The organism is Pseudomonas sp. HMSC065H01 (assembly GCF_001815235.1).
GTDB classification, from domain to species: Bacteria; Pseudomonadota; Gammaproteobacteria; order Pseudomonadales; family Pseudomonadaceae; genus Pseudomonas; species Pseudomonas aeruginosa.
In genome coordinates, this window is record NZ_KV819837.1 from 53416 (window position 1) to 108255 (window position 54840).

Genomic DNA, 54840 nt, shown 5'->3' on the forward strand with positions numbered 1-54840 from the left:
CTGTCCACCCTGCTGCTGTCCCAGGGCACCCCGATGCTGGTCGCCGGCGACGAGTTCAGCCGCACCCAGCAGGGCAACAACAATGTCTATTGCCAGGACAACGAACTGGGCTGGATCGACTGGCGGCTGGACGACGAGGGCCGTTCGCTGCTGGCCTTCACCCAGCGCCTGCTGGCCCTGCGCCAACGCTATCCGATCCTGCGCAGGGGGCGCTTCCTGGTCGGCGAGTACAACGAGGCGCTGGGTGTCAAGGACGTCACCTGGCTGGCGCCCGGCGGCGAGGAGATGACCGAGGAACACTGGCACGACGAGCACGCCCGCTGTCTCGGCGTGCTCCTCGATGGCCGCGCGCAACCCACCGGGATCCTGCGCAGCGGTGAGGATGCCACCCTGCTGCTGATCCTCAATGCCTACCACGACGCGGTGTCCTTCCGTCTTCCCGAGGTGGCCGAAGGCAGCGGCTGGACCTGCCTGCTGGATACCCAGCGGCCGGAGGACCCGCTCGGCGAACGCTACCCGTTCGCCAGCGAGTTCCTGGTCGGCGGCCGCAGTTTCCTGCTGTTCGAGCTACAACCGCCGGGCGCCGGAGCGGAAGGATGAACGGCGGGGAAAAAAGCTGAACCGCCCCCGGCACCTCCAGTCGGAACCTGTAGGTGCCGCACGCGGCGCCCGCACATCCACCCTACACAGGAGGACAGCATGAAGATCAGCGACATCATGACCCGCAACGTCCAGGTCGCCGACCCGCAGCAGAGCATCCGCGAGGCGGCCGCCACCATGGCGAGGATCGACAGCGGCGCCCTGCTGGTCGGCGAAGGCGACCGCCTGGTCGGGATGATCACCGATCGCGACATCGCCATCCGCGCGGTGGCCGGCGGCCTGTCCGGGGATACCCCGCTGGGCCGCATCATGAGCGGCGACATCCACTATTGCTTCGAAGACGAAGACGTCCAGCACGTGGCCCGCAACATGGCCGACATCCAGATGCGCCGCCTGCCGGTGCTCAACCGCGAGAAGCGGCTGGTCGGCGTGGTTTCCCTGGGCAACATCGCCAGCTGCCGCGACCAGGCCTCCAGCGCCACCGTCCTGCAGGGCGTCGCCCAGGCCCACTACTGAGCCTTTCTTCCACCCGGCCCGCCTTTGCCGTACCGGCCGAGGCCGGGCCCCAACCGGGAGAACGCCATGAAAGCCGTGGTATTCCATGACATCGGCGACATCCGCCTGGAAGACGTGGCGGAGCCGCGCCTGCAGGAGCCCACCGACGCCATCGTGCGGCTGACCGCCTCGGCGATCTGCGGCACCGACCTGCACTTCGTCCGTGGCAGCGTCGGCGGCATGCGTCCGGGAACCATCCTCGGCCATGAGGGCGTGGGCATCGTCGAGGCGCTCGGCGACGAAGTGCGCAACCTTCAGGTCGGCGACCGGGTGGTGATTCCCTCGACCATCGCCTGCGGCAATTGCGTGTATTGCCGAGCCGGCTACTACGCCCAGTGCGACGTCGCCAACCCCGGCGGCAGCCAGGCCGGCACCGCGTTCTTCGGCGGTCCCCGGGCCAACGGCGGCTTCCATGGGCTGCAAGCCGAGAAAGCGCGGATTCCCTATGCCAACATCGGCCTGATCCGCCTGCCCAGCAGCATCAGCGACGACCAGGCGATACTCCTGTCGGACATCTTCCCCACCGGTTACTTCGGCGCCGAACTGGCCGGTATCGCCCCCGGCAACACCGTCGCCGTGTTCGGCTGCGGTCCGGTGGGCCAGTTCGCCATCGCCAGCGCGTTGCTCCTCGGCGCCGCCAGGGTGTTCGCCATCGACCGCCACCCGGACCGCCTGCACATGGCCCGCCAGCAAGGCGCCGAAGTGATCGACTTCGAGCGCGAGGATCCGGTCCAGGCCCTGCGCTGGCTGACCGCCGGGATCGGCGTGGACCGCGCCATCGACGCCGTCGGCGTGGACGCCGAGCACAGCCATGGCACCGCCACCCCGGCGCCGCGCCAGGAGGGCACCAGCTGGAGTCCCGGCAACGCCCCCGCACAGGCCCTGGAGTGGGCGGTGCAGGGCCTGGCCAAGGCCGGCACCCTGTCGATCATCGGCGTCTACGCCGAAGACTCGCGGCAGTTTCCCATCGGCCTGGCGATGAACCGCAACCTGACCATCCGCATGGGCAACTGCCACCACCGCAAGTACATTCCGCTGCTGCTCGAACATGTGCTCAGCGGACGCATCGACCCGGCGAAGATCCTCACCCAGGTGAAGCCGATCGGCGACGCCATCGAGGCCTTCGAAGCCTTCGACCACCGCGAGACCGGCTGGATCAAGGTCGAACTGGTGCCGCAGAAGCGCCAGGTCGAGGGCGGCGAGGAACGCCTCGACGAACGCGCGGTGGACGAACTGGCGCGCCGGCCGACGCCGGAAAGCGGCGCCCGGGGGTAATGCATGAGCGCACCGGCACGCCTGCGCATCGGCATTTCCGGCTGGCGCTACGCCCCCTGGAGAGGTGACTTCTATCCCGAGGGGCTGCGCCAGAAGGACGAACTGCGCTTCGCCTCGCGGGCGGTGAACAGCATCGAGATCAACGGCACCTTCTACGCCCTGCAGACGCCCGAGCGCTTCCGCGGCTGGGCCGAGGACACCCCCGAGGACTTCGTTTTCAGCGTCAAGGCCCCGCGTTACATCACCCACGTGCGGCGCCTGCGCGAGATCGACGAGCCGCTGGCGAACTTCTTCGCCTCCGGCCCCCTCGCCCTGCGCCAGCGCCTCGGCCCGTTCCTCTGGCAGTTCCCGCCGAGCATGCGCTTCGACCGCGAGCTGTTCGCCGATTTCCTCGCCCGCCTGCCGCGCGACGGCGCCGCCGCGCAGAAGCTCGCCCGGCACAGCGCCGCGCGCCTGCACCGCGAGGGCTACCTCGACGGCGATCCGGCGCAGCGCCTGCGGCATGCCGTGGAAATCCGCCATGAGAGCTTCGTCGACCCGACGTTCATCGAGCTGCTGCGCGAATACCGGGTTGCCCTGGTGGTGGCCGATACCGCCGGCAAGTGGCCGCTGCTCGGCGACGTCTGCGCCGACTTCCTCTACCTGCGCCTGCATGGCGACAAGGAGCTCTACCGCAGCGGCTATTCGGAAGCGGCCCTGGGCCAGTGGCAGGCACGGATCCGCGCCTGGGCCGGCGGCGGCCAGACCGACGACCTGCGCCGGGCCAGCCAGGACGCCCCGGCGACGGCGACGGCGACGGCGCGCGACCTGTACTGCTACTTCGACAACGACGTCAAGGTGCGCGCACCCTACGACGCCCGGCGCCTCCTGCAGCTGCTGGAACTCGACGGCGGCCTGCGCACGGTGCCCGGACAGTTGCCCGATGACCTGCGGGAGAGTGCCGCATGATCCTGCCGCGCCTGCAGGTGCTGACGGTGAACACCCACAAGGGTTTCAACCCGTTCAATCGGCGCTTCATCCTGCCGGAGTTGCGCGAAGCGGTGCGCAGCGTCGGTGCCGACCTGGTGTTCCTCCAGGAGGTCCTCGGCTCCCATAGCCTGCACGCCGCGCGCCTGCCGTCCTGGCCGCCGGCGCCGCAATACGAGTATCTGGCCGACAGCATGTGGCCGCAGTTCGCCTACGGGCGCAACGCGGTGTATCCCGAAGGCCACCATGGCAATGCCGTGCTCTCCAAGCATCCGATCCTCGCCCACCGCAACCTCGACGTCTCGGTGGCGGGCAACGAGGAACGCGGCCTGTTGCATGCGGTGATCGACATCGGCCGTTCGCTGCACGCGGTCTGCGTGCACCTGGGATTGCGCGAGGCGCAGCGCCAGCGCCAGTTGCAACTGCTCTGCGAACTGGTGGCGGGCCTGCCGGAGCGCGAGCCGGTGGTGGTCGCCGGCGACTTCAACGACTGGCGCCAGCGCGCTGACCAACTGCTCGCCGGTTGCGGCCTGCGCGAAGTCTTCGTCGGCGCCCAGGGCCGGCCGGCGCGCAGCTTCCCGGCGCGCTGGCCGGTGCTGCCGCTGGACCGCATTTACCTGCGCAATGCCCGCGGGCGCCAGCCGCGCATCCTCTCGCGGCGGCCCTGGTCGCACCTGTCCGACCACCTGCCGCTGGCGGTGGAGGTGGAGCCATGAACTTCCCCTGGCGCGACGGCAACCGCGTAGAACTGCTGATCAACGGCGAAGAGTACTTTCCGCGCCTGTTCCAGTGCATCGCCGAGGCGCGCCGGGAGATCCTCCTGGAAACCTTCATCATCTTCGAGGACGAGGTCGGCCGGCAGTTGCAGGAAGCCCTCAGCGCCGCCGCCGAGCGCGGTGTCGAGGTGCAGGTCACGGTGGACGGCTACGGCACCGCCTCGCTCAGCCCGGACTACCTGGCCAGGCTGGCCGCCTCCGGGGTTCGCGTGCACCTGTTCGACCCGCGCCCGCGCCTGCTCGGCATGCGCACCAACCTGTTTCGCCGGTTGCACCGCAAGCTGGTGGTGATCGATCGCCGGCAGGCCTTCGTCGGCGGCATTAATTACGGCGAGGACCACCTGGTACGTCGCGGCAACATGGCCAAGCAGGACTACGCGGTGCGCGTCGAGGGCCCGGTGGTGCGCGATATCCGCCAGGCCTGCCTGGCGCTGCTCGAACCGGACGCCGACTACCCGCCGTTGCGGCCGTCGGGCGCCGGGCAGCCGGCGCGGGTGCGCCTGGTGATCCGCGACAACGACCAGTCCAGCGACGACATCGAGCGCGAGTACCTGCAGGCGATCCGCCAGGCGCGGCGACGCCTGCTGATCGCCAACGCCTATTTCTTCCCCGGCTACCGCCTGCTTCGCGAGCTGCGCGATGCGGCGCGCCGCGGCGTGCGCGTCGACCTGGTACTACAGGGCATGCCGGACATGCCGCTGGTGCGCCTGTGCAGCCGGCTGCTCTACGACTACCTGCTGCGCGAGGGCGTGCGTATCCACGAATACTGCCAGCGTCCGCTGCACGGCAAGGTCGCGGTGATCGACGACGACTGGTCGACCATCGGCTCGAGCAATCTCGATCCCCTCAGCCTGTCGCTGAACCTGGAGGCCAACCTGGTGATCCGCGACGTCGCCTTCAACGGCCAGCTCTACCAGCACCTGCGCGAGCTGGCGCGCCGCCACTGCCGGCGCATCAGCCGCCGCCACGCGAGGCGCGGCTACTGGTGGCGAGCGCCGCTGATCTTCCTCGGCTTCCACTTTTCCAGGCACTTTCCGGCTATCGCCGGTTGGGTACCCGCCCATCTGCCGCGCCTGAAATCGCTGGAGCCGCGTCCGTCGCGGCGCTGGCAGGAACGCCAGGGCCAGCGGGGCAACCCATGAACGGCAGCGGTCACGAAGCCACCTCGACGCCGCCGCGCCGCTCTCACTGGCGCTGGCTGCGCAGGCTGCTGACCCTGGCGTTCTTCGTGCTGGTCCCGGTGCTGCTGTTCCTGCTGGTGAAGAATCTCGACTGGCAGGAAGTCCGCCACGCCCTCGACGAGTATCGCCCCGCGACCCTGTTCCTCGGGCTGCTGCTGGCGGCCGCCGGCTATACGGTGTTCAGCAGCTTCGACCTGCTCAGCCGCTACTACATCGGCCACTCGCTGCCCAAGCGGCGGGTCTTCACCGTGGCGTTCGTGTGCAATGCGTTCAACCTCAACCTGAGTTCCTGGGTCGGCGCCGTGGCGCTGCGCTATCGCCTGTACAGTCGGCTCGGCCTGGACATCGCCGATATCACCCGGATCCTCACCTTCAGCCTGGTGACCAACTGGTTCGGCTACCTGCTGCTCGCCGGCATCCTGTTCAGCTGCGGCCTGCCGGCCTTGCCGCCGGGCTGGAAGCTCGGCAGCGACGGCCTGCGCCTGATCGGCGCCCTGCTCCTGGCGCTGGCCGCAGGCTACCTGCTGGCCTGCCGTTTCGCCCGACGCCGCGCCTGGGGCTGGCGCGAGCATCGGCTGACCCTGCCGTCCTGGCGGCTGGCGGCCCTGCAAGGCCTGCTCGGAGCGAGCAACTGGTCGCTGATGGCGCTCCTGCTGTACAGCCTGCTGCCGCACAGCGTGGATTACCCGAGCGTCCTGGCGATCCTCCTGATCAGCAGCATCGCCGGGGTCATCACCCATATCCCGGCCGGGCTCGGGGTGCTCGAAGCGGTGTTCATCGCCCTGCTCCAGGGGCGCCTGTCCCAGGGCGTGCTGCTGGCCGCGTTGATCGGCTACCGGGTGCTGTATTTCCTCCTACCCCTGGCGCTGGCCTGCGTGGTCTACCTGCTGTTGGAGCGCCGGGCGATCCGCCTGTGCCGCAAACAGCGCCGCCTGCGCCAGGGCCAGGCCTGAATCAGCCGGCCGGACGCAGCAGCAGCGTGCCCAGCGGCGGCAGGTCGAGCACCAGCGACTGCGCCTGGCCATGGGCGCCGCACGACTCGCTGGAGACGCGGCCCTGGCTGCCTGCGCCGGAACCGGCGAACGCCTGGGCGTCGCTATTGAGCAGCACGTCCCAGTCGCCGCCTTGCGGTACGCCGATCCGATAGCCCTGGCGCGGCACCGGGGTGAAATTGTGTACCGCCAGCAGCGATGGCTCGCCGGCCGCGTGGCGCAGCCAGGCGTAGACACTGTTCGCCTGGTCGTCGCCGATCAGCCATTCGAAGCCGAGCGCCTCGCCGTCGCGCGCATGCAGTGCGGGGAGTTCGCGGTACAGCCGGTTGAGGGCCGCCACCAGGTCCTGTACGCCCTGATGCTCCGGATAGCGCAGCAGGTACCAGTCCAGTTCGCCGTCGTGGTTCCACTCGCGCCACTGGCCGAACTCGCATCCCATGAACAGCAGCTTCTTGCCCGGGTGCGACCACATGAAGCTCAGGTACAGACGCAGGTTGGCGAACTTCTGCCAGCGGTCGCCGGGCATCTTGTCCAGTAGCGAGTGCTTGCCATGTACCACCTCGTCGTGGGAGATCGGCAGGATGAAATGCTCGGAGAAGGCGTAGAGCAGGCCGAAGGTCAACTGGTGGTGGTGATAGCGCCGGTGCAGCGGGTCTTCGCCGATGTACGCCAGGCTGTCGTGCATCCAGCCCATGTTCCACTTATGGCTGAAGCCCAGGCCGCCCTCCGCCACCGGACGGCTGACGCCGGGCCAGGCGGTGGATTCCTCGGCGATCACCAGCGCGCCGGGGGTTTCGCTGGCGACCACCTGGTTGAGGTGATGGAGGAAGTCGATGGCCTCCAGGTTCTCCCGGCCGCCATGGCGGTTCGGCAGCCATTCGCCTTCCTTGCGCGAATAGTCGCGATAGAGCATCGAGGCCACCGCATCCACCCGCAGGCCGTCGACGTGGTAGGTGCGCAGCCAGTGCAGCGCCGAGGCCAGCATGAAGCCGTGCACCTCGCTGCGGCCAAGGTTGTAGATGTAGGTATCCCAGTCCTGGTGGAAGCCTTCGAAGGGATGTTCGTACTCGTACAGCGCCGTGCCGTCGAAACGGCCCAGGCCGTGGGCGTCGGTGGGAAAATGCGCCGGCACCCAGTCGAGGATCACGCCGATGCCGGCCTGGTGGCAGGCGTCGACGAACGCGGCGAAGTCCTCCGGCGTGCCGTAGCGCGCGGTGGGGGCGAACAACCCGAGCGGCTGGTAGCCCCAGGAGCCGCCGAAGGGATGTTCCATCACCGGCATCAGCTCGATATGGGTGAAGCCGAGCTGGCGCACGTAGGGAATCAGCTCCTCCGCCAGTTCCGACCAGTGCGGCGGCCGGCCGTCGCGGTGGCGCCAGGAGCCGGCGTGGACTTCGTAGATCGACAGCGGTGCCGCATAGCCCTGGCGCTCCGCGCGCCGGGCCAGCCAGTCCTGGTCGCGCCACTCGTGGCGCAACGCCGCGCAGGTCTTCGAAGCGGTTCCGGGCGGCGTCTCGCAGGCCAGCGCCAGGGGGTCGGCCTTCAGCGGCAGGAGGCCGTCGTGGCCCTGCAACTCGTACTTGTACAGTTCGCCCTCGCCGAGGCGCGGGACGAACAGTTCCCAGACGCCGGATGGATAGCGTCGTCGCATCGGGTGACGGCGCCCGTCCCAGCCGTTGAAATCGCCGACCACCGAGACGCGCACGGCGTTCGGCGCCCAGACTGCGAAGCGCACGCCCTCCACGCCTTCGTGACGGGTCAGTTGCGCGCCCAGGCAGGAGGCCAGTTGGCGGTGGTTGCCTTCGGCGAACAGGTAGAGGTCGAGTTCGCCGAGCAACGGCCCGAAGGCATAGGGGTCTTCGCTTTCCTGCACGCCGTCCGGCCAGTGCACGCGCAGGCGGTAGCGCGGTGGCAGGCGCTCCAGGTGGCGCTGGAACAAGCCGCTGCCGGGGTCGCTCTGCTCCAGTTCGGCGAGCGTCGCGCCGTCTTCGTCGAGCAGCTCGACGCGCTGCGCGCCGGGCAGGTAGGCGCGCAGCACGCCGCCTTCGCCGCCGGGGTCGCGCTGCGGGCCGAGGAAGGCGAATGGATCGCCCTGCAGGCCGCGCTGCAGCTTGTCCAGCTCCAGTTGCCAGCGTTCGCGTTCGGACATCGGTTCGCTCATCGGTTCTTGCCCTTCAGGAGGTGTTCGGTGAGTTCGGCCAGACCGGCGAGAGGCACTTCCAGCCAGTCGGGGCGGTAGTCGGCTTCGTAGAGCAGTTCGTAGGCGGCCTTTTCCAGGCAGGCCAGGGCCAGCGCCGCCCCCTCGCCTTCGCGACCGTGCCAGGCGTGCATGAGACCCGCCGCGGCGGCCCGATAGCCGGCCAGGAAGGCGTCGCGGGCTTCGCTGCGATAGCGCATGGCGACCTTGCGCCGGGCGCTGTCGGCCTGTTCCGAGCTATCGGTGCTCTGCGCGTTGCGCAGGACCATCGCCGCCGCGTAGTCGAACGAGCGCAGCATGCCGCCGACGTCCTTCATCGGACTGTGGCGCTGGCGGCGCTCTTCCAGGCTGCGCGCCGGCTCGCCCTCGAAGTCGATGAAGCGTGCGTCGCCCTGGACCATCAGCACCTGGCCCAGGTGCAGGTCGCCGTGAACCCTGATCAGCAACCCGCCGGCTGCCTGCCGGGCCAGCAGCGGCAGGCGTTCGAGCAGCGCCGGCAGGCGTTCCAGCAGGCGCCGCGCCTGTTCCGCCGCCTCGCCCTGCAACGGCCGTGGCGGCTCGCTCAGGCGTTTGCCGGCTTCGCGCAACTGTTCGGCGATGCGCAGCGCCCAGGCCTGGACGCTGGCTTCGTCGCTCTCGCGGCTGCCGAAGGCCGGATCGTCCGACTCGCCGGCCAGTACGCTGTGCATCTCGCCGAGCCGGGCGCCGAGGTTGGCGGCGAAGCCGCGCAGTTCGGCGAGGCTGTCGTATTGCCCTTCGAGCGCCTCGCTGGCCGCGGATATCTCGTCGCGCACGGCTCGCTCCAGGTTGTCCAGGGTCCAGTTCCAGGCGTCGCCCTGGTTGTTCAGGTAGCCCTGCAGGATCATCAGCGTGTGCGGCTCGCCATCCGCGCCGACCCGCCGTACCTCGCCGAGCAACGGGGCGATGCCGGGGTAGCCGTGGCGGGTCAGGTAGCCGCCGACCTCGATTTCCGGGTGCAGCCCCGGAAGGATCTTGCGCAGCACCTTGAGGACCATGCGCTCGCCGAAGCGGATCGAGCTGTTGGACTGCTCCACCGAGAACGGCAGGACGTCTTCGTCGGCGATGTCGTCCATTTCCGCCAGTCCCGCCGCCGGGATGAACTGGATCTCGCCGTCGCCGTGGGCGATCACCGCCTCGGCGCGGAGTTGCGCGAGGACCTTGCGGGCGAACAGCGGCAGGCTGGCGGCGTCGGTCAGCAGGCCGACCTTGCGACCGCGCCGCAGGCGCGCCAGGGCCAGCAACTGAGGCAGGCTGTCGCCGCGCTGGTCGGCGTCGAGGAAGCCCAGCGGCAACTGGTAGCGCAGCCCGTCGATCTCCACTTCGCACAGCGCACAGCGTGGCTCCGCCTCGTCCAGCGGAACGATGTAGCAGAGCCGTGGCTGGCCTATCTCGCCGGCGAACCAGCGGCGCTTCGGCAGGTAGGCCGGCAGCGTCTCGCCTTCCAGGATGTTCCGCGATGCGCCCTGCAGCAGCTCGCCGAGGCGCTGCTTGACCACCAGGGTCGGCAGTTCCGGCAGGCGCTCGTCGGCGGCCACGTGCCAGCTCGGCATCTGCGTCGCGTCGGCCAGGTAGAACCAGTAGAAGCCGTAGGGCGGCAGGGTCAGCAGGTAGGTCAGCTCGCCGATCGGCGGGAACGACATGCCGCCGATCATCTCCACCGGCACCTTGCCGGCATGGCTGGCGAGGTCCAGTTCCACCGCCTGGGCCGCGCGCGACAGGTTGGCCACGCAGAGGATGCTGTCCTGCCGTTCGCCCTCGGCGTATTCGCGCAGGTAGGCGAGGATCCGTCGGTTGCTCGGCGCGAGCATCTTCAGGCTGCCGCGGCCGAAGGCCTTCTGCTGGCTGCGCACGGCGAGCAGGCGGCGCATCCAGTTGAGCAGCGAATGCGGGTCGCGCGCCTGCGCCTCGACGTTGATCGTCTGGTAGCCGTACAGCGGGTCGAGGATCGGCGGCAGCACCAGCTTCGCCGGGTCGGCGCGGGAGAAGCCGCCGTTGCGGTCCACCGACCACTGCATCGGGGTCCGCACGCCGTCGCGGTCGCCGAGGTAGATGTTGTCGCCCATGCCGATCTCGTCGCCGTAGTACAGGGTCGGCGTGCCCGGCATCGACAACAGCAGGCTGTGCAGCAGCTCGATGCGCCGCCGGTCACGCTCCACCAGCGGCGCCAGGCGCCGGCGGATGCCCAGGTTGAGGCGCGCGCGGCGGTCGGCGGCATAGTGGTTCCAGAGATAGTCGCGCTCGTCGTCGGTGACCATCTCCAGGGTCAGCTCGTCGTGGTTGCGCAGGAAGATCGCCCATTGGCAATTGGCCGGGATGTCCGGGGTCTGGCGCAGGATGTCGGTGATCGGATAGCGATCCTCCTGGGCGATGGCCATGTACATGCGCGGCATCAGCGGGAAGTGGAAGGCCATGTGGCATTCGTCGCCCTCGCCGCCATCCTCGCCGCCGAAGTACGGCCGGGTGTCTTCCGGCCACTGGTTGGCCTCGGCCAGCAGCATGCGGTCGGGATAGTGCGCGTCCAGCTCGGCGCGGATGCGCTTGAGCACCTGGTGGGTCTCCGGCAGGTTCTCGCTGCTGGTGCCGTCGCGTTCGATCAGGTAGGGAATCGCGTCCAGGCGCAGGCCGTCGACGCCCATGTCCAGCCAGTAGCGCATCACCCCGAGCACCTCGCGCAGGACCTGCGGGTTGTCGAAGTTCAGGTCCGGCTGGTGGGAATAGAAGCGGTGCCAGTAGTACTGTTGGGCTACCGGGTCCCAGGTCCAGTTGGACTGCTCGGTGTCGATGAAGATGATCCGCGTACCCTGGTATTTCTCGTCGCTGTCCGACCAGACGTAGTAGTCGCGGGCGCGCGATCCCTTCTTCGCGTGGCGGGCGCGGATGAACCAGGGATGCTGGTCGGAGGTGTGGTTGATCACCAGCTCGGTAATCACCCGCAGACCGCGTCGATGGGCCTCGGCGATGAACCGGCGGGCGTCGGCGAGGCTGCCGTAGTCGCTGTGCACGCCACGGTACTGGGCGATGTCGTAGCCGTCGTCGCGGCGTGGCGACGGGTAGAACGGCAGCAGCCAGAGAGTGTTCACGCCGAGGTCGGCGATGTAGTCGAGCTTCTCGATCAGCCCGGCGAAGTCGCCGATGCCATCGTTGTTGGCGTCGTAGAAGGATTTCACGTGGACCTGGTAGATCACCGCGTCCTTGTACCATTGCGGGTCGTTGAGAAAGACCGGTTTCTCGCGTCTGGCCATGGGTTTCTCCTTATGCGTCGACGCGCCGCACGCGCCAGATGCCGAACGGCAGGTGCCAGGGTTCGATGCGCATCCACTGGACCTTGCCGTGCCAGACCCAGCGATGCCCGTTCATCAGGTCCTCGCCCTGGAGACTGGCGTCGTCGGGCAGGCCGAACTCCCACAGCGGCAGTTCGAAATGCGCCTCCTGGGCTTCGTGCGGGTCCAGGCAGACCGCCACCAGGACGAAGTTGGCGAGGTCCGCGGTGCGCTTGCCGAAATACAGGATGCGGTCGTTCCAGGCGTTGTAGGCCTGGAACCCGAGGTGCGTCTGCAATGCCGGGTTTTCCCGGCGGATGCGGTTGAGCCGGGCGATCTCGGCGACGATGTTGCCCGGCGCCTGGTAGTCGCGCGGACGCAACTGGTATTTCTCCGAGTCGAGGTACTCCTCCTTGCCCGGCAAGGCCGCCGCCTCGCACAGCTCGAAGCCGGAGTACATGCCCCACAGCCCCGACCCCATGGTCGCCAGGGCGGCACGGATGAGGAAGCCGGGGCGGCCGGAGCGTTGCAGGAACCAGGGATTGATGTCCGGGGTGTTGACGAAGAAGTTCGGCCGGTAGCAGTCGCGCCAGGGTGGCTGGTTGAGTTCGGCGAAGTACTCCGCCAGTTCCTGCTTGTCGTTGCGCCAGGTGAAATAGGTGTAGCTCTGGCTGAAGCCGACCTTGCCCAGGCGCGCCATCATCGCCGGGCGGGTGAACGCCTCGGAAAGGAAGATCACCTGCGGATGGCGGCCGCGCACCTCGGCGATCAGCCACTCCCAGAACGGCAGTGGCTTGGTGTGCGGGTTGTCGACGCGAAACAGCGTCACGCCCTGCTCGACCCAGCCCAGCACCACGTCGCGCAAGGCTTCCCACAGGCTCGGCAGGGCCTGTTCGGCGTAGAAGTCGACGTTGACGATGTCCTCGTACTTCTTCGGCGGGTTCTCCGCGTAGCGCAAGCTACCGTCCGGACGCCAGGCGAACCAGCCGGGATGCTCGCGCAGCCAGGGGTGGTCGGGGGAGCACTGGATGGCGAAGTCCAGCGCCAGTTCCATGCCGTGCTCGCGCACCGCAACGAGCAGCCGGCGGAAATCCTCGCGGTCGCCCAGTTCGGGATGGATCGCCTCGTGGCCGCCATCCTCGCTGCCGATCGCATACGGGCTGCCGGGGTCGCCGGCCTCGGCACGCAAGGAATTGTTGCGGCCCTTGCGATGGGTGCGGCCGATGGGGTGGATCGGCGGGAAATAGAGAACGTCGAAGCCCATCGCGGCGATCTGCGGCAGGCGCCGGATCACGTCGTCGAAGGTACCGTGGCGTGTCGGGTCGCCGCTTTCCGAGCGAGGGAACAGCTCGTACCAACTGGCGAAGCGCGCCAGCGGTCGCTCCACCTCCACCGGGTATTCGCGGCTGCGCACCAGGTGCTCGCGCGGGCCGACCAGACGCAACAGTTCGCCGGTCTGCGCCGCCAGCCACAGCGCCACCCGCTCCTCGACGCTCTGGCAGGCCTGCAGGCGTTCGGCCAGCGGCGCACAGGCGGCGGCGATCTCCGGACCGCCGCGCTCGGCGCAGCGCTGCAGCAGTTCGTCGCCCTCGCGCAGCTCCAGGTCCAGCGGCAGGCGTGCGCCATGCTTGGCACGCAATTCGCGGCGGTAGCCGGCAAAACGGTCGATCCAGGCCTCGATACGGAAGTACAGGCGGCCGCAGGGCGGCGTGCGCAACTGCGCGCTCCAGAAATCGTTGCCTTCGGGCAGCAGCGGCAGGCGCCGCTCCGCGGTTTCCCCGACACGCCGCCAGACCACCTCGGCACCGAGTACCTCATGGCCATCGGCGAAGATTCGCGCGGCCAGGCGCAGGTCGCGGTCGCTCTCGGTCTTCGCGGGATAGGCACCCTCTTCCACCACAGGGCTGACCGACTCGATGGCGATACGGGGCTGCTGGATGGCGATGACCAGCGGATCATCGTCGCTGTTGCGGACAATCGAACTCATCGAGGCGCGCTCCTCCGGGACGTGGGTTCGGCGATGGGTCGCGAGGCTTCCGCCGGCCTCGAGTGGCCGGCGGCGCGGACGGTCATTGATTCCGAGCCCGCCGGCGACCGATTGGTTCAGGTTGATTTACCCAGCGGCTCGCCTCAGGCCTTGCGCCGCGAACGCGAGGCACCGGACTTGGCGCGACCCTTCGCGTCGGCCCCGGCCTTTTCGCTGCCCTTGTCCTTGCCGCCGCCGGCGCGGGAACGCAGGCTGCGCTTGAGCAGGTCGGTGAGATCGATGATGTCGGCGCCCTTGCCGGCCACCTCCTCCTCTTCCTCCACCGCGTGCAGCTGGCCCTTGGCGGCCTTTTCCTCGACCAGCTTCATGATCTTGTCGCTGAAGCTGTCCTTGTATTCGTCCGGCTCCCAGTGGGAAGCCATGTCCTCCACCAGGCGCTTGGCCATCTCCAGCTCGCGCTTGTCGAGTTTCGCCTCGGTGACGCTTTCGTCCAGCTCCAGGCCATCCAGGCTGCGCACCTGCGACGGCCAGCGCAGGGTGATCAGCACCAGGGCGTCCTGCAGAGGCCGCAGGAGCGCCAGGTGCTGGCGGGTGTGCAGGACGACGTTGGCCAGGGCGACCTTGCCGGTGCGCTCCAGGGTCTCCCGGAGCAGCGCGTAGACCTTGCCTCCGCGCCGGTCGGGGGCCAGGTAGTACGGGGTATCGAAGTGCTGCAGGGGAATTTCCTGGCTATCGACGAAAGCGAAGATCTCGATGGTCTGGGTCGACTTGGGATGCGCCGCGCGGATTTCTTCCTCGCTCAGCACCACGTAGCGGCCCTTTTCGTACTCCACGCCCTTGACGATGTTCTCGCGCTCGATCTCCTTGCCGGTGACCTTGTTCACCCGTTTGTAGCCGACCGGCTCCATGCTGCGCTGGTCGAGCCAGTCGAAATCGATGCCCTGCGACGAGGTCGCCGCCGACAGGCTCACCGGTATATGCACCAGGCCGAAGCTGATCGCGCCTTTCCAGATCGCACGCGCCATGCCGGTTTCCTCCTCTTGATGGTTACAGCGTGCCGCCGTCCGCGTAACGCACGCGGCCGTCGGCGGCGATGTCGGTGATGCGCTGGAGCAGGTTGTCGGCGGCGGTCTCGGCGTCGCTCAGGCAACTGCAACCCGGGGTCACTACCCACAGCATGCGTACCGCCGCGCCACGCCGCTTGGGCTGATAGAGGATCAGGCCGACCGGCTGGCAGCGCTCCTGCATCGCGTCGGTCCAGGCGGTACAGGCGTCGAAGTCCTTGAACATGACGGAACTCTCCTCAATGGCTATCGGAAGATGGCGGCGAACGGTTCAGGCAGGCCAGGACATGCAGCACCAGTAGCGCCAGGACCGTCCCGAGCACCGCGGTACCCTGGTGACCGAGTCCGACCGCGACGCCTATGGCGGTGCTGGCCCAGAGACCCGCCGCGGTGGTCAGGCCCCTGACCCGGCTTTCCCGACCTGCCTTGAGGATGGTGCCGGCGCAGAGGAAGCCGATGCCGGCGACGGTGCCCTGGATCACCCGGCTCAGCGCGTCCGCCCCGCCACTCTGCAATTGCAGCGGCATGACGAACAGCGCCGCGCCGAGGGTTACCAGCATGTGCGTGCGCAGGCCGGCGGCCTTGCCGCTCTGCTCGCGCTCGTAGCCGAGTACCGCGCCGAGCGCCGCCGCCAGCAGCAGGCGCAACGCGGCGCGGGCGGTCTGCTCGAAGTCGGCGAGATCGGCGAACTCCTCGCCGAGGATCTTCCACAACGTCTCCCAGGCGCTCATCGGCGTTGTATCTCGCTGTAGCGCAGGGCACCGCAACGCAGGCAGCGCTCGCAGTCGAAGGTTTCCTCACCCAGTCGCAACGCCGGTTGCCGGCACCAGTCGCAACCGCCTATCAGGCAACGCAAGGTCATCCGGGTCCTCCCGCCGAATCGCTCGGCCAGCCGCCCTTTCCAGCTGTGACCGACGAGACGACGGGAAGGTGCGATCGGATTCGCCAGCGGCGCTCCTCAGGCGGGGATCGCCTTGGTCGCCGCCTCGCGCTGCCAGATCCGGTGCTGCATCAATGCCTGGCGCAGGCCGGGGAAGACATCGGTGGCCGTGGCGCCGAGCACCACGCCGGGGTCGCCAGGCAACGAAAGCTGGCTGGCCAGCGCCTGGGCATCGCCGGCGAAGGCCACTGGCTTCAGGTGCTTGTAGGCTTCCAGCAGGTAGTGCAGGCCGCGCCCGTCAGCGCCGATGGCCTGGCTGCTGGCCGCGCCGCCAGGCACGAAGACCGCGTCGAAGGCTACCGACGGCAGGCCGTCCCAGGTTCCCTCAGGGCTCAGTTCGGCGCCGTTTTCAGCCTGCACCGGCGAAGCGCTGGGCGCGATCAGCTTGGCGTCCGCGCCCTCCTGGCGGAGCGCGTCGCGCAGGTCGCTGACGTCGCTCTCGGCGACGCCGTCGGCGATCAGGATCGCCACCTTGCGCGAACGGATGTCGCCGGACAGCAGGTTCATCTGGCTCAGCGCCGGCGACGGCTTCGGCTGCGGTGCCGGGTTGGCCGGCGCGGCGAGCTGCACACCGACGTTCGCCGCGACCCTGGCGGCCAGTTGCGGATCGATGTTGAGGAGTATCTGGTTGACTTCGCGCTCACGGATCGATTGCCGCTCGACCTTGGACAGTTCGAAGCTGTAGGCGGCGACGATATGCGCCTGCTCGGCCTCGCTCATGCTGTGCCAGAACAATGCGGCCTGGCTGAAATGATCGGCGAAGGAGTCGGCGCGCTTGCGCAGCTTGCTGCCGCTGACCGGCTCGTGGTAGGTGGAGAAGCCGCCGTTGCGCGCCGCCGGCGGGGTTTCCTTCGGCCAGCCGCCGTCGATCGAGTTCGGTTCATAGGAAGCCCGGCCGCGGTTGATGGTCTGCCGGTGCGGCGCGTCGCGCTGGTTGTTGTGGAACGGACACAGCGGGCGGTTGATCGGGATTTCGTTGAAGTTCGGCCCGCTCAGGCGCAGCAGTTGGGTGTCGGTATAGGAGAACAGCCGACCCTGCAACAGCGGGTCGTTGGTGAAGTCGATTCCGGGGACCACGTGGCCGACGTGGAACGCCACCTGTTCGGTCTCGGCGAAGAAATTGTCGGGGTTGCGGTTGAGTACCATCCGCCCCACCACCCTTACCGGCACCAACTCCTCGGGCACCAGCTTGGTGGGGTCGAGCAGGTCGAAGTCGAAGCTGTCCTGCTGGTTCTCCGGGATCACCTGCAGGCCCAGCTCCCATTCGGGATAGTCGCCCTTCTCGATGTCCTCCCAGAGGGTCCGCCGGTTGAAGTCGGGGTCCTTGCCGGCGAGCTTCTGCGCCTCGTCCCAGACCAGCGAGCAGGTCCCGGACTTCGGTCGCCAGTGGAACTTGACCAGCACGCTCTCGCCGGCCGCGTTGACCAGGCGGAAGGTGTGCACGCCGAAGCCCTGCATGTTGCGGTAGGCGATCGGAATGGCGCGGTCGGACATCAGCCACATGACCATGTGCGCCGACTCCGGGGTCAGCGAAACGAAGTCCCAGAAGGTGTCGTGGGCAGACGCTCCGGTGGGAATCTCGTTGTGCGGTTCGGGTTTCACCGCATGGACGAAGTCGGGGAACTTGATCGCATCCTGGATGAAGAACACCGGCATGTTGTTGCCGACCAGGTCGAAGTTGCCTTCGTCGGTATAGAACTTCACGGCGAAGCCGCGTACGTCACGCACCGTATCCGCGGACCCGCGCGGCCCCTGCACGGTGGAGAAACGCACGAAGACCGGGGTACGCTTGCCCGCCTCGGCGAGGAAGCCGGCCTTGGTCAGGTCGCTGAGGTCCTCGTAGGCCTCGAAGTAGCCATGCGCCGCCGAGCCACGAGCGTGGACCACGCGCTCGGGAATGCGCTCGTGGTCGAAGTGGGTGATCTTCTCGCGCATGATGAAGTCTTCGAGCAACGACGGTCCGCGCTCGCCGGCCTTCAGGGTGTTCTGGTTATCGGCGATGCGGGTGCCGGTATTGGTGCTCAGGGCCTCTCCGGTGGCGTCCTCGCGATAGGCCTCCAGCTGTTCCAGCTTGGCGTTGCTGTTGCCACGGTCGACGGTGTCGGTGCCGGCCGCCTGGCTGCGCTGCTCGTTGTTCTGCTCGCTCATCGGTTTCCTCTCCTCATCCTGGGCATGAAAATGGGGCGGATGCCTCCCTGCTCCGCCCCATTCACTTCACTGCGCGGTTATCAGTTCCCGCCGTGGCTGCGCTGGCCACCTTTCTTGCCAGCCTCGGAGGCCCGCTGCGGATCGTTCTTGAAGTTGCCGCCGCTGGCCTGGCCGCCCTTCTTGCCGGCCTCCGAAGCACGTTTCGGGTCTTCCGCGAAGTTGCCTTTACCACCTTGATGCTGTGCCATTTCTATTTCCTCCGAATAATCTCTTCAGAACAGATTTCATGGACGCATGCGTTGCGCATGCCCTAACTCTGAGAGGGTGTTTCGCCAGTGGTTCAGATTATTTTCAGCGAATGAAAGCGAAGCGCTTTGCCAGCATGTTTCGAGCGCAATCCATAGGGTTCAAAGATCCTTGCCTTATTCCATTGCCAGCATTGACAGGAATCCCCGAATTGCGTCAGATGAAAGCCCGCACATCTCGGAGGAGCACCATGAAACCCTACGAGCATCCGGCCTACAGCGATCCCGTGGTAAGCAACGAAGAACCCGATCGCGATTGCCATGAATGGAATTTCGAACCGGGAGACAGTGATCAGGAACCCTACCCCGAATATCATGGAGCGAATACCGAAGAATGCCCAGGCGGAGGCACTTAATTATTCTTTTCTATTGCAACCCCTGACATTCCGATAGATCCATTCAATAATTAATCGTCGAACTTTAAAACAAATGGAACTCGCCATGGAAAACAGTGACGAAGTGCGATTCCAGCACTATTTCATTTCTCTCGTCGAACAGGTGGCGAAACCGCTTTTCGTCGACTCCTGCGAAGAGGCGCGCAGCTACGGCCTGGACTGCAACGTGGACCTCGACCTCGACGAGGACGGCCATCCTCGCCTGCGCCTGGAAGTCGGCGAGCCGGGAGGCGAGAAAAGCCACTACAGCCTGCTGGCGATTCCCGGCGAGCGGGTCATCCATCGCCAGTACCTGGCCGGGGCCCAGGAATGGCACAGCCTGCCGGCCGAGCTGGCGTCGATCAACCCGATGGTGCTGGACAGCGAGCTGGCGGTATTCTTCCGCCGCGCCTTCGACCTTCGCCTGGAGGGCCCCGAACGCCGTCACCCGGCCGGCTTCTGGTAAGGCCCTTCATAGCTTCCAGATATCCCGGGCGTATTCGCTGATCGTCCGGTCGGCGCTGAACCAGCCGATCCGCGCCACGTTGAGCAACGCCGAGCGCCACCAGCGATCGGGCTCGCGCCAGACTTCCTCGACCCGGCACTGCGCATGCCAGTAGGCCTCGAAGTCGGCGCAGAGCATGAAGCGGTCGTCGTGCACCAGGCCGTCCACCAGCCCTTCGTAGCGGCTGCGGTCGTCGGCCGAGAACAGCCCGCTGCGGATCGCCTCCAGGGCTTCCTCCAGCCGCGGCGAGGCCGCGATCACCCCGCCCATCTCCAGCTCCCCGGCCTGCCGGCGCTGCTCCACCTGCTGGGCGCTGAGGCCGAAGATGAACATGTGTTCCAGGCCGATCCGCTGGCTCATCTCGACGTTGGCGCCGTCCAGGGTGCCGATGGTCAGCGCGCCGTTGAGGGCGAACTTCATGTTGCTGGTCCCGGAGGCCTCGAGCCCGGCGGTGGAAATCTGCTCGGAGAGGTCCGCCGCGGGAATGATCGCCTCGGCCAGGCTGACGTTGTAGTTGGGCAGGAACACCAGCTTGAGCAGGCCGCGCACGGTGGGGTCGTCGTTGATGGTGCGGGCGATGTCGTTGGCCAGCTTGATGATCAGCTTGGCCTGGTGGTAGCTGGCGGCAGCCTTGCCGGCGAAGATCTTCACCCGCGGCACGCGGTCGGCGGTCGGGTCGTTGCGGATCTCCTGGTACAGCGCCACGGTGTGCAGCAGGTTGAGCAACTGCCGCTTGTATTCGTGGATACGCTTGATATGCACATCGAACAGCGCTTCCGGTTCGATCGCCACGCCGAGGCTGTCCAGCACCAGGCGCGCCAGGGCGGTCTTGTTCTGCCGGCGCTGCTCGGCGAAGCGCGCCCGCAGCCTGGCGTCCTCGACGTGCTCCTCGAGGTCCGGCAGGCGCCGTTCCGGGGTGTCCAGCAGGTCGGCGCCGAGGGTCTCCACCAGCAGCTCGGTCAACCCCGGGTTGGCCTGGAACAGCCAGCGGCGGAACGACACGCCGTTGGTCTTGTTGCTGATGCGCTGCGGATAGAGGCGATGCAGGTCATGGAACACGGTTTCGCGCATCAGCTCGGTGTGCAATGCCGATACCCCGTTGATCTGGTGCGAACCGAGGAACGCCAGGTTGCCCATGCGCACCCGTCGGCCGTGGCCCTCCTCGATCAGGCTGACCGAACGCAACAGGTCGAAGTCGTGGATGTCCTGGGCACGCAGCGCGTCTATATGGAAGGCATTGATCAGGTAGATGATCTGCATGTGGCGCGGCAACAGGCGCTCCATCAGCGCCACCGGCCAGGATTCCAGGGCTTCCGGGAGCAGCGTGTGGTTGGTGTAGGACAAGGTCGCCACGCTCAGCGCCCAGGCGTCCGGCCAGGCCAGTTGGTGCACGTCCACCAGTTGCCGCATCAGCTCGGCGACGGCGATCGCCGGGTGGGTGTCGTTGAGCTGGATCGCCACCTGTTCCGGCAGGCTACGCAGGTCGTGATGATGGCGCAGGTGGCGGTCGAGCAGGTCCTGCAGCGAGGCTGAGACGAAGAAGTACTCCTGGCGCAGGCGCAGTTCCTGACCGGCCTCGGTGCTGTCTGCCGGATACAGCACCCGCGAGATGCTCTCCGCCTTGACCACGTCGACCACCGCGCCGATATGGTCGCCGGCGTTGAAACGGTCCAGTTGCAGGTCTTCCTCGGCGCGAGCGCGCCACAGGCGCAGGGTATTGACGCTGGCACGCCGCCAGCCGACGATCGGCGTGTCGTAGGCGATCGCCCGGATCCGCTCGTCCGGCCGCCAGATGGCTCGGCCACTGTGCTCGCTGTCGACCTGCACGCTGCCGCCGAAGTCGATGTAGTAGCTGACCTCGGGTCGTTCGAACTCCCAGGGATTGCCGAAATCCAGCCAGGTCTCGGTCTGCTCCTGCTGCCAGCCGTCGGTCAGCACCTGGCGGAACAGGCCATGCTCGTAGCGGATGCCATAGCCATGCGCGGGAATGTCGAGGCTGGCCATGCTTTCCATGAAGCATGCCGCCAGGCGTCCGAGGCCGCCGTTGCCGAGCGCCGCGTCCGGCTCCAGGGCAACGATCCGCTGCAGGTCGACGCCCAGCTCGGCAAGGGCCTGGCGGGTTTCCTCGAGCAGCCCGAGGTTGCCGAGGTTGTCCAGCAACAGGCGACCGATGAGGAACTCCAGGGACAGGTAGTAGACCCGCTTGCGCGCGGGCGCTTCACCTTGCGGGGTGGCCTCCTCCCAGTGGTCGATGATGTGGTCGCGCACCGCCAGGGCCACCGCTTCGAACCAGTCGTGCGGGCAGGCGGTGGATGGGTCGCGGCCGACGCTGTAGCGCAGTTTGGCGAGGATGCTGGCTTTCAGGGTCTGGACCGCACTTGGGGTCTGGTCTTGGCTGTCGGGCATCGCCGGGCTTCCTTCCGGCCCGCCGCTGCAGGCCGGTGCTTGCGGGGTTTTCTCAGGCGCTCTTGCGTACCGGCACGGCGGCCGCCGCGCTTTCCTGGCGCAGGCGGTCGAGCAGGTCGTGGCCGGCCAGGGTCAGGTGGTGGACCACCCATTGCTCCTGGCCGGTCCAGGAATGCTGGACGCTGCCGCAGAGCAGTTGCGCCTGGTTGAGCAACTGCAAGTGGTAGGCCACCGCCTCGCGGCAATGACCGGGTAGCTCGCGTGCTTCCCAGTGCTGGCCGAAGCCAAGGCTTTCCAGATGCTCCAGCAGATCCCTGATCAACCCCCAGTCGCGTTTCATCGGCATGCTCCTTGTCTGCGTCGCGGCCGGCCGTTCCGGCTACCTAGAAGCGGAGTCGCGGCGGCCGCGATGGTTCATTCTTTTTCGCCGGCGGCCCGCCTTTCCGCACGACGGAACCGCCGGGCGCCGGCGTCAGTCGGGAGGAATGCCGTTGCCAACGGTCGGTGTGCGGACTGGCGCGAGAGCTGGAGCGCAGCTTCACTGAGCAGTGACCTTTCCCGTATCCCGGCAGGAGCGCTCCGATGCAGGCTTTCATGGTTCATTTCTCAGACGCCGGACAACCCGGCCGGACCGTGCTCACCACTTTCGCGCCAACCCTCAGCACTAGCGAGGCGCACGTTCGCCTGCAACTCTGCTATCCCCTGCTGTTCCCGCAGCGTCTGAGCGCGGTGCGGGTCTACCCCCTGCTGCCGGCGGCGGCACGCGAGTGAACGCGGCCGCCGGGGCGCCTCAGCCGTTGACTACCGTACCGCCGTTGACGTGCAGCACCTGGCCGCTGACGTAGGACGAGTCGTTACAGGCCAGGTAGACGTAGCTGGCGGCCAGCTCTTCCGGCTGGCCGGGCCGGCCCATCGGCGTATCCGCGCCGAAGTGGGCGACCTTCTCGGCGCTGAAGGTGGACGGGATCAGCGGCGTCCAGATCGGGCCCGGGGCCACGGCGTTGACGCGGATGCCGCGGTTGACCAGGTTCATCGACAGCGACCGGGTGAACGAGGTGATCGCGCCCTTGGTCGAGGAATAGTCGATCAGCTGGGGGTTGCCCTTGTAGGCGGTGATCGAGGTGGTGTTGATGATCGCCCCGCCCTTGCCCATCAGCGGCAGGGCCGCCTTGGTCAACTGGAACATGCCGAAGATGTTGGTGCGGAAGGTCTTCTCCCACTGCTCTTCGCTGATGTCCTCCAGGCGCGCCTGCGGATGCTGCTCGCCGGCGTTGTTGACCAGCACGTCGAGGCGCCCCCATTTCTGCCTTAGCGTGTCCACAACCTGGCGGCAGAAGCCGGCGTCGGCGACGTCGCCGGCGAACGCCAGGCACTGGCGGCCGAGCGACTCGATGATCTCGCGGGTCTTCGCCGCGTCTTCGTTCTCATCCAGGTAGACCAGCACCACATCCGCCTTCTCGCGGGCGAAAGCCACCGCCACCGCGCGGCCGATACCACTGTCGCCGCCGGTGACCAGGGCCACCTTACCCTCCAGCTTGGCCGCCGGACGGTAATCGGCGGAAACGAACTCCGGCTTCGGCTGCATCTGGCTTTCGTGGCCGGGACGTTGGTCCTGGTGCTGCGCAGGCAGGGTCTGTCGCTGTTCGCTCATGGTGGTTTCCTCTCTGTCGGACGCCTCAGGCGCGTTCGCCGCGCAAGGCGCGTTGATGGAATTCGGGCAGGCGCCGCAGCGCCCAGCGGGTGGCTTCCCGGCGCATCCGCGCGGGGTCGCCGTGGAAGCGCTCGCGGCGCGAGAACAGGGCGAGGCCGGCGGGCAACCGGAAGGCCCAGGCGAAGCACACGGTACCGGGCGGGATGCCGTCCTTCGCTTCACTGCCGAGCAACCCCGTGACCGCCAGCGCGGCGCTCGCCGGACTGCGTTGCAGGGCCGCCCTGGCCATGGCCTCGGCGACCTCCACGCTGGTCAGGTTGAAACGCTCCAGCCAGTTCGGGTCGAGCCCCAGCAGGGCAAGCTTGGCCGCCGGCGAATAGACGACGAAGCCGCCTTCCATCACCTTGCCGCTGCCGGCCACCGCCGACAGTTCGGCGCTGATCTGCCCGGCAGTACAGGATTCCGCAGTGATCAGGCTGAGGTCGGCGCTACGCAGGTAGGTCACCAGGCGAGAGGCCTCGTCCGCGAGTTGCAGGTCGGGCATGGCACGCTCCTCAGGGCGAGATCGGGTCGCTGGCGGGAAAGGTCTCCTTCAACGCGTCGTCCAGCTGGCGATCCTCCGCCACCTGGGGCCGGGTGGTGCCGCCACAGGGGCAATCGGCGTCGCGACACGGCTCGCCCTGGGGGTGGCCGCTGGCGCAGGCCGCGCAGCAATAGTGCTGGCCGTCGCGTTCGACGGCATCGGCGCCGGGCTGGCAGGTGCATTTGGGACAGGCACAGGTTTCGCTGTTCATGGGCAGTCTCCAGTGGGGTTCACTTGCTGTGTTCCGGCGAGGTCACCGGGCGCAAGCCACGGGGGCCGGTCCAGCCCCAGAGGACCAGGCCGAGCACGGGCAGGAGCAGGATCAGCAGCGACCAGCCGAGCTTGCGACTGGCGGAGCTGTCGCTGCGGAGCACGCTGTTGATGGCCCAGGCATCCACCAGGAGCAACAGGACCAGCAGCGCGAGGATCAGGTAGGCGGTATCCATCGGGGGCCTCCTCGGCATCTCGTTGCACGGTGGAGGCCCTGTGCGCCGGGGGAGTTCCGCCTTTTTCGCGGACGGTCAGCCGCGCCCGAGCTGGCGCCGCATGGCCGCGCTGATGCGCTGGCGGGTGCCGGCGTAGTCGGCCCAGGGATCGTCGCCGGCGAGTTCGTCGAGGCGCTGCGGCAGACTGCGCAGGTTCCATTGGTTGGCGCCCTGCAGCGAGTCGAGTTCCTCGCGGAACACCGGTACCGACACCGGCAACCCTTCGCGGGCGCGCACCGAGTAGGCGGCCACGGTGCTGGCGCCGCGGCTGTTGCGCAGGTAGTCGACGAAGATCTTGCCGACCCGGTTGCGCGGCCCGGAAACCGCCGAGAAACGCTCCGGCATCAGGCGCGCCAAGTGCTGGGAGATGGCCTGGGCGAAATCCTTGACCTCGTCCCAGCCATGCCGGCGCTCCAGCGGCACCAGCAGGTGCATGCCCTTGCCGCCGCTGGTCTTGAGGAAGGCGCGCAGGCCCAGCTCGTCGAGCAACGTCAGGCTCAGCTGGGTCGCTTCGAGCATGCGCTTCCACGGCAGCGCCGGGTCCGGGTCGAGGTCGAGGACGAAACGGTCGGGCCGCTCCAGGTTGGCCAGGCTGGCGTTCCAGGTATGGAATTCGATGCTGCCCATCTGCACCGCGCCGACCAGCGCCTCGGCGCTGCGGATCTGCAACAGCGGCGGATGACCGGGATCGAGCGCCGGGTCGAGCTGGACGATGCCGGGGATCTTCAGGCGCGCCGCGTGCTTCTGGAAGAACAGTTCGCCGCCGATTCCGTCGGGGCCGCGCACCAGCGACACCGGGCGCTCGCGCAGGTCGCGCAGGAGCAGGTCGGCGTAGCGCGCATGGAACTCGGCGAGTTCCAGCTTGCTGGCCTGGATCGACGGGTCGATCAGCCGCTGCGGATGGCTGATGCGCACGCCGGCGGTGGCCGCCCGCGACGCACCGGCGCCGGCCTTGCGCGCGCCGCGCAGCGGCGGCGGGCCGGCGGGACGCTCGCCGGTCACCTCGCGCGCCGGCTTGTCTTCGCGCAAGCCGTGGAACACTGCCTGGCGGATGATCCCGCCACGGGTCATCTGCGCATAGGAAACCTCGCACAGCTGTTGCGGGCGCACCCACTGCACCGACCCGGTCTCGCGCGCCGGCGGCACCTTCGCCAATGGGCTGGAGCGGACCGCGAGGGGTTCCAGGCGCTCACGGACCTTCTTCAGGCTGGCCGCGGTGAAGCCGCTGCCGACCTTGCCGGCATAGCGCAGCCGGCGCTCCTCGTCAGGGCTGTAGAGGCCGAGCAGCAAGGCGCCGATATGCCGGCGAGAGCCCTTCGGCTCGGTATAGCCGACGATCACGAACTCCTGGCGCAACTGGCACTTCAGCTTGATCCAGTCGTTGCTGCGGCGCGAACGGTAGGCGCTGCCCAGACGCTTGCCGATCACGCCTTCGAGACCGAGCTTGCAGGCGCTGGCCAGCAGGTCGCGGGGGTCTTCCGCGAGCGTCGCGGAGAACCGCAGCGGGTCTTCGTCTCGCCCTTCCAGCAGCGCCTCCAGGCGCGCGCGGCGCTCCTCCAGGGCGACATCGCGCAGATCCTCGCCTTCGTGGTACGGCAGGTCGAAGAGGACGTACAGGATGTTCTCGCCGCGTCCTTCCTCGAAGGCGTTCTGCAGGGCCTGGAAGTCCGGTCGACCCTCCTCGTCGAGGACGACCAGTTCGCCGTCCAGCCAACTGCGCTGCAGACCGAGCCCGGCCAAGGCCTTCTCCAGGTGCGGCAGGCGTTCGGTCCAGTCATGGCCGTTGCGGGTCAGCAGGCGCACGTGGCCGTCTTCGATGCGGCTCATCAGCCGATAGCCGTCCAGCTTGAGTTCGTAGGCCCACTCCCCTCGCGGAGGCTGCTCGACCAGGCTGGCCAGCTCGGGGGCGATCCATTCGGGCATCGGCGTCTTCCCCCCGCTCTTGCCGCGTCGTGCCGGCCTGGCCGCGGGCGTGGCGGCTTCGCCATGGCGGGGCAGCAGCGTACGCTCGCTGAGCACGCTGTCGGGACGCTCCTTCAGCACGTCGAAGCGATCCAGGCTGCGCGCCTCGCCGTCCTTGGCCTTGACCAGGAACCACTGGGGCTGCTTGCCGCGCAGGTTGGTGCGGATCAGGTGCCAACGCCCGGAGAGTTTCTCGCCATCCAGGGCGAAGCTGAGATGGCCCTTTTCCAGGCCCTCGCGCGGATCGTCCAGAGGCGTCCAGGCGCCTCGGTCCCAGACGATGACATCGCCGGCGCCGTAGTGCCCCTGGGGGATGCTGCCTTCGAAATCGGCATAGTCCAGCGGATGGTCCTCAACCTGCACCGCGAGCCGCTTCACCGCCGGGTCGAGGCACGGCCCCTTGGGCACCGCCCAGCTCTTCAGGGTGCCATCCAGCTCCAGGCGGAAGTCGTAGTGCAGGCGGCTGGCGTCGTGCTTCTGGACGCAATAGCGGAGCAGCCCGGTGCTGTCCTTGCGAGGCTTGCGGCCGCTGGGCTCCGGGGTCTGGCGGAAATCGCGCTTGCGGGCGTACTCGGCGAGCGGCTTGCTGCTGGGCATGGTGGGCTCCTCGGTGCTCAGACGCCGGGGCAGACCGGCGCGCTGTGCAGGACCATGTCGATGGTTTTCCCCAGTTCCTCCAGGGTCACCGGTTTGAGCAGCACCGGATAGGGTGCCGCCGGGTCGATGCCGACGCGAGCGCTGTCGCTGAGCAGGATCACCCGCATCCGCGGGCGCACCGGCAGGCTGGTTTCGATGAGCATGCTGCCGCTCAGAGGACCTTCGAGCTGCTCGCTGAGCAGGAACAGGTCGATCACCGCGTCCGAGGCCAGGTGGTCGAGGGCTTCGTCGCGACTCGCCGCGCTGAGCACCGCGTAGCCTCGATCGAGGAGGAATTCCTCGATCCGCCAGAGCTGGTCGGCGTGTTCTTCGAGGACCAGGACGATCTTGTTTTCTCCGTTCACCATGGTTCTCCCTGTCGGATTGTCAGGAAGGCTTCGCTGCAAGGTTCGCGCCGTCCGCCCCGCTTGCGCCGGAGCAGCGTGACCACGGCGATTGGGCGCGGACTGATCGCAAAGTGCGATCAGCAGAGTGCCCGGAAGGCGCCTGTTCATCGTGCAGATTGCCCGACCCGCGCGGACCGCTGGTAAGCCCGCCGGCACCAACCACGTCGACCGGGGTCCAGCCTGAGAGACCGCGAGCGAAGGAGCCAGCCATGCGCCCTGCCCCAGAAGACACCGCAGACGATGCGTTCGACCAGCGCGAGTATCCGATCCCGGAGCGCCTGGAAAGCCAGCGCCGCGCCTGGCGTTTCGAACGGGCGGGCCTGTGGGTCCTGCTCGGGGTGATCCTCCTGGCGCTGACCGGGGTGTTCGCCGGCGGGCCTCTGAGTTCGCGGACGCTGGTCAGCGACAGCGGCAGGCTGACCCTGGCCTACGAGCGTTTCGAACGCAGCGGCGCCGCCAGCCGCCTGCGCATCGATCTGCGCGGCGCGCCGGGCACCGAAGTTGGCGTGCGCCTGGGCGGCGGACTGCTACAGGCGCACAGCATCCAGAGCCTGCAACCGCAACCGCTGCGCAGTCACAGCTGGCGGGGTGGCCTGGAACTGGAGGGAAGGCTCGACGAAGACGGTCGCCTGAGCCTGTTCCTGACGTTGTTGCCGAACCAGCTCGGCGAAGTCGCCAGTCGACTGGAGTTCGCCGGCGAGAGCCTGGCCTTCGACCAGTTCATCTACCCCTGAGTCATCCGTTCCGAGGAGGCGCACGATGGATTCCGTACTGCGAGCCGCCGCGCTCTACCTGGTCCTGCTGGTACTCTTCCGCATCGCCGGGCGGCGTTCACTGACCGACATCACCACCTTCGACCTGCTGCTGCTGATGATCATCGGCGAAGCCACCCAGCAGGCGCTGCTGGGCGACGACTTCTCGCTGGTCAACGCGGTACTGGTGATCGTCACCCTGATCGTCATCGACGTCGGTCTGTCCCTGCTCAAGCTGCGCCATCCGAAGCTCGACACCCTGATCGAGGGCTCGCCGACGCTCATCGTCGAGTACGGCAGGCCATTGCACGCACGCCTGGCCGAGGCCCGCCTGCGCGAGGAAGACATTCTCCTGGCCGCCCGCGAGACCCAGGGCCTGGAACGCATGGAGCAGATCCGCTTCGCCATCCTCGAGAAGAACGGCAAGATCTCGATCATTCCCGATCGCGGCGACTGACGCTGCGCGCGTGGCGCATCAGCAGCGGCTGGATGCTCAGGCCGTGCACGCAGATGCTCAGGGCGACGAGGCTCAGCACCAGGTCGCTGGCGGTATGCGCGAGCGCCGTAGGCAGCCCCTGGTTCAGCGCGTAGCTGAGGTAGTACAGGCTGCCGATGCCGCGGATGCCGAACCAGCCGAGCAGGCGCCGCTGCGCCGGGTGCATCAGCCGCCGGCCGACCAGCAGCCAGACCATCGCCGGCCGGCACACGCAGAACAGCAGCAGCGCCAGCGGCAGCGCGCGCCAGTCCCAGTGCTGGTAGAGCATGGCGCCGAGCAGGGTCACCAGCAGCACTTCCAGCGAGCGCTCCAGCAGGTTGCCGAAGGAAAGCACGTCGAGCATCACCGCGCCGGCCGCCACCTTCGGGTGTTCGCTGCGGTCGGCGCCATACTCGATGGCGCCGCTGGCCTGCCCTGCCTCGCGCACGTCGGCGGCGGCCGCCTGCGCCTCGGCCGGTGCCGAGGCGCGCCCCAGCGTCGCCACCTCGGCGTGGCGCAGGCCGATCCCGGCGGCGAAGCTGGCGAGGAAGCCCCAGCCGCCCAGTGCGTCGGCGCCGACATAGGACAGCGCGATCAGCGCCAGGGCGAGGAAGTCGTTGGCCGACACCGAGGTGTCGGTGTGCCGCGCCCGCAGGTGGATGGCCAGGCGGCCGAGACCATGGCCCAGGCAATAGCCCACCAGCAGGCCGAGCGGAATCGCCCAGAGCACGTCGCGCAGCAGCCAGTCCAGGCCGCTGCGGTCGAACTCCCCGGGCAGGCCGCCGCCCTGACCGATCAGCAGCAGGGCGGCGATGACGAAGGGAAAGGCGATGCCGTCGTTGAGTCCCGCCTCGCCGGATACGGCGTAGCGCAGGCGGTCGTCGTCGCCGGCGTGGTTGACCTGGATGTCGCTGGCCAGCACCGGATCGGTGGGCGCGAGGATCGCCGCGACCAGCAAGGCCAGCCCCCAGTCCAGGCCGAACAGGAAATGCGCGCCCAGGGTAAGGCCGAGGATACAGCCGAGCAGGACTGGTCCGGCCAGCAGCCAGGCAGCGGTCCAGGCCGGCGAGCGCAACGGCAGGCGCAGCTTGAGGCCGCCGATGAACAGCGAGATCAGCAACGCCGCCTCGCTGAGGTGTTCGAACCAGCCGCTGATGTCCGCCAGGCCGCTGCGCCAGGCGTGCAGCCCGGCCGGGCCGATGGCCAGGCCGAACAGCAGGTAGATGAACGAGGTGCTGACCGGCAGCAGGCGCAGGTAGGCCGAGGCCAGGCCGAGCGTCAGCAGGATGCAGCCCAGTACCAGCAACCACAGGCTGAAACTCATGCCTGGCCAGGCTCCGCCCGCGGGGGCGTTACTTGGATGGGTGCGCCTTGGCCAGCGCGCGGGCCATCTCCAGGTGATGCTTCAGGGCCGGCAGATGGGTCTTGGCGAATGCCTGCAGTTCCGGGTCGGTCAGGTTGTCCGCGGCCTGGGTGAAGAGTTCCACGGCTTTTTCGTGAGCCGCCACCTGGTTATTGGCGTAGGCCGGGTCGAAGGAGGCGTCGCGCAGGTCGAGCAGGGTCGCCTTGGCCTTGTCGGTCAGGCTGGCGTCGTCTTCGACCTCCAGTTTCTTGCGCTCGGCCAGGCTGCGCAGTTCGGCGTTGACCTTGCCGTGGTCGTCGATCATCTGCTTGGCGAATACCTTCACATCGGCGGCGGTGCTCTTTTCCAGCGCCATCTTGCCGGCTTCGATTTCCGCTACGCCGGCCGCCGAGGCCTCGCTGACGAAGGTCTGTGGCGCGGTCTTGTTCATGTCCTGGGCGTTGGCGAAAGGCAGGGCCAGGACCAGCAGGAGCCAGGCGGCTCCCTTGAGGGGAAGGCTGATTGCTCTGTTCATGGTCGACTCCGTTGGCGTGACAGGGAAAAAATGCCGGGACTTCGGCACAACGCACCTCGGCATCGTCGCTGCTGTGACGGCGCCGCCGTCCGACCGTTCAGATTTTTCGCCGACCGTGCCAGGCCGGGCGCCCTCCCCGGTCACCCCTGGCGGCTCGCCAGCGCCTCGATCCGCGCCCGGCTCTTCGGCCGGCGTACGGACAGCGGCGGTTCGACCCGCATCGGCGGCGCGATCGCGTTGCCCTGGAGATAGACGTCCCCGGTCGGCAGCCGGGCGAACGCATCGTCCTCCTCGAGACCTTCCAGGACCACGCAGGGCGCCAGTTCGCGGCACAGGGCCAGCAGATGGCGCAGCACTTCGGCGCCCTTCGCCGAGCGACGTGCTTCGCGGGTATACCGGCAATCGATCTTGATCACATCGGGACGGGCATCGAGAACGAAGTCCAGGTTGTTGTGCGCCGCGCCGAAGTCGTCTATCGCGATGCGCACGCCATGTTCGCGCAGGCGTCGGATGAACTCCCGGGTCGCGACTCTCTCGCCCACGGCGGTCTCGGTCAGCTCCAGCGTCAGCCTCCGTGCCACCTGCGGACGGGCGGCCAGCCATCGGCAGACCGCTTCCCACCAGGCATCCATCGCCGCGCTCTGGCGCGACAGGTTGCAGGCCAGGCGCAAGGTAGGCTCGGCGTTCAGCCGGTCGAGGACCGTGCCCAGCACGCAGCGATCGAGCAGGCGTATCAGGCCGAGCCGCTCCAGCGCCAGGATCAGTTCCTGGGTCGGCAACGGCGGCTCGCCGCTGGCGGCCGTGACCCTGAGCAGGGTTTCCCGGTAGAGCGGCTCCCATTCCGGATGCCCGGCATGCCGTACGGCCTGCCAGTCCAGGCGCACCCGACCGCGCGCCAGGGCGGCCTGGAAACGCCGGGCGAGGCGCAGGTCGCCGGCCAGGGAGGCGGCAACGGCCGGCGGGTGCTCGTGCTGGCGAGCCTGTGGGGAACTGTTCACTGTAGAGCTTTCCTTTCCTGGCGGCTGACGCCGTTGTCGTCGATCCAGTCGAACGCCACCTCGCCGCGCGTCCCGCCGTCCACCCGCCGCGGCAGGCCGAGGCGTCGTTGCGAGCGCGGAGCCAGCAGCGTTCCGGGCAGATCCAGGCGCGTCTCCCCTATCTCCAGCGCCAGCCCCGCCAGGGACACGAAGTACGGCGTCGGGTTGTCCACCCGCAGGGTCTCGTCGCGCAGCGCGAAGCCCAGTTCGGCAGCCGCGTCCTCAGCGTGCGGATGCAGGCCGTGCGGGCGGTACAGCACCTTCATCTGGGTTCGCAGGGTGACCGTGAGCCGGGGCCGGCCAGCGGCCTCGGCGGTGGCTTGCGGGGGGATCTCGTAGATGTTCAGCCAGTACAGCGATTCGCGATCCCGTGCCTGGGCCTGGCCGGTAGCCAGCAGGCGCAGGCTGCGCTGGCGTCCCGGCTCCAGGCGGAATACGGGCGGCAGCGGCAGGAACGGAGCCAGCGCGGTATCCGGTTCGCCGTCGAGGGCACCGTCATCGACCCACGCCTGCACCAGCACCGGGTAGGGATTCTGGTTGACAAGCAGCAACGAGGCCTCGCGCTGGCCCTCCACGAACACCAGGCGGGTGCGCTCCGCGGTCACTCCGGCCTCGCTCGTCGGCGCGAGGCAAAGCATGGCCAGCAGCGCGAGCGCGCGCCTACTGGACACGGATAACCACCTGCGCCGTGGCCTCGACTCGCCCCGCCGTGACGCCGGGCTGGCTGCCGAGCGCGAGTTTCTCCAGGCGCGCGCGGAAGGTTTCGCGGTACAGGTCGATGCCGCCGCTACCGCCGTTGGCCTGGGTCGCGCCACCGATGGCGGGGTACCAGCCGGTGGCCTCGGCGTTGCTGCCGCCGGCGGAGTTCTCGTTGGCCAGGAGCGTCATCGGCGTGCCGTCGCGGTAGATGCGGATGCCGACCCCACGGGCAATGCCCGGCTCCCCGTAACGGTCGGAGAGCAGGTAGGACAGTCCGCCACTGGCGTTGACCAGGCCCAGCGCCGGGCTGGCCGCCAGGGCCCCGCTGGACACGCGGATGCCCAGCGCCGTGGCGCCGGCCCCGGTGCCGTTGGTCATGCCGCTCTGGCACTTGAAGGTGAGTTCGAAGGGCGCCTCGCGCACGCCGCCGCCATCGATCTCGGCCAGGGTGATGGACGGGAACTGCACGTGCGGGGTGACCGTCATCACCGCGCAAGTGGGATAGCGTTTCAGGGTCACGTAGCGGTACAGCCCGATGGCACCCGGCCAGTTGCTGTACCAGCCGCCCCAGTTGCCGCCCACGTGCGCCTGGCCGACGGTCGGCGCGGTCAGGCCCGGCCCCTTGATGGCGATGTAGGCCGCCGGCTGGGTGTAGGAATAGGGCTGCGAGAGGATCGTCGGCGAGTAGTAGCGGATCGCCTCCAGCGGCGCGCTGTACAGCTCGGCGCGTACCGCTGCGAGGTTCTTCGCCTTGACCAGCTGGAAGCCGCGCGAGTCTATGTCCAGCCCGGAGAGCTGGCGCTCCTTCCAGATCGGCGTGATGGTTTCCCCCGTCTCGACGTTGGTCAGGCGCAGCAGCACGTTGGGCCAGGCGGTCCGGTAGGCATCCTGCAGGCCGATGTCGTTGCCCACCGTATCGGCGCCGGTGTAGTAGCCGCTATAGAGATCGTCGCCGTTGGTAGAAAACATCTCGTAGACGGCGTCCCCGGCGCTACAGCGGAAGAACACCCGTTCGGGGTCGTAGCCGCCGGTGGCGCCGTACTGGGTCAGCGGCGCCACCGCGCTGGCGATGAGCGTCGGATAGGGCTGGAAACTCTCGTCGCTGACGTTGACCACGCTGGGCAGGCCGAGCGAGCCATTGCAGGTGTCGCAGGCGCCGGTCCAACTGCCGGCGGTACCTTCGCCTGGGCGGATCTGGGTGTTCGAGGTGGTCGTCTCGCTGCCTACCGAGGTGACCCGGTAGCAAGTCGCCTGGCCACTGGCGGGAAGCCCCAGCAACACGCCGAGGGCCAGCGCGGGCAGCAGGGGAAGCGTGCGGTTCATCTGGCGTTCTCCAGGTTGGAGTCGGTGGTGGCTGCCCGGCAGGTGCCGCGCAGGCGGATCAGCGCCTGGTCGCGAGACACACCGGCCAGGTCGTAGGGCAACTCGCAACGCTCCTTGCGCGCCGTTCCCCATTGCACCAGCAACCTGCCCCGCTGGTTTTCCGCGCGCGCATAGACCTGGCCGCCCTGCCCGACCATGCCGATGGCCGCCCCGCCGTCGTCGACCACCACGGCGCCGAGCGGCAGCACACTGCCGTCCTCGCGCCGCGCCTGGATCAGCAGCGGATGGCCGGTCAGCGTCCTGAACGTCACGCGCACGCTGGCACCGGCGTAGGGCGCGACCTTGCGCTCGGTTTCCAGCAGTTCGGCGTCGGGATCGATGCCAACGGGATCGAGTGAGATCGGGTTGTAGCGATAGGGCGACAGCGAGGGGGCCAGCGCATAGCCGTTGCCGTCGATGCGCGCGCCCTGCCCGCCGCGTATCGCGGCACCGCTGGCGCCCTTGGCCTCGACCAGGGCGAAGGTATCGCCGACGCTGGGGCCAAGGGTCAGCCCGTCGCGGTGAGCGACCAGCGCGCCACGGATGCCGCCACTGTATTGCCGGTAGCGATCGCCCTGGGCATAGCCGGCATTCACGGTGGCCAGCGCCGCCTGCTTCTGCAACGTGCCGTTCCATGTGGTGTCGGCGACCTCGCTGTCGCGGTTGGCGGACAGCGCGTAGCTCCAGGTACGCTCGTCGCCCAGCGTACCGTTCAGCCCGGTTTGCAGGCTGCCGCCACGGCTGTCGCCGGAGCGCCGGGTAGCCATGGCGCTGAGCGTCGGCGCCCGACTGGAAGAACCCAGCGGCATGGAGACGCTGAGGGTCAGGGTGTCGTTGCGCTGGCCGCTGCGCCGGTCGCGCCGGAGCAGCTCGACGCCAGGGTCCTGGTCGCCCTGCTCCTGGTAGTAGGTGGTGGTCTGCCGCGACCAGGCGAGGTTGTAGCTCAACTGCCCCCAGGTATTGGAGTAGCCGAACTGCAATTGGGTGTCGCGGCTCTTGCCGTCGTAGAAATCGCTGGAGGAGCCGGAAAGATAGAGGTTGCCGTAACCGCCGAGGGCCTGGCTCACCAGCAGGTTGAACTGGTTGCGCTGCTTGTAGCTGCCGGAATCCCAGGTGTCCCCGTGGCGCAGTGCGTCGCGCGAGCCGAGCACGTCGCCGAGTTCGCGGTAGCCTTCGGTGGAATAGCGGTAGCCGGCCAGGGTCAGGGTAGTGCCGGTGGGCTGGAAGGTCCGGCTGTAGTCGAGCCCGATGCGCCAGCCCTGCTTGCGCGCGCCATCCTCGACGCGTGCGCTGGAATAGGTGCTGTTCAGGCCGAAGGCGCCGAAGCGGGTGGCGAGGACGCCGCCGCCCAGCATGGCCAGGTAGTCGTCGGCGACACGCAGTCCCAGGTTGGCGGTCAGGGCGTTGCTCATGCCGCGCTGGTAGGTGAAGTCGGCGAACAGGTCGTCGCCGTCGCCATACTGGCGCGCCTGGCCCAGGGTGAAGCTGTAGCGCGACAGGCCGGGACGCATGGACTCCGGGACCGAGGCGAACGGCACGCTGAAGCTCGATACGCTGCCATCGGCTTCGAACACCTGGACATCCAGATCGCCGGCATAGGCGCTGTCGTAGAGATCGTCGATGACGAACGGACCGGGGGCGACATTCACCTCGCGGATCTTCCTGCCGTTCTGGCTGATCACCACCCGCGCCGCGGTGGCCGCGGTGCCGCGCACCTGCGGCGCATAGCGGCGCAGGGACTCGGGCAGCATGCGGTCGTCGGTAGCCAGGCTCAGGCCGCGGTAGCCGATGCTGCCGAGCAGGTTGCCGGCGGTGTAGCTCTCCCCCGCCGTCAGTTCGCTGCGCCAGGCCGGCAAGGCGCGCTGGGCATAGGTGCGGATGCTGTTCCACTTGCGCCTGGCCTGCCCGTTGTAGCGGGAATAGGTGTAGTTGGACTGGTGGCGCAAACGCCACAGGCCGAGGTTGATGCCGCTGTTCAGGCCGACATAGGCGTAGTCCGATCGTCCCGATTCGCCGCCGCGGTATTCGGAGCGATAGAGGTTGGTGTCGTAGTTGACGAAGCCCATGCTGTCGCCGGCGTCCCACTCCTCGGGGCTGACGTAGCCGCGCGGCTTGAGGTCGAGCAAGGCTTGCGGCACCGAGAGATCCAGGCGCAGGCGGGCGACGTCCAGGCTGAACCGCGAGCCGGGCAGGCGTGCATCGAGAAAGGCGCAGTGGCGCCCGTCGCCGCTCTTGCGCGGATCGTCACCAGGCTTGGCGCCGAGGCGCTGGCGCAGGAAGTCTTCGTCGAGGCAGGGCTCCACCGCGCCGCTGGCGGGGTTGGCGCGGAAACTCACTTCGCTGCGGCTGGCGAAGCGCTCGTTGAGGTAGACATCGACGTGATAGCGACCCGGATCGATCCGACCGTCCTGGTTGAAGCGCGACAGGTCGCCGCCGCCCAGGGAAGAGCCGAGCAACAGGCGATCATCGAATTCGTAGCCGGGCTGGGCATGACCGAAGGCGCTCGCCGCCAGCGCCATGCCGCCCGCCATCAGGGCCGTGCCGGTGCGGCAGCGGCGTTCATGGCGATAGGTCATGACGGATATCCATATGGGCGCCGTAGTCGTTGATCAGCAGCGCGTGCAGGCGCACGCGTCCCGGCGGCAGGGCTTCTCGGGTTTCGGCCTGCCATTCGGCATGGCTGCGCGGCTCCAGCATGCCGCTGCGCAAGCGCCAGCGGCGCTGGCCGACGCTGAGCGTGGCGCTGGCGAACGAGGCGTAGTAGCCGCTCGGGTTGTCCACCCGCACCGCCCAGCCGGCGCTGCGCCGGACCAGTGCGAAACGCAGTTGCCCGGGCAGGTCCTCGGGACGGCCCTGGATGCCCGCCGGGCGGTAGAACAGCTTCAGGCGATTGCGCAGCATCAGCAGCATCTGGTTCCGATCCGCATGGCTGCCGTTGCGTGGCGGGATCTGCAGGACGTTGAGATGGAACAGCGATTCGCGATCGCCCGGCAGGCCCTGCCCGGTGTAGACGATGCGCAGCGTCTGGCCGCTGTCCGGGGCCATGCGGAATACCGCCGGGTTGACCAGGAACGGCGCGTCCGCCTGGTCCGGCGGCGCGTCCGGGGCGTCGATGTCGACCCAGGCCTGGACGACGTTGGGAAACGCATCGCGATTGCTCAGTTGCACGGTCTTCTCCCGTGCCTCGCCGGGATAGATCACCCGGGTCCCGGTCACCACCACGCTTGCCCGCGCCTGGGCGATGCTCGCCAGCAGGACGAGCAGAAGCGCCGATGTCCTGCCGGATCGGTACGAATGTCTGGGCATGCGGCTTACCTGGCCGGGCACGGTCCAGCGACCGGGCCCGGCTTTAGTGCTGGGAAAAGGAAGGGGCGGCGCATGCGCCGCCGGCATTCACTCGTAACGCAGCGTGTAGGTCACGGCGCCGAGTACCGGACCGGGCGTCACGGTCGCCGCTTCGGAGACGTACTGCACCGCGTAGTCGTAGCTGGTGCTGGTGGCTCCGTTGGCGAGCACGATGTCGCCGGCGGGCACCGCCGCGCCGCCGGCCAGGTCGACCGGGTTGCCGCCGACGCTATCGAGCAATTGCAGCGCCACGCCCGTCGCGCCGCTGGCGGCGGTGTTCACCAGGTTCCCGGCGGCGCTGGGGTTGGTGGCCTGGAACAGGGTGGTGAAATGCTCGTCGGCCGTCGGCGCGACGCAATCGGTGAGTTGCAGGGTGAAGGCGGTTTCGCCGGCGCTGCGGCCCACTGCGCCATCGAGGGCGCTCACCGGTACGCTGTCGAGGATCACCGTGGGGTCGGTGAAGCCGTTGACCGCGACCTGGCAGGTCTGGTCGGTCACTTCGCCGCTGAATGTGATAGTGTTTGCCGCCATCGCGGTTCCCGAAGCGGCAATTGCCGCAAAGGCCAATACCACTGCGCATGGGTTCGAAGTTCTGGTCATGCCTATGTTCCTTGTGTGAGGCAATAATCGTCCACCCGCCTTTTATTTCGGCCGGGAACGCGGTAAAGACTCGAACGAGTTCAAATCGATAATCAGTGGTGCGAACCACCGATATAAGTATCCCGTGCACAGGCGTCGAGGTGAACGCCGAACGGCGGACTTATAAATCCGTTCGAGTGCCCGCCACTCGGGGAATTGCCTCGTTTCGCAGGGTACCGCCTCTTCGTGCTATCCGTCGACATTGCAACGCTTGTATTTCCGACTATGGAACTCTGGCATCCCGGCCTCTCTTGCTTGTCTTCGCCAGTTTGGACTTATAATAAAAACCGTCATCCGTGTAATGCATGGATGGTGCCATGCAGTTAACTTCCAAGTTGGAAGTATGCACTTCCCTGTTACTCAACGAATAATTACCGTCGACTTTTCCCGGGCAATTTCCATGTTCACCCGCAGGCGCTTCTCCTTGCGCAGCAAGCTTTTTCCGCCGCCGCTCAGAAGTCCGGTGCGCAGACGAGTGCCAACGGCGGCGTGCGCACTCTCGTTGCAAGTGGGCGCTGCGCCGATGCTGTTCGGAGAATCCGTCTTGCGACAAGTCAACAACTCGAACCACGGCTTCGCCTAGCATTGAAAAAGTTCCTGCACGACAGTTGTCGGGCCTGTTGGTCGTCGCTCTGCCAAGTGCCTGGACATATTTCCGTTATCCACTGATTCGGAGTCCAACGTCGCCGAACGTGCCGGCTGCCGCGACTCTCGAAAAAATAGCCTGGAGAAACTCCGAAACAAACATTGCACATGGACCGTCGTCGCAACGGTCTCCCTCAATAGTTATTAAAAGAAGAGGTTCGCACCCATGGCAGGCAAGCATTACCAGGATGCCGATGTGCATGCCGCAACCCTATCCCGCCTCCGACTGGTATTCCGGAACTTCGAGCGCGTCTGTGTCGCCTTCTCCGGTGGCAAGGACAGCTCGGTCACCCTGCAATTGGCGCTGGACGTGGCACGCGAGTTGGGACGCAGCCCGGTGGACGTACTGTTCATCGACCTGGAGGGGCAGTACCAGGCCACCATCGATCACGTCAGCGAGATGCTCGGGCGTCCCGACGTACGCCCCTGGTGGGTCTGCCTGCCACTCAACCTGCGCAACGCCTCCAGCCTGGAGGAACCCTACTGGTGCTGCTGGGAGCCCGGCGCCGAGGCCGACTGGGTGCGCCCGCTACCGAAGCAGCGAGGGGTGATCAGCGACCCGGCGTTCTTCCCCTTCTACCGCTACCGCATGGAGTTCGAGGAGTTCGTCGCCGGCTTCAACGCCTGGCTGGCCAGGGAAGAGCCTACCGCGTTCCTGGTCGGCATCCGTTCGGACGAATCGCTCAATCGCTACCTGGCGGTCAAGCGCAGGAGCCGGGCGAAACAATGCGCCTGGACGCCGCCGGGCGGCTGCGCGCCGCTGGCCTGGAGCGCGCGCGACCGGGCCAACCCGCAGGCGGTGAGCTTCTTCCCGATCTACGACTGGCGTTTCGAGGATCTCTGGCGTTGCGTCGCCGACCACGGCTACGCCTATAACCGCCTCTACGACCAGATGTACCGCGCCGGCGTGCCGTTCTCGCAGATGCGCATCTGCCAGCCCTATGGCGACGACCAGCGCAAGGGCCTCGACCTGTTCCACCGGATCGAGCCACGCACCTGGTTCAAGGTAGTCCGGCGCGTCGCCGGCGCCAACTATGGGGCGCGCTATTGTCGCCAGCGCTTCCTCGGCTACCGTGGCGGCCTTGGCCTGCCGCCCTCCTTCGGCACCTGGCGCGAGTACAGCCAGTTCCTCCTGCGCAGCATGCCGCCGCCTCTGCGCGGCATCTACCAGCGGCGCATCGAGCGTTTCATCCTCTGGTGGAAGCAGCACGACTATCCCCTTGCCATCTGGCCGGACGCGGGGATCCCGGCCCTGGAGAATCGTCGCAAGCAGCCGTCCTGGCGGCGTATCGCGCTATCCCTGCTGAAGCAGGACATGGCCCGCTCGCTGTCCTTCGGCTTCTCCCAGGCCGATATCGACAGACTGGTCCCCGGTCGGGAGAAGCGCTCGTGATCCGCCCGCAAGACTGCGAGATCCTGCAGTGGCGCTCGTTCGACGACGAGGCCGCCTTCTTCGCCAGCATGGGCCGCTTCTTCGCCAGCGCCCGGGTGCGCCGCGAATGCGGCGGCTACCCGCTGAGCGACGGTCCCTACCACCGCTGGTTCGTGCTCCGCCGCCAGGGGGACACGCGGATACTGGGGTTCGTCAGCCTGGAGCAACATCCCGACGTGGTTCGCCTGCGCGATGCCTACCTGCGTGCGGAAGCGCGCGGTCGCGGGCTGTTCCGCACCCTGCGCGAGCGGGTCCTCGGGCATGTCGACCAACTCGGGCTGGCCTGTACCACCCGCGCGCCCCAGGCCTGCGCGCGCCTTCTCGAACCGCACGGCTTCGCCGTGCATTCCACCCGGGGTAGCTGGGTGACGCTCATGAGGAAAGCCCATGGCACAGACAAAGACACTGACGGAGCGAGCCGAGGCGCTGTTCGGCGAACTGCACGGGTTGCCGCTTGCCGAGCGGATTGAAGCCATCAACCGGATCCGCCGGCTGCTCCACGCGCACAGTCCGTTCGCCGAAGAGCCGGTCGATTGCGTGCAGTGGGTGCGTGCCGAGCGCGTCGCCGGCAACGACTACAACCCCAATACCGTCGCGCCACCGGAGATGCGACTGCTGAGGCTGTCCATCGAGTCCGACGGATTCACCCAGCCCATCGTCGCCTATCCGCAGGCCGACGGGCGCTACGAGGTGGTCGACGGCTTTCACCGCCTGCGCGTGGGCAGCGCCAAGGGCGCGCTGCGCCAGCGTCTGCACGGCTACCTGCCGATCGCCGCGATACGCGCCGGGCGTGAAGGCGACAGCGAGCGCATCGCCGCCACCATCCGCCACAACCGAGCACGCGGCGTGCACGGCGTATTGCCGATGACGGCGATCGTGGTGACCCTGCTCAAGGCCGGCTGGAGCGAGGCCGACGTGGCCCGCGAACTGGGCATGGACAATGACGAGGTGCTGCGTTTCAAGCAGGTTTCCGGATTGCCCGAGCTGTTCCGCGAACACGTGTATTCCCGCTCCTGGGAGTAGCGGGCGGCGCCGTCGGCCGCACCGCTCGCCCAGGCTCAGGCCGCGCCGGTGGTCAGGCTGATGTGCTTGTATTCGACGAAGTCGTCCAGGGCGGCGACCCCGTTCAGCCGGCCGAGGCCGGACTGGCGGTAGCCGCCCTCCTCGAATTCGTCGTAGACCTTGGCCCAGTCGTTGATCCACACGGTGCCGGCGCGAATCTTCCGCGCCACCCGTAAGGCACGCGCGACATCGCGGGTCCAGACCCCGGCCGCCAGCCCGTACTCGCTGCGGTTGGCCAGGGCGACGCCCTCCTCCTCGTGCTCGAATACCTGCAGGGTCAGCACCGGTCCGAAGGTTTCCTGTTGCACGATGTCCAGGTCCGGATCATCGACCTCCAGCAGGGTCGGACGGTAGAAGGCGCCGGCCGCCAGCTCGCCCTCGGTTACCGGGCCGCCGCGGACCACCACCCGCGCGCCGGCGGCGATGGCCTGGCGTACGGCTCGCTCGACGCGCTCGACGTTGGCCTTGTCGATCAGCGGCCCCATGTCGCTGCGCGGGTCCGCCGCCGGCCCCACGCGCAGGTTTTCCAGGCGCTGCGCCAGGCGTTCGCGTAGCCGTTCGGCAACGCCGCGCTGCACCAGCAGGCGCGAACCGGTCATGCAGAACTGCCCGGCGAACACCGTCAGCGACTTCTCCAGCACGGGCAAGGCGGCGTCCAGGTCGGCGTCGTCGAACATCAGGTGCGGTGTCTTGCCGCCCAGTTCCAGGCCGAAGCGCTTCAGGTGCCGCGCGCCGGCGGCGGAAATCGCTCGGCCGGTGGCGCTCGAGCCGGTGAAGCTGATCACCGGCACCTCGGCCGCGTCGATCAATCGCCGGGCGCCTTCGGAACCCGATTCGCTGAAGATGTTCACCGCCCCGGCAGGCAGCGACGGCGCTTCGGCGATGATCCGCGCGACCATGGCGTTGGTCTGCGCGGTCTGCCCCGGCATCTTCACCACCGTGGTGGTACCGGCGGCCAGCGCCGGCGCCAGGGAGCGGATCATCAGCACCACCGGTGAATTCCACGGCACGATGATGCCGGCGACGCCCATCGGCTCGCGCAGCACCAGCGACACCACGTCGGGGCGCGGCGTGCCGCTGGCGCCCCGTTCGCTGCGCGCCAGGCCGGCGTAGTAGCGCAGCTTGCCCGGCACCATGCCGACCTCGAAGGCAGCCTCGGGCTTGATCTTGCCGTTCTCCAGGGCAAGCAGGTCGATGAGCGCATCGGCATGCCGCTCGAAGGCCGCGGCGATTTCCTCCAGGGCTTTCGCGCGCAGCGCGTGGTCGTCCTTCCAGGGACCATCTTCGAAGGCGCGCACAGCGGCGGCGATCGCCGCATCGGCCTCGGCCCGCCCGCCGTCGGCGTAGGTGCCGATCGGCTGGCCGCTGGCCGGGTCGAAGGATTGTCCCCGCTGCGCGGAATCGAGCCATGCGCCGTCGATCCAGTGTCTGGCGTGTCCGTTCATCTGCAAGTTCTCCTGGGTCGGTCAGGCGATGCGCTGCGCGAGGTGCTCGGCAACGGCGATGGTGGTGATGTTGGTGGCCACCGAAATGGCATCGGGGAAGATCGAGGCGTCGATCACCCGCAATCCTTGCAGGCCATGCACCCTGCCCTCCAGGTCGACCACCGCCCAGCGCTCGCCGGCGCGGCCCATCGGCGCGCTGGAGGTCGGGTGGTGGTAGGTATCGAGGGTGGCGCGGATCGCCGCTTCGATCTGCGCATCGCTGCGTGCCTCGGGCCCCGGCCCGAGTTCGGCGTGGATCAGCCCGGCGAGCGGTTCGCTGCGGCCTATCCGGCGCGCCAGCTTGACCCCTTCCAGCAACCGCGCGCGGTCTTCGGCCTCGGCGAGGAAGTTCAGGTCGATCAGCGGCGCGACGGCCGGGTCGCGGCTGGCCAGGCGCACACTGCCCAGCGATTGCGGCCGGGTCAGGGCCACGGCGAGGACGAAGCCGACCCCGGTCGGGCTCATCTCGGCGGGGAACAGGTGGGTGGCGGTGATGTGCAGGTCCAGCTCGCCGTTCTGCGCCCGCGAGCTATGGGTCCAGAGCTTGGCGCCGATCACCGGCGACTGCGCGCCGATGCGCTCCGGCCGGGCGGCATAGGCGTTGTAGTAGAACGGATGGTCCTTGAGCCGGCGGCCCACCGGCAAGTCGGCAAGCAACGGGATCGACAGCGCCTTCAGCTCGTCGGCCGGGCCGACACCGGAGCGCAGCAGGATCGCCGGGCTGCCGTAGGCGCCGGCGCTGAGGATCACTTCGCCGGCGTGGATTTCCTCGCCGGAGGCCAGGCGCACGCCCACCGCGCGCTTGCCTTCGAAGAGCACCTGGTCGACCAGCGCGTCGCCGCGGATCGACAGGTTGGCGCGAGCGCGCACGGCGTTGTCGAGGTAGGCCATGCCGGTGTTGACGCGCACACCGTTGACGACATTCATCGGGTACGGCCCGACGCCGTTGGCGTCGGCGCCGTCGAAATCGGCGATGGCCTTGAAACCGTTGGCCAGGGTGGCGTCGACGAAGGCCCTCTGCATCGGCGAGAGATCGGCGCGGCTCAGTTGCCGCACCGGCAGCGGTCCGTCCCCGCCGTGCAGGGCCGGGTCGCCGCCCTGGCGGGTCTCCAGGCGGCGGAACGCCGGCAGCAGGTCGTCGTAGGACCAGCCCGGCAGGTTCCAGCGGGCGAAGTCTTCGCGCCGCGCGCGGATCGCCACCGCGCCGTTGATCGCCGAGCTGCCGCCGAGGACCTTGCCGCGGATCGCATGGATCGGGTGCCCGATCGCCCCCGGTTGGGACTGGTAGCCCCAGTCGCTGGAGGGGTCGCCGCCGACGCTGTCGCTGCTGGCGATGATCCTGGGGTAGTCCCAGGCCGGATAGGCCTGGCCGGCTTCCAGCAACAGTACCCGGCGGTCGCCGCGCTCGCTCAGGCGCCGGGCGAGGACCGCGCCGGCGGAGCCGCCGCCGACGATCAGCACATCGATCCTGCCGCCATCGAAGGCCTTGCGGGGCGTTTCCGCCGTGGCGCTGGCCACGCCGGGCGCGCCGCCGAGCAGCGAGCCCAGGGCGAGCGCGGCGGAGCCGGCGACGGTCTGCGCCAGCAAGGTGCGGCGCGCCGGGTTTTCGGGTTGGTGCATGGGGTTCTCCCGTATCCAGATCGATTGACGGGAGCAACGCTATGCCCGGCGCGCCCTCGGCGACAGACAGCGGAAGGCGAACCGCTGGTTCGGTTTTTCCGAACTCAGCCCGGCGGCAACAGGCCACGCTCGATGAGCGCGCGGTCCCAGGGTGCCGGATCGCCGATTTCCTCTTCGAGGAACTGGCCGAGGACGAGGATCTTCCGGGGCGTCCGTTGGGTCTTGCGGTAGACCACGGAAACCTGCCCGCCGTCCGGCGAGTAGCCAGGCAGGACCGGCAGCAGCTCGCCGGCCAGCAAGGCATCGGCGGCCAGGAAGCTCGGCAGGATCGCCAGGCCGAGCCCGGCGCGCGCACCTTCGAGCAACTGGTGCCCGGAGTCGGTGCGCATCCTCACCCGGATGCGGAACGAGGCCGGTTCGCCGTCCACCGGCAGACAGAGCATGCCGCCGGGCTCGCGGTTGTAGTAGACCAGCCCGTCGTGCGCCTGTAATTCCTCGGGATGCTGCGGCACGCCATGCCGCGCCAGGTAGTCGGGACTGGCGCAGAGCAGGTGGCGGTTGGCGGTGATCGGCCGCGCCACCAGGCAGGAGTCGTCCAGCCGGCCCATGCGCAGGGCCATGTCGAAGCGCGGTTCCTGGAGGTTGACGAAACGATCGTCGGCCTGCACGTCCACCCGCAATTGCGGATGGCGCTCGGCGAAGCGCGCCAGCAGCGGCGCCAGGTAGCGCGGAGTGAAGGCCAGCGGCGCGGAGAGGCGCAACTGGCCGCGCAGGTCGTCGTCGGCGTCGAGCACCGAGGCTTCCGCCTGCTCCAGCTCCTGTAGCAGGCGGCAGGCATGTTCGTAGTAGGTGCGACCGGGGTCGGTGAGACTCAGCGGCCGGGTGCGGTTCAGCAGCACCCGGCCCAGGCGCCTCTCCAGTTGCTGGATACGCTGGCTGACTTGCGACTTGGTGGTGCCCAGGCGGCGGGCGGCCTCGGAGAAGCTATGGGCGTCGACCACGCTGACGAAGGTGGTCATTTCGGCAAACTTGTTCATCGGTGTCCTTCTGCGATCCGCCCCCGCGGACCCCGATCATACGCTTTCCGCCGCCGCTATCCGCGCCTCGGCGACCCGACGCAGGCGGTGCATGGACTCCTCCGACTCGCGTTCGATGCGACGGCGCAGCAGGAACAGGTTGGCCAGGCGCATCGACCAGCCGTCGAAGCGGTATTCCAGGGTGCGCACGAAGCGGGTGCCGGCCGCGCTCGGCTGGCATTCGTAGCTCAGGCGCAGGTGCAGCCCCCGGTCGCCACGGGCGTTGGCGCGCCACAGGTGTCCCGGCTGGTACTCGACCACCGTCCAGGACAAGTGCCCGGCGCGGCCGCCGGCGTGAATGTCCTCCTCGAAGCGCGCGCCGGCCGGCAGCGGGCCAGCGGCGCCGTCGACCCGCAACGACGAGGGATGCCATTCCGGCCAGAGTGCCGGGCTGGCGGCGTAGGCGAGGGTCGCCTCGGGCCCGCGGGCGATCTCGATTCGGTGCTGCATGCGGGTCATGGCGCGCTCCTCGGCGGTTTCCGCTTCCCAGTGGAGGGTACCGTAGCACCAGTCCATCAACGGGAAGACCAGGTTGAAGTTGTGCGTCTGCATCAGCTCGCGACGGTGATGCAGTTCGTGCAGGCGGCGCATGTGGCGGATCCACGGCAGACGGCTGAGCGGATGCTCCGGCGGCAGGTGTTCGCAGGCGTGGAAGATCTCGTAGCTGAGGTAGCCCAGCAGCAGGGTCGCGGCGAACAGCGCGGCGAGGTTGTCGTTCAGCAGGCCGAGCAGGCTCCAGGCGAGCAGCGCGCCGAGGCTGAAGACCACCACCAGCCAGGCCGGGAACAGGATCACCCGCCAGTCGCGGGCCTGTTCGTAGCGCATCTGGCCGGCGACGAAGAAGCTGTGGTGGTCGCCGGTATGGCGCTTGTAGAACATCCGCCCCAGCGGGTGCTTGTGGTGGCCGAGGGACTTGTGGATGCGGTACTCGCCCCAGTTGAAGAACACCAGCGCGGCCGGCACCGTCAGCCATTCCAGCAGGCTCGGCTGCTCGAGTCGGGAGAGGAAGAAGACGATCCAGGCGCCGCCGTAGGCGAGGACGAAGCCGGCGTGCAGCCAGGGGTTGTAGCCGGGCCGGATGGCCGCGCGGTACTGCTGGCGAAAGGGTTGGGGATCGAAGGACATGGTCGGCATCTCGCGTGTGATTGTTATTGGCTGGGCCGCGAACCGGGCCGATCCGCCGGGGCGGAAGGGCTTGCATTCGAGTGTAGCGATGCCAGTCTTATCAGGGTAATGGATAAATAGAATGAGGATTATTCATGAAGCTGAACTTGCAGCAGCTCGACCTCAACCTGCTTCTGGTCTTCGATGCCCTGATGCGCGAACGCAACCTGTCGCGCGCGGCGATCCGCCTGCATCGCAGCCAGCCGGCGGTGAGCAACGCCCTCGCCCGCCTGCGCGAGCAGCTCGACCAGCCGCTGTTCCGGCGCACCGCCAAGGGCCTGGAACCCACCGCCGCCGCCCTCGCCCTGTACGTGCCGGTGCGCCAGGCCCTGCATCTGCTGCAGGCCGGCCTTGGCTCCCAGGAAACCTTCGATCCGCACACTGCGCGGACCTTTCGCCTGACGATGAACGACTATGCCCAGTTGCGCCTGCTGCCGGGCCTGGTGACCCGCTTGAAGACCCTGGCCCCGCGGGTGACGCTGGAGGTACGTCCCGACGAAGGCGCCTCGATCCCGGCGCAACTGGCCAGCGGCGAACTCGACCTGGCGATCGACTACCTGTACTTCGACGAGCCCGAGCTGGCCTACCGGCCGGTCGGCGAGGAACGCCTGGTGGTGATCGGCCGGCAGGGCCATCCGGCCTTCCGCGGCGGCCTCGACCGCGCGGCCTACGAGGCCGCGCAGCACGTCTCGATCCTGCCGCGGGTCGGGCGCGGCAGTCCGCTGGAGATCGTCCTCGGCTCGGCCAGGGTACAGCGCCAGGTGCAATTGCTGGTGCCTCACTACCTGACCATCCCGGCCATCGTCGCCAGCACCGAGCTGCTCGGCACCGTGCCACGCCGCCTGGCCGAGCGCTTCGCCGGCAGCCATGGTTTGCAACTGGCGGACGTCCCCTTCGAGATGGCCCCGGTGCAGGTCAACCTGATCTGGCATCGCCAGCAGGAAGCGACGCCCGGCCTGCAATGGCTGCGCGAGCAGATCGTGCAGATCGAACAGGGCTGAGTCATAGGTTGCGCGCGAGGATCAGTCTTCCGTCACTTTCGATCATTGAGCGAGGCCTTTCCCGCAACCTATGGTGAGGCTCCGCCCCGCAACCGGCCCCAGGCCGCCCCGGGGATACAGTCCAGCACCCGCCAGAGGAGCCACCGTATGACCAGCCTGCCGCTCGAAGCCAACGCCGCCGCCACCCTCGCCGAATGGCACGGGCTGATCGCCCGCCGCGACCTCTCCGGGTTGCCGCGCCTGCTGCACCCCGACGCCGTGTTCCGCTCGCCGATGGCGCACAAGCCGTATGCCGGCGCACCGGTGGTCTCGATGATCCTGAATACCGTGCTCACGGTCTTCGAGGATTTCGCCTATCACCGCCAGTTGGCCAGCGCCGACGGCCGCAGCGTGGTGCTGGAATTCAGCGCACGGGTCGGCGAACGCGAACTGAAAGGCATCGACATGATCCGCTTCGACGACGACGGCCGGATCGTCGACTTCGAAGTGATGGTCCGTCCCATGAGCGGCCTCCAGGCCCTCGGCGAGGAGATGGGCCGGCGCCTGGCCTCCTATCTGGCCGCGAGCAAGGCCTGAGGCGATAGCCTTTGGGCCAAGGCCCGACGCTGCCTTTGCCAAGAGCGCAGCGTCGGCCCGCCGGAGCGAACTCCCGACATGGGTGCAACGCCCCCGCCCTCCCGCGTTCAGCGTCGACCCAAGCCACAGCGAAGGGGCTTGGGTAGTTCCGCAGCGAACCGGGCGAGGACATTTCCCAGCAAAAACGCCAGGTCGGTACTTCGCGAACCCGCGTCCATCGCGGCCATGACCCATATCAAGGACATCGGACGGCAATTCCGCCACTGTCTTGGCATCCGTCCGTTCTTTCCTGCCCCGTGCCGCCCCAGGGCCTCCACCGTGAGGATGCTCCATGAGCAAGATGATGAAAGCCGCCGTATTCATCCAGCCCGGCCGTATCGAGCTGGTCGACAAGCCGATTCCCGACGTGGGGCCGAACGATGCATTGGTGCGCATCACCACCACCACGCTCTGCGGCACCGACGTGCACATCCTCAAGGGCGAGTATCCGGTCGCGCCCGGCCTGACGGTGGGCCACGAGCCGGTCGGGATCATCGAAAAGCTCGGCAGCGCGGTGGTCGGCTACCGCGAAGGCCAACGCGTGATCGCCGGTGCCATCTGCCCCAACTTCAACTCCTATGCCGCCCAGGACGGCGTACCGTCGCAGGACGGCAGCTACCTGGTGGAATCCGGCCGTTGCGCCTGCCATGGCTACAAGGCGACCGCCGGTTGGCGCTTCGGCAACCTGATCGACGGCACCCAGGCCGAGTATGTGCTGGTTCCCGACGCTCAGGCCAACCTTGCCCCCATACCCGATGGTCTCAGCGACGAACAGGTGCTGATGTGTCCGGACATCATGTCCACGGGCTTCAAGGGCGCGGAGAACGCCAACATCCGCATCGGCGATAGCGTGGCGATCTTCGCCCAGGGTCCCATAGGCCTGTGCGCCACCGCCGGCGCCCGGCTGCTGGGCGCCAGCACGATCATCGCCATCGACGGCAACGCCCATCGCCTCGATATCGCCCGTGGAATGGGCGCCGACGTCACGCTGAACTTCAGGGAGTGCGACGTGATCGAGGAAATTCTCAAACTCACCGGCGGGCGCGGCGTGGATGCTTCGATCGAGGCACTCGGTACGCAATCGACCTTCGAGACCGCCCTGAGGGTGCTCAAGCCCGGCGGCACCCTTTCCAGCCTCGGGGTCTACTCGGAAGACCTGACGATTCCGTTGTCGGCCTTCGCCGCCGGCCTCGGCGACCACCGGATCAATACCGCGCTGTGCCCCGGCGGCAAGGAGCGCATGCGCCGACTGCTCAATATCGTGGCTTCGGGCCGGGTCAACCTCGGGCCTTTGGTCAGCCACGAATACCGCCTCGACGACATCGTCGCCGCTTACGACCTGTTCGCCAACCAGCGTGACAACGTACTGAAGGTGGCGATCAAGCCGCACTGAGACCGTCATCCTATACTGCTGGACGGAGGTGGCGAACCCGTCGCGAACGACGAAGCGGGTTCCACCCAGGGCGTCGGCGGCGCCCTTGCGCCGTCGCTTCGCGGGGGAATGGAGAGAAACCGTCCATGAACCGAGCCAGGCTCTACCTCTGCTGCGTCACGCTGCTGGCGCCGGTCATCGCCGGCGCGGCGACTGCCGACTACGTCTACGGCATGCCGCTGGACGTGGCCAGGGTGCTGAGCGTCGACGAGGCGCCCAGCGATACCTGCCAGGTGGTGCGCGCCACCCTGGTATACCTGGACTCCCACGGCGAGCGCCAGGTGTTGCACTACCTGAAGCAGGCGCGTACGTGCAGCAACGAATGAAACCACGATAGGAAAGGACGAACGGTCAGGGTTGTCGTTTCATTTCACGAAATTTTCACCCCTGACATGGATACTGGAACCAGCTGAAGGACCAGCGCCCCATTGCATAGAGCCCACCATCGAGTGGGCTTTTTGCATTCCGGGCCGCGTATCGCCTGGCCTTGGGTTCAATCCCGCTCTTCCCTGCGCAGCAGTTCGCGCTTGCGCTCCACGCCCCAGCGGTAGCCGGAAATGTCGCCGTCGCGACGTACCACCCGGTGGCAGGGAATCGCCACCGCGATCCGGTTCGCCGCGCAGGCCTGCGCCACCGCGCGCACCGCTCGCGGCGCGCCGATCCGTTCGGCGATCTGCGCGTAGCTCGCCGTGCTGCCCGGCGGTATTTCCCGCAGTGCCTGCCAGACCCGTTCCTGGAACGCCGTACCGCGTACGTCCAGCGGCAGGTCCAGTCCCAGTTGAGGCGACTCGACGAAGCCCACCACCTGCGCCACCAGCCGTTCGAAGTCGGCGTCGCCGCCGAGTAGCTGGGCGCGCGGGAACTGGTCCTGCAACTCGCGCAGCAATGGCTCCGGCTCCTCGCCGAGGAGGATCGCGCAGATGCCGCGCTGGCTCTGCGCCACCAGGATCGCGCCCAGCGAGCATTGGCCGATGGCGAAACGGATCGCCGCGCCGGCGCCGCCATCGCGGTAATCGCGCGGGCGCATGCCGAGGCGTTGCGACGAGGACTCGTAGAAGCGGCTGTTGGAGTTGAAACCGGAGTCGTAGATCGCCTCGGTCACCGAGGCGGACGCCTGGCCCAGGCGCTCGCGCAGGCGCCGGGCACGATAGGCCGAGGCGTAGGCCTTGGGCGTCAGGCCGGTTTCGGCCTTGAACAGACGATGGAAGTGGAACGGACTCATGCCCAGTCGGGCGGCCAGCGCCTCCAGTGCCGGCGGCGTCTCCGCCGTCTCGATCATCCGGCAGGCCTGCGCCACCCGCTCGGCGCGCTGCTCCGCCGCCAGGCTGCGGTCGCCGGCGGCGCGCCGGCTGGGCCGATAGCCGGCGGCCTCGGCGGCCTCGGCAGTGGCGAAGAACTCGACGTTCTCGCGCCTGGGCCGACGCGCCGAGGAACTCGGGCGGCAATAGACCCCGGTGGTCTTCACCGCATAGACGAACGCCCCGTCCGCCGCCGCGTCGCGCGCCAGCACGGCGGCCCAGCGCTGTTCGTCGGTGTGGTAGGCGTTGCAAGGATCGAGCTGCTGGCTCATGGCGTTTCCCCTGTGGGAGCGGATGATGCCCGCAGACTAATTCGCCATTCAAGCGCAAGAACTCCGGTTCTTGCGCTTGAATTCGAGCAAGGCCATGTGCCCGGCTTCGGCAGGTGCGGAAGGCCGTCGGCTTGCCTACCCATCGCCACGCGCCATAATGGCCCGCTCGAACCGGCGGAAGGATTGGGAACATGGCGTTCAAACGGATAGCACTGGCCTACTGCGTGCAACTGGATCGGGTGATCTCCATCGCCAGCGCCCGCCGCGAATACTTCTCCCAGGCCGAGCCGCGCAAACGCTTCGATTTCCTCTGCTCCAGCGAAGGGTGCCGGGCACAGGGGATCAAGGTATCGGCGAGCAACTACGACAAGCTGCCGCAGGACACCCGCAAGGCCGCGCACTTCAGCAAGTTCCCGCACTCCACCCACCTGTCGGATTGCGAATGGTTCGTCGAGGAGGACGAGGACGCTCTGCGCCCGGGCGAGTCCGCCGAGGATGCCGGCCAGCGGCGCATCCGCGACAAGCTGGATGCCTACGTCGAGGAGTTCGACCCGGCCATTGCCGAGGAGGCCGCGCCGCCGCAAGCGGACCCGGACGCCGAGGAACACCCGCCGGCCTCCGCCGCAGTGCGCACCGACGCTCCCGCCGCGCCTCGGCAGAGAACGCAACGGCCACGGCGCACCCGCGATTTCGAACTGCTCGTCGACACCTTCCGCCAGGCCCGCGCCGAGCTGCCGGCGGAAGAGTTCAAGCAACTGGACATCCGCATCAGCGGCCTCGGCCGGATACCGCTGCGCGCCTATTTCCAGCACATCGGCTATGCCACCCCGGGCAGCGCCGGCAAGGTATTCTACGGCGGCGCCGACCTGGTCCGGCGCTACGGTGCGCCGAGCCGGCCGCAAGGCTTCCGCTTCAAGTTCCGCGACCGCATCGACGGCAAGCCGGTATTCCTCTACGTCGCCCCGGAAACCTTGCAGGGCTATCCGCATCGGCGCTACCTCGAAGACATCCTCGGTTGCGCCGAAACGGTGCGCTACTTCACCCTCTACGCCCTCGGCCGGCTCATCGAAGCGCCGAGCGGCAAGAGCTACAGCCTGGAGCCGGATGCCCTGCGCCACCTGGCGATCATCCCCGGTCCGGCGAAGGACGACGCCTCTCAGAGTTCGTCGTAGAGTCGGTCGCTGACCAGCATGTGCCCCGGCGCGTGACTGATGTACAGCTCCGGCTGAACCTCGGCGAGCACCGCCTGGGGCGTGACCCCGCAGGCCCAGAACAGCGGAATCTCGTCCGCCGCGAGCGGCACCGGGTCGCCGTAGTCGGGCCGCGCCAGGTCGCGGATGCCGATCAGCGCCGGATCGCCCAGGTGCAGCGGTGCGCCATGGGTCATAGGGAAGCGGCTGGTGACCTGGATCGCCCGGATCGCCTCGGCGGCCTTCAACGGCCGCATCGATACCACCGTGGGCCCGGCCAGGCGACCGCTCGGCCGGGTAGCGATGGAGCTGCGGTACATCGCCACGTTGCGCCCCAGCTCGAGGTGGCGCAGGCCGATGCCGGCGTCGAGCAACGCCTGTTCGAAGGAGAACGAGCAGCCGATGGCGAAGGCGACGAAATCCGCCTCCCAGAAGGTGCCGATGTCGCTCACCTCGACGGGCTCCTGACCGCGTCGATGCACCCTGTAGCGCGGCAGGTCGCTGCGCACGTCGATATCCGCGCCGAGCCTGGCGAAGTGCGGCGAGCCGGGTTCGCTGACGTCGAGCAGCGGGCAGGCCCGGGGGTTCAGGGCACAGAAGCGAAGGAACTCGTCGGCCCAGGATTTCTGCAGGATCACCAGGTTGGCCTGCAAGTGGCGCTGGCCGAGGCCGCTGGTATGGCCGGTGTAGTCGCCGCGGCGGATCAGTTGGCGCAGGACCGGCGGCGGCAGTTGCGCGAGTTCGTGGAAGGTCGGTTCGGGCATGGCGGCTCCGTGCGCTGGCGGACGTCGTTGTTGGCAGGTTTGTAGAAGCGGACGGCGGTCAGCGTCCAACGAGATTTTTCCGCCAGGGGCGATCGGAAAATCCGAATCAGCGCGAACGCAGCCGCCCCACTCCTTTCTTCAGCGGCGCCAGGAGCATGCACTCCGGGCCGACGTTGGCCGCGTAGTCGGCCAGCACCGCCTTGCTCAGCTCCACCACTTCGTCCACCAGTTCCAGGCCGGTGCCGCCGCGCCAGGACACCACCACCGGCAGGTTCGGCGGCGGCGGGCCGAGGCGCAGCAGGGTCAGTTCGCCGCGTTCCAGTTCCTGGCTGACCAGCGCCGGCGGCAAGGCGCCGACGCCGAAGCCGTCGCGCAGCAGGCGGGTCATCGCCGCCACCGAGTTCACGCAGTTCAGGCGCGGCGCCGCGACGCCGTTGGCGTGCAGCAGGCCGAGCACGTCCTGGTGCGGCCGCGAGTGCTTGGAGAAGGTCACCACCCGCTCCCGCGCCAGGTCCGCCAGCGAGGCGTAGTCGCGGTGGTAGATCGAGCCGGTGGAAACGATCCAGCGCAGCGGATAGCTGCCCAGTTCGAGGTTCAGCACCGACTCGTGGCGCAGCGAGTCGGTCTGGAAGATCAGGTCCAGGTAGCCCTTCTGCAACTGCTCGGAGAGGTTGCGCGCGGTGTCCGCCATCAGCTCGATCTCCACCGCCGGGAAGGTTTCCGTGACCCTGGCCACCAACGGGCTCAGCCAGGTGTGGATGACCGTGTCCATGGCGCCGATACGAATCCGTCCCTGGGTGCTGGCGCCGGTGTCGAGCGACTGCTTCAGCGCGTGCATGGTGTCCATCATCCGCTCGGCGTAGGCCAGTACCTTGTCGCCTTCCGGGGTCAGGGTCACGCCGCGCGAGTCGCGGACGAACAGTTTCACGCCGAGTTCGTCCTCCAGCACGGCGATCCGGCTGGAAATGGAAGCCTGGGTGCTGAACAGCTTCTCCGCGGTGAGGCGGAAGCTCTTCAGGCGCGACCCAGACGAAGGTCTCGAGGAATTTCAGGTTCATGTGGCGGGTACCGACGGGCAAGGGACACAAGGTGGCGGGAGCGAGCAGCTTCCATGCCAGCGCCCACCTTCCGGCGGCACATGATCGACGCATGACGGCCTGCTCCGCCATCGAAATTTCTTATCCCCGGCGGCCGCATAAATTAGTTGGACGCTCGCTGGCCAGCCTCGAAGAATGCGACCACCGGGTGCGACGGCGCCCACCGAATCTTCATAACACCAATAACGACGATCGGTGCCCCCATGGAAAAACACATGACCCTCGACGCCGGCCCGGACGCTTCCCGGGACGGTCATTTCGGCTGGTATCGCGCCCTCGACAAGCAGGAACGCCGGGCCTTCTGGAGCTGCAAGATCGGCTACGGCCTGGACGGCATGGACACCCAGATGCTCAGCTTCGTGATCCCTACCCTGATCGCCCTGTGGGGGATCGGCACCGGCGAAGCCGGCTTCATCCACACCATGACCCTGCTCGCCTCCGCCGCCGGCGGCTGGATCGCCGGGATCCTCTCCGACCGCATCGGCCGGGTGCTGACCCTGCAACTGACGGTGCTCTGGTTCGCCTTCTTCACCTTCCTCTGCGGCCTCGCGCAGAACTACGAGCAGTTGCTGGTCGCACGGACCCTGATGGGCTTCGGCTTCGGTGGCGAATGGACCGCCGGCGCGGTACTCATCGGCGAAGTGATCAAGGCCCGCGACCGCGGCAAGGCGGTCGGCCTGGTGCAGTCCGGCTGGGCCATCGGCTGGGGCCTCACCGCCATCCTCTACTCGCTGATGTTCAGCCTGCTGCCACCGGAAGAGGCCTGGCGCGCGCTGTTCATGCTCGGCCTGTTGCCGGCGCTGTTCGTCCTGGTGGTACGCCGGCTGGTCAAGGAACCGGAGATCTACCGCGAGGCCAGGCAACGCAACCAGGGCGCCGACAAGGTCAGCTTCTACGAGATCTTCGCCCCCGGGATGCTCAGCATCACCCTGCGCGCCTCGCTGCTGACCACCGGCGCGCTCGGCGGCTACTACGCCATCACCGCCTGGCTGCCGACCTTCCTCAAGACCGAACGCGGGCTGACCGTGCTCGGCACCAGCGGCTACCTGGCGATGGTGATCCTCGGCTCCTACGTCGGCTACGTGGTCAGTGCCTTCCTCACCGACCTGATCGGGCGCAAGAAGAACTTCGTCCTGTTCGCCGTCGGCTCCTTCACCGTGGTCCTGCTCTACACCCAGTTGCCGGTGAGCAACGGCGCCATGCTCTGGCTCGGCTTCCCGCTCGGC

50 protein-coding genes and 2 pseudogenes (2 of these 52 cut by a window edge) are annotated in these 54840 nt (G+C 68.0%); 20 read left to right on the forward strand and 32 right to left on the reverse strand.

Going from position 1 to position 54840, the window contains the following annotated elements; translation table 11 throughout:
• The 7 genes from glgX to HMPREF3014_RS03675 form a co-directional block, all read left to right on the forward strand.
• A protein-coding gene (gene glgX / locus HMPREF3014_RS03645) for a glycogen debranching protein GlgX (RefSeq protein ID WP_003113651.1) crosses the window boundary here: on the forward strand, window positions 1-600 show its final stretch. The gene continues 1551 nt to the left of window position 1, outside the view; only the last 600 of its 2151 coding nucleotides appear in the window; its start codon lies beyond the left edge, outside the window; its stop codon occupies window positions 598-600.
• A 99-nt stretch (window positions 601-699) separates the two neighbouring features.
• On the forward strand, window positions 700-1116 hold the full coding sequence (locus HMPREF3014_RS03650; protein ID WP_003088942.1) for a CBS domain-containing protein: 417 nt from the start codon (window positions 700-702) through the stop codon (window positions 1114-1116).
• Between the two features lie 66 nt (window positions 1117-1182).
• A complete protein-coding gene (locus HMPREF3014_RS03655) occupies window positions 1183-2430 on the forward strand; it encodes a zinc-dependent alcohol dehydrogenase (RefSeq protein WP_004349651.1) in 1248 nt (415 codons plus the stop codon).
• Between the two features lie 3 nt (window positions 2431-2433).
• Window positions 2434-3378, forward strand: coding sequence for a DUF72 domain-containing protein (locus tag HMPREF3014_RS03660; protein ID WP_023087535.1), 945 nt, complete (start codon window positions 2434-2436; stop codon window positions 3376-3378).
• Window positions 3375-4112 carry an endonuclease/exonuclease/phosphatase family protein gene (locus HMPREF3014_RS03665; RefSeq protein ID WP_023087536.1) on the forward strand — a complete coding sequence of 246 codons (738 nt, stop codon included), beginning with the start codon at window positions 3375-3377 and terminating at the stop codon, window positions 4110-4112. Before HMPREF3014_RS03660 ends, HMPREF3014_RS03665 begins: the two co-directional genes overlap by 4 nt.
• The gene (gene clsB / locus HMPREF3014_RS03670; RefSeq protein WP_003120188.1) at window positions 4109-5314 is read left to right on the forward strand and encodes a cardiolipin synthase ClsB; all 1206 of its coding nucleotides are present in this window, start codon (window positions 4109-4111) and stop codon (window positions 5312-5314) included. Before HMPREF3014_RS03665 ends, clsB begins: the two co-directional genes overlap by 4 nt.
• Window positions 5311-6306, forward strand: coding sequence for a lysylphosphatidylglycerol synthase domain-containing protein (locus HMPREF3014_RS03675; protein WP_023087537.1), 996 nt, complete (start codon window positions 5311-5313; stop codon window positions 6304-6306). The genes clsB and HMPREF3014_RS03675 overlap by 4 nt, the downstream gene beginning before the upstream one ends.
• Before the next feature lies 1 nt (window position 6307).
• Here HMPREF3014_RS03675 and glgB read toward each other — a convergent pair whose 3' ends face one another.
• From glgB to HMPREF3014_RS03715, 9 genes are all read right to left on the reverse strand, one after another.
• Window positions 6308-8506: a 1,4-alpha-glucan branching protein GlgB gene (gene glgB, locus HMPREF3014_RS03680; RefSeq protein ID WP_003113646.1), complete on the reverse strand. Its 2199-nt coding sequence runs from the start codon at window positions 8504-8506 to the stop codon at window positions 6308-6310.
• Window positions 8503-11805: a maltose alpha-D-glucosyltransferase gene (gene treS, locus HMPREF3014_RS03685; RefSeq protein ID WP_023087538.1), complete on the reverse strand. Its 3303-nt coding sequence runs from the start codon at window positions 11803-11805 to the stop codon at window positions 8503-8505. Before treS ends, glgB begins: the two co-directional genes overlap by 4 nt.
• 10 nt (window positions 11806-11815) lie before the next feature.
• Window positions 11816-13810, reverse strand: coding sequence for an alpha-1,4-glucan--maltose-1-phosphate maltosyltransferase (locus tag HMPREF3014_RS03690; RefSeq protein WP_003120192.1), 1995 nt, complete (start codon window positions 13808-13810; stop codon window positions 11816-11818).
• 143 nt (window positions 13811-13953) lie between these two features.
• Complete coding sequence (locus tag HMPREF3014_RS03695; protein ID WP_003100825.1) at window positions 13954-14835, reverse strand: non-homologous end joining protein Ku; 882 nt, start codon at window positions 14833-14835, stop codon at window positions 13954-13956.
• Between the two features lie 22 nt (window positions 14836-14857).
• Window positions 14858-15100 carry a hypothetical protein gene (locus tag HMPREF3014_RS03700; RefSeq protein WP_003088922.1) on the reverse strand — a complete coding sequence of 81 codons (243 nt, stop codon included), beginning with the start codon at window positions 15098-15100 and terminating at the stop codon, window positions 14858-14860.
• 13 nt (window positions 15101-15113) lie between these two features.
• Complete coding sequence (locus tag HMPREF3014_RS03705; protein WP_003100824.1) at window positions 15114-15605, reverse strand: MgtC/SapB family protein; 492 nt, start codon at window positions 15603-15605, stop codon at window positions 15114-15116.
• On the reverse strand, window positions 15602-15736 hold the full coding sequence (locus HMPREF3014_RS34995) for a PSPA7_2676 family Cys-rich small protein (RefSeq protein ID WP_003160215.1): 135 nt from the start codon (window positions 15734-15736) through the stop codon (window positions 15602-15604). Before HMPREF3014_RS34995 ends, HMPREF3014_RS03705 begins: the two co-directional genes overlap by 4 nt.
• 96 nt (window positions 15737-15832) lie before the next feature.
• Complete coding sequence (gene katE / locus HMPREF3014_RS03710; protein ID WP_004343460.1) at window positions 15833-17962, reverse strand: catalase HPII; 2130 nt, start codon at window positions 17960-17962, stop codon at window positions 15833-15835.
• A gap of 80 nt (window positions 17963-18042) precedes the next feature.
• Entirely contained in the window at window positions 18043-18210 is a 168-nt protein-coding gene (locus HMPREF3014_RS03715) for a con-10 family general stress protein (RefSeq protein WP_003088912.1), read from the reverse strand.
• 498 nt (window positions 18211-18708) lie between these two features.
• Here HMPREF3014_RS03715 and HMPREF3014_RS03720 point away from each other — a divergent pair, with 498 nt between their 5' ends.
• On the forward strand, window positions 18709-19107 hold the full coding sequence (locus HMPREF3014_RS03720; RefSeq protein ID WP_003100818.1) for a hypothetical protein: 399 nt from the start codon (window positions 18709-18711) through the stop codon (window positions 19105-19107).
• Window positions 19108-19113: 6 nt separating this feature from the next.
• On the opposite strand, the gene HMPREF3014_RS03725 is transcribed toward HMPREF3014_RS03720, so the two are convergent.
• Together HMPREF3014_RS03725 and HMPREF3014_RS03730 are read right to left on the reverse strand one after the other, a co-directional pair.
• Window positions 19114-21552, reverse strand: coding sequence for a glycogen/starch/alpha-glucan phosphorylase (locus tag HMPREF3014_RS03725; protein WP_003100816.1), 2439 nt, complete (start codon window positions 21550-21552; stop codon window positions 19114-19116).
• 52 nt (window positions 21553-21604) lie between these two features.
• A complete protein-coding gene (locus tag HMPREF3014_RS03730) occupies window positions 21605-21892 on the reverse strand; it encodes a DUF2513 domain-containing protein (RefSeq protein WP_003100808.1) in 288 nt (95 codons plus the stop codon).
• A 254-nt stretch (window positions 21893-22146) separates the two neighbouring features.
• On the opposite strand from HMPREF3014_RS03730, the gene HMPREF3014_RS03735 reads away from it, so the two are divergent.
• On the forward strand, window positions 22147-22323 hold the full coding sequence (locus HMPREF3014_RS03735; protein WP_169057975.1) for a hypothetical protein: 177 nt from the start codon (window positions 22147-22149) through the stop codon (window positions 22321-22323).
• 19 nt (window positions 22324-22342) lie between these two features.
• Here the strand turns inward: HMPREF3014_RS03735 and HMPREF3014_RS03740 are convergent, their stop codons facing one another.
• The 6 genes and pseudogenes from HMPREF3014_RS03740 to HMPREF3014_RS03765 form a co-directional block, all read right to left on the reverse strand.
• Window positions 22343-23203, reverse strand: a complete 861-nt coding sequence (locus tag HMPREF3014_RS03740; RefSeq protein WP_003113640.1) for an SDR family oxidoreductase — start codon at window positions 23201-23203, stop codon at window positions 22343-22345.
• Window positions 23200-23747 (reverse strand): annotated as a pseudogene (locus HMPREF3014_RS03745) (CinA family protein). The gene HMPREF3014_RS03740 and the pseudogene HMPREF3014_RS03745 overlap by 4 nt, the downstream one beginning before the upstream one ends.
• A gap of 10 nt (window positions 23748-23757) precedes the next feature.
• Window positions 23758-23997 carry a metallothionein gene (locus HMPREF3014_RS03750; protein ID WP_003100805.1) on the reverse strand — a complete coding sequence of 80 codons (240 nt, stop codon included), beginning with the start codon at window positions 23995-23997 and terminating at the stop codon, window positions 23758-23760.
• Between the two features lie 19 nt (window positions 23998-24016).
• The gene (locus HMPREF3014_RS03755; RefSeq protein ID WP_003088893.1) at window positions 24017-24232 is read right to left on the reverse strand and encodes a PLDc N-terminal domain-containing protein; all 216 of its coding nucleotides are present in this window, start codon (window positions 24230-24232) and stop codon (window positions 24017-24019) included.
• A gap of 75 nt (window positions 24233-24307) precedes the next feature.
• Window positions 24308-26830, reverse strand: coding sequence for a DNA ligase D (ligD, locus tag HMPREF3014_RS03760; protein WP_009876372.1), 2523 nt, complete (start codon window positions 26828-26830; stop codon window positions 24308-24310).
• Window positions 26831-26847: 17 nt separating this feature from the next.
• The gene (locus HMPREF3014_RS03765; protein WP_023082932.1) at window positions 26848-27237 is read right to left on the reverse strand and encodes a response regulator; all 390 of its coding nucleotides are present in this window, start codon (window positions 27235-27237) and stop codon (window positions 26848-26850) included.
• Window positions 27238-27485: 248 nt separating this feature from the next.
• Here HMPREF3014_RS03765 and HMPREF3014_RS03770 point away from each other — a divergent pair, with 248 nt between their 5' ends.
• Window positions 27486-28010 carry a hypothetical protein gene (locus HMPREF3014_RS03770; RefSeq protein WP_017149004.1) on the forward strand — a complete coding sequence of 175 codons (525 nt, stop codon included), beginning with the start codon at window positions 27486-27488 and terminating at the stop codon, window positions 28008-28010.
• A gap of 25 nt (window positions 28011-28035) precedes the next feature.
• Window positions 28036-28485 carry a DUF421 domain-containing protein gene (locus HMPREF3014_RS03775; RefSeq protein WP_017149003.1) on the forward strand — a complete coding sequence of 150 codons (450 nt, stop codon included), beginning with the start codon at window positions 28036-28038 and terminating at the stop codon, window positions 28483-28485.
• Here HMPREF3014_RS03775 and HMPREF3014_RS03780 read toward each other — a convergent pair.
• From HMPREF3014_RS03780 to HMPREF3014_RS03815, 8 genes are all read right to left on the reverse strand, one after another.
• Window positions 28463-29827 (reverse strand): cation:proton antiporter, encoded by a 1365-nt coding sequence (locus HMPREF3014_RS03780; RefSeq protein ID WP_003113638.1) that lies wholly within the window; start codon window positions 29825-29827, stop codon window positions 28463-28465. The two genes, HMPREF3014_RS03775 and HMPREF3014_RS03780, sit on opposite strands and share 23 nt — an antisense overlap.
• Before the next feature lie 28 nt (window positions 29828-29855).
• Window positions 29856-30380, reverse strand: coding sequence for a DUF4142 domain-containing protein (locus tag HMPREF3014_RS03785; RefSeq protein WP_003088871.1), 525 nt, complete (start codon window positions 30378-30380; stop codon window positions 29856-29858).
• Window positions 30381-30520: 140 nt separating this feature from the next.
• Complete coding sequence (locus tag HMPREF3014_RS03790; RefSeq protein WP_003109869.1) at window positions 30521-31378, reverse strand: EAL domain-containing protein; 858 nt, start codon at window positions 31376-31378, stop codon at window positions 30521-30523.
• Window positions 31375-32088 carry a fimbrial biogenesis chaperone gene (locus HMPREF3014_RS03795; RefSeq protein WP_003113635.1) on the reverse strand — a complete coding sequence of 238 codons (714 nt, stop codon included), beginning with the start codon at window positions 32086-32088 and terminating at the stop codon, window positions 31375-31377. Before HMPREF3014_RS03795 ends, HMPREF3014_RS03790 begins: the two co-directional genes overlap by 4 nt.
• The gene (locus HMPREF3014_RS03800) at window positions 32078-33439 is read right to left on the reverse strand and encodes a fimbrial protein (RefSeq protein ID WP_016851673.1); all 1362 of its coding nucleotides are present in this window, start codon (window positions 33437-33439) and stop codon (window positions 32078-32080) included. The genes HMPREF3014_RS03795 and HMPREF3014_RS03800 overlap by 11 nt, the downstream gene beginning before the upstream one ends.
• A complete protein-coding gene (locus tag HMPREF3014_RS03805) occupies window positions 33436-36054 on the reverse strand; it encodes a fimbria/pilus outer membrane usher protein (protein WP_003120282.1) in 2619 nt (872 codons plus the stop codon). Before HMPREF3014_RS03805 ends, HMPREF3014_RS03800 begins: the two co-directional genes overlap by 4 nt.
• Window positions 36038-36784 (reverse strand): fimbrial biogenesis chaperone, encoded by a 747-nt coding sequence (locus HMPREF3014_RS03810; protein WP_023087539.1) that lies wholly within the window; start codon window positions 36782-36784, stop codon window positions 36038-36040. The genes HMPREF3014_RS03805 and HMPREF3014_RS03810 overlap by 17 nt, the downstream gene beginning before the upstream one ends.
• Before the next feature lie 87 nt (window positions 36785-36871).
• Window positions 36872-37423 (reverse strand): fimbrial protein, encoded by a 552-nt coding sequence (locus HMPREF3014_RS03815; protein ID WP_003120281.1) that lies wholly within the window; start codon window positions 37421-37423, stop codon window positions 36872-36874.
• Between the two features lie 850 nt (window positions 37424-38273).
• On the opposite strand from HMPREF3014_RS03815, the gene HMPREF3014_RS03820 reads away from it, so the two are divergent.
• From HMPREF3014_RS03820 to HMPREF3014_RS03830, 3 genes are read left to right on the forward strand one after another with little or no spacing between them, the layout of a single operon-like run.
• Window positions 38274-39500, forward strand: coding sequence for a phosphoadenosine phosphosulfate reductase (locus HMPREF3014_RS03820; protein WP_014602965.1), 1227 nt, complete (start codon window positions 38274-38276; stop codon window positions 39498-39500).
• Window positions 39497-40009: a GNAT family N-acetyltransferase gene (locus HMPREF3014_RS03825; protein ID WP_003102153.1), complete on the forward strand. Its 513-nt coding sequence runs from the start codon at window positions 39497-39499 to the stop codon at window positions 40007-40009. Before HMPREF3014_RS03820 ends, HMPREF3014_RS03825 begins: the two co-directional genes overlap by 4 nt.
• On the forward strand, window positions 39927-40562 hold the full coding sequence (locus HMPREF3014_RS03830; protein ID WP_003088853.1) for an IbrB-like domain-containing protein: 636 nt from the start codon (window positions 39927-39929) through the stop codon (window positions 40560-40562). Before HMPREF3014_RS03825 ends, HMPREF3014_RS03830 begins: the two co-directional genes overlap by 83 nt.
• A 35-nt stretch (window positions 40563-40597) precedes the next feature.
• On the opposite strand, the gene HMPREF3014_RS03835 is transcribed toward HMPREF3014_RS03830, so the two are convergent.
• The 4 genes from HMPREF3014_RS03835 to HMPREF3014_RS03850 all read right to left on the reverse strand — a co-directional run bounded on the left by HMPREF3014_RS03835 (window position 40598) and on the right by HMPREF3014_RS03850 (window position 45915).
• Window positions 40598-42046, reverse strand: a complete 1449-nt coding sequence (locus HMPREF3014_RS03835; RefSeq protein ID WP_023087540.1) for an aldehyde dehydrogenase family protein — start codon at window positions 42044-42046, stop codon at window positions 40598-40600.
• A 21-nt stretch (window positions 42047-42067) separates the two neighbouring features.
• Window positions 42068-43705, reverse strand: coding sequence for a GMC family oxidoreductase (locus tag HMPREF3014_RS03840; RefSeq protein ID WP_023087541.1), 1638 nt, complete (start codon window positions 43703-43705; stop codon window positions 42068-42070).
• 104 nt (window positions 43706-43809) lie between these two features.
• A complete protein-coding gene (locus tag HMPREF3014_RS03845) occupies window positions 43810-44742 on the reverse strand; it encodes a LysR family transcriptional regulator (protein WP_003102145.1) in 933 nt (310 codons plus the stop codon).
• 36 nt (window positions 44743-44778) lie between these two features.
• Complete coding sequence (locus HMPREF3014_RS03850) at window positions 44779-45915, reverse strand: SRPBCC family protein (protein WP_073647865.1); 1137 nt, start codon at window positions 45913-45915, stop codon at window positions 44779-44781.
• 125 nt (window positions 45916-46040) lie between these two features.
• Between HMPREF3014_RS03850 and HMPREF3014_RS03855 the strand changes: the two genes are divergently transcribed.
• The 4 genes from HMPREF3014_RS03855 to HMPREF3014_RS03870 all read left to right on the forward strand — a co-directional run bounded on the left by HMPREF3014_RS03855 (window position 46041) and on the right by HMPREF3014_RS03870 (window position 49319).
• Complete coding sequence (locus tag HMPREF3014_RS03855) at window positions 46041-46946, forward strand: LysR family transcriptional regulator BsrA (protein WP_003142490.1); 906 nt, start codon at window positions 46041-46043, stop codon at window positions 46944-46946.
• A 147-nt stretch (window positions 46947-47093) separates the two neighbouring features.
• Window positions 47094-47522 (forward strand): nuclear transport factor 2 family protein, encoded by a 429-nt coding sequence (locus HMPREF3014_RS03860; RefSeq protein ID WP_003102139.1) that lies wholly within the window; start codon window positions 47094-47096, stop codon window positions 47520-47522.
• Window positions 47523-47853: 331 nt separating this feature from the next.
• Window positions 47854-48954: an NAD(P)-dependent alcohol dehydrogenase gene (locus HMPREF3014_RS03865; RefSeq protein WP_003113628.1), complete on the forward strand. Its 1101-nt coding sequence runs from the start codon at window positions 47854-47856 to the stop codon at window positions 48952-48954.
• 125 nt (window positions 48955-49079) lie between these two features.
• Window positions 49080-49319, forward strand: coding sequence for a DUF2790 domain-containing protein (locus HMPREF3014_RS03870; protein WP_003102137.1), 240 nt, complete (start codon window positions 49080-49082; stop codon window positions 49317-49319).
• Between the two features lie 167 nt (window positions 49320-49486).
• Here HMPREF3014_RS03870 and ada read toward each other — a convergent pair whose 3' ends face one another.
• Complete coding sequence (gene ada / locus HMPREF3014_RS03875; protein WP_003122790.1) at window positions 49487-50563, reverse strand: bifunctional DNA-binding transcriptional regulator/O6-methylguanine-DNA methyltransferase Ada; 1077 nt, start codon at window positions 50561-50563, stop codon at window positions 49487-49489.
• A gap of 191 nt (window positions 50564-50754) precedes the next feature.
• Between ada and HMPREF3014_RS03880 the strand changes: the two genes are divergently transcribed.
• A complete protein-coding gene (locus HMPREF3014_RS03880) occupies window positions 50755-51735 on the forward strand; it encodes a hypothetical protein (RefSeq protein ID WP_023087543.1) in 981 nt (326 codons plus the stop codon).
• Here the strand turns inward: HMPREF3014_RS03880 and HMPREF3014_RS03885 are convergent.
• Both HMPREF3014_RS03885 and HMPREF3014_RS03890 read right to left on the reverse strand, forming a co-directional pair.
• Entirely contained in the window at window positions 51720-52517 is a 798-nt protein-coding gene (locus HMPREF3014_RS03885; RefSeq protein WP_003120275.1) for a putative hydro-lyase, read from the reverse strand. The genes HMPREF3014_RS03880 and HMPREF3014_RS03885 overlap by 16 nt on opposite strands.
• A gap of 106 nt (window positions 52518-52623) precedes the next feature.
• A pseudogene (locus HMPREF3014_RS03890) lies at window positions 52624-53575 on the reverse strand (LysR family transcriptional regulator).
• Between the two features lie 254 nt (window positions 53576-53829).
• Here HMPREF3014_RS03890 and HMPREF3014_RS03895 point away from each other — a divergent pair.
• Window positions 53830-54840, forward strand: the 5' portion of a protein-coding gene (locus HMPREF3014_RS03895; protein ID WP_003102111.1) for an MFS transporter. 261 nt of this gene lie beyond the right edge of the window; 1011 of the gene's 1272 nt are visible here — the first part of the coding sequence; its start codon is at window positions 53830-53832; the stop codon falls past the right edge of the window.

Bases quoted from the DNA above. Each gene is read 5' to 3' on its own strand.
- HMPREF3014_RS03880 (WP_023087543.1), top strand. From the start codon at position 50,755: ATGGCGTTCAAACGGATAGCACTGGCCTACTGCGTGCAACTGGATCGG.
- HMPREF3014_RS03840 (WP_023087541.1), bottom strand. From the start codon at position 43,705: ATGCACCAACCCGAAAACCCGGCGCGCCGCACCTTGCTGGCGCAGACC.
- HMPREF3014_RS03725 (WP_003100816.1), bottom strand. From the start codon at position 21,552: ATGCCCGACAGCCAAGACCAGACCCCAAGTGCGGTCCAGACCCTGAAA.
- HMPREF3014_RS03770 (WP_017149004.1), top strand. From the start codon at position 27,486: ATGCGCCCTGCCCCAGAAGACACCGCAGACGATGCGTTCGACCAGCGC.
- HMPREF3014_RS03765 (WP_023082932.1), bottom strand. From the start codon at position 27,237: ATGGTGAACGGAGAAAACAAGATCGTCCTGGTCCTCGAAGAACACGCC.
- HMPREF3014_RS03865 (WP_003113628.1), top strand. From the start codon at position 47,854: ATGAGCAAGATGATGAAAGCCGCCGTATTCATCCAGCCCGGCCGTATC.
- HMPREF3014_RS03885 (WP_003120275.1), bottom strand. From the start codon at position 52,517: ATGCCCGAACCGACCTTCCACGAACTCGCGCAACTGCCGCCGCCGGTC.
- HMPREF3014_RS03820 (WP_014602965.1), top strand. From the start codon at position 38,274: ATGGCAGGCAAGCATTACCAGGATGCCGATGTGCATGCCGCAACCCTA.
- HMPREF3014_RS03735 (WP_169057975.1), top strand. From the start codon at position 22,147: ATGGTTCATTTCTCAGACGCCGGACAACCCGGCCGGACCGTGCTCACC.
- clsB (WP_003120188.1), top strand. From the start codon at position 4,109: ATGAACTTCCCCTGGCGCGACGGCAACCGCGTAGAACTGCTGATCAAC.
- HMPREF3014_RS03730 (WP_003100808.1), bottom strand. From the start codon at position 21,892: ATGAAACGCGACTGGGGGTTGATCAGGGATCTGCTGGAGCATCTGGAA.
- HMPREF3014_RS03780 (WP_003113638.1), bottom strand. From the start codon at position 29,827: ATGAGTTTCAGCCTGTGGTTGCTGGTACTGGGCTGCATCCTGCTGACG.
- ada (WP_003122790.1), bottom strand. From the start codon at position 50,563: ATGAGCCAGCAGCTCGATCCTTGCAACGCCTACCACACCGACGAACAG.
- ligD (WP_009876372.1), bottom strand. From the start codon at position 26,830: ATGCCCAGCAGCAAGCCGCTCGCCGAGTACGCCCGCAAGCGCGATTTC.
- HMPREF3014_RS03655 (WP_004349651.1), top strand. From the start codon at position 1,183: ATGAAAGCCGTGGTATTCCATGACATCGGCGACATCCGCCTGGAAGAC.
- HMPREF3014_RS03660 (WP_023087535.1), top strand. From the start codon at position 2,434: ATGAGCGCACCGGCACGCCTGCGCATCGGCATTTCCGGCTGGCGCTAC.
- HMPREF3014_RS03755 (WP_003088893.1), bottom strand. From the start codon at position 24,232: ATGGATACCGCCTACCTGATCCTCGCGCTGCTGGTCCTGTTGCTCCTG.
- HMPREF3014_RS03830 (WP_003088853.1), top strand. From the start codon at position 39,927: ATGGCACAGACAAAGACACTGACGGAGCGAGCCGAGGCGCTGTTCGGC.
- HMPREF3014_RS03720 (WP_003100818.1), top strand. From the start codon at position 18,709: ATGGAAAACAGTGACGAAGTGCGATTCCAGCACTATTTCATTTCTCTC.
- HMPREF3014_RS03860 (WP_003102139.1), top strand. From the start codon at position 47,094: ATGACCAGCCTGCCGCTCGAAGCCAACGCCGCCGCCACCCTCGCCGAA.
- HMPREF3014_RS03705 (WP_003100824.1), bottom strand. From the start codon at position 15,605: ATGAGCGCCTGGGAGACGTTGTGGAAGATCCTCGGCGAGGAGTTCGCC.
- HMPREF3014_RS03835 (WP_023087540.1), bottom strand. From the start codon at position 42,046: ATGAACGGACACGCCAGACACTGGATCGACGGCGCATGGCTCGATTCC.
- HMPREF3014_RS03850 (WP_073647865.1), bottom strand. From the start codon at position 45,915: ATGCCGACCATGTCCTTCGATCCCCAACCCTTTCGCCAGCAGTACCGC.
- HMPREF3014_RS03665 (WP_023087536.1), top strand. From the start codon at position 3,375: ATGATCCTGCCGCGCCTGCAGGTGCTGACGGTGAACACCCACAAGGGT.
- HMPREF3014_RS03650 (WP_003088942.1), top strand. From the start codon at position 700: ATGAAGATCAGCGACATCATGACCCGCAACGTCCAGGTCGCCGACCCG.
- HMPREF3014_RS03750 (WP_003100805.1), bottom strand. From the start codon at position 23,997: ATGAACAGCGAAACCTGTGCCTGTCCCAAATGCACCTGCCAGCCCGGC.
- HMPREF3014_RS03855 (WP_003142490.1), top strand. From the start codon at position 46,041: ATGAAGCTGAACTTGCAGCAGCTCGACCTCAACCTGCTTCTGGTCTTC.
- HMPREF3014_RS03805 (WP_003120282.1), bottom strand. From the start codon at position 36,054: ATGACCTATCGCCATGAACGCCGCTGCCGCACCGGCACGGCCCTGATG.
- HMPREF3014_RS03845 (WP_003102145.1), bottom strand. From the start codon at position 44,742: ATGAACAAGTTTGCCGAAATGACCACCTTCGTCAGCGTGGTCGACGCC.
- HMPREF3014_RS34995 (WP_003160215.1), bottom strand. From the start codon at position 15,736: ATGACCTTGCGTTGCCTGATAGGCGGTTGCGACTGGTGCCGGCAACCG.
- HMPREF3014_RS03815 (WP_003120281.1), bottom strand. From the start codon at position 37,423: ATGACCAGAACTTCGAACCCATGCGCAGTGGTATTGGCCTTTGCGGCA.
- HMPREF3014_RS03700 (WP_003088922.1), bottom strand. From the start codon at position 15,100: ATGTTCAAGGACTTCGACGCCTGTACCGCCTGGACCGACGCGATGCAG.
- HMPREF3014_RS03800 (WP_016851673.1), bottom strand. From the start codon at position 33,439: ATGAACCGCACGCTTCCCCTGCTGCCCGCGCTGGCCCTCGGCGTGTTG.
- HMPREF3014_RS03775 (WP_017149003.1), top strand. From the start codon at position 28,036: ATGGATTCCGTACTGCGAGCCGCCGCGCTCTACCTGGTCCTGCTGGTA.
- HMPREF3014_RS03785 (WP_003088871.1), bottom strand. From the start codon at position 30,380: ATGAACAGAGCAATCAGCCTTCCCCTCAAGGGAGCCGCCTGGCTCCTG.
- HMPREF3014_RS03715 (WP_003088912.1), bottom strand. From the start codon at position 18,210: ATGGCACAGCATCAAGGTGGTAAAGGCAACTTCGCGGAAGACCCGAAA.
- HMPREF3014_RS03740 (WP_003113640.1), bottom strand. From the start codon at position 23,203: ATGAGCGAACAGCGACAGACCCTGCCTGCGCAGCACCAGGACCAACGT.
- HMPREF3014_RS03810 (WP_023087539.1), bottom strand. From the start codon at position 36,784: ATGCCCAGACATTCGTACCGATCCGGCAGGACATCGGCGCTTCTGCTC.
- HMPREF3014_RS03870 (WP_003102137.1), top strand. From the start codon at position 49,080: ATGAACCGAGCCAGGCTCTACCTCTGCTGCGTCACGCTGCTGGCGCCG.
- treS (WP_023087538.1), bottom strand. From the start codon at position 11,805: ATGGCCAGACGCGAGAAACCGGTCTTTCTCAACGACCCGCAATGGTAC.
- katE (WP_004343460.1), bottom strand. From the start codon at position 17,962: ATGAGCGAGCAGAACAACGAGCAGCGCAGCCAGGCGGCCGGCACCGAC.
- HMPREF3014_RS03695 (WP_003100825.1), bottom strand. From the start codon at position 14,835: ATGGCGCGTGCGATCTGGAAAGGCGCGATCAGCTTCGGCCTGGTGCAT.
- HMPREF3014_RS03690 (WP_003120192.1), bottom strand. From the start codon at position 13,810: ATGAGTTCGATTGTCCGCAACAGCGACGATGATCCGCTGGTCATCGCC.
- glgB (WP_003113646.1), bottom strand. From the start codon at position 8,506: ATGAGCGAACCGATGTCCGAACGCGAACGCTGGCAACTGGAGCTGGAC.
- HMPREF3014_RS03675 (WP_023087537.1), top strand. From the start codon at position 5,311: ATGAACGGCAGCGGTCACGAAGCCACCTCGACGCCGCCGCGCCGCTCT.